The following is a 56,741-nucleotide window of genomic DNA, read 5'->3' as shown; positions in this document are numbered from 1 at the left end:
AGCGCGAGCCCGGGGACCGTCGCGGACTGGACCGCCCATACGGGCGCCGTGCGATCGGTACACGTTGGCCGCGCGGGCGTGCTGGCCACCGGCGGAGAGGACGACACGGCCATTCTCTGGCGGCTGCCGTAGCTCGAATCCAGGCCAGGGCACGCCCGGCCCGTCAACCGGTGGATGTGAAAGGGCCGACAGCCCGGACGGAGGAGCGCTCCGGCGTGGCCCGCCCGAAGCGCCTCGCCGCGGGGGCGACATCGAGACCGCCCGAGACCAAGGCGAGACCAGGCCGGGCGGGCGGCGCGACGGGTGGGCCCGCGCGGCCCGGCGGACCTGTCGCCGAGGCCACGGCTGACGGGACTTGTCGGATATGGCGGCCGTTGTCAGGCAGACTTGGGAGATGGCCGACGATGATCCGCACCGTTGGCTCGAGGACATCGCCGGGGAAGCCGCCCTCGCCTGGGTGCGGGAGCGCAACGCCGAGACGTTCGCCGAGCTCACCCAGTCCGCCGACTTCGCCGCGCTGCGTACGCAGATCCGCGAGGTGCTCGACGCGGACGACCGGATTCCCTATCCGGTCACGAGGGGCAAGCACCTCTACAACTTCTGGCGCGACGCGGCTCATCCGCGTGGCCTGTGGCGGCGCACCACGCTGGCGTCCTACCGCGACGCCGCCCCGGACTGGGAGGTAGTGCTCGACGTCGACGCGCTCGCCGCCAGCGAGGGCGAGAACTGGGTATGGCACGGCGCTCGGGTCCTGCGGCCCGACTATCAGCTGGCCCTGGTCGAGCTGTCCCGCGGCGGCGCGGACGCGAGCGTCGTGCGGGAATTCGACCTGGTCGCCAAGTCCTTCGTGGACGACGGCTTCTTCCTGCCCGAGGCCAAGAGCACGGTCAGCTGGATCGACGAGGACCGGGTCTACGTCGGCACCGACTTCGGCGAGGGCTCGCTGACGGCGTCCGGCTACCCGCGCGTGGTCAGGGAATGGCGGCGCGGCACGCCGCTCGACGACGCCGTCCCGGTGTTCGAGGGCGAGCCGGATGACGTCTCGGTCGGCGCGTACCACGACCCGACCGAGGGTTTCGCGCGCGACTTCGTCCGCCGAAGCGTCGACTTCTACCGAAGCGAGCTGTACCTGCGTACCCCGGCCGGGCTGGTCCGCGTCGACGTCCCGGACGACGCGCACGCCTCGGTGCACCGGGACTGGCTGCTCATCGCCACCAGGTCTGCGTGGGCCGTCGGCGAGAGCGTCTATCCGGCGGGCGCGCTGCTCGCGGCCGACTTCGACGCCTTCCTCGCCGGACGACGAGAGCTCGAGGTCCTCTTCGAACCGGACGAGCACACCTCGCTCGACTACCACGCGTGGACCCGCAACCATCTGATCGTCGTCACGCTGCGGGACGTGAAAAGCCAGATCACCGTGCTCACCCCGACAGCGGCGGGCTGGACGAGGGCGCCGCTGGCCGATCTCCCGGACACCAGCTCGGCCTCGATCTGTGACACCAACCCCGACGTCGACGACGAGTACTACCTCAATGTCAGCGGCTACACCCAGCCTGCGTCCCTGTACCGGGGCGACGTCGGCGAACAGCCGGAGATCCTCAGGCAGGCGCCGGCGTTCTTCCCGGCCGACGGCCACGCCGTCAGCCAGCATTTCGCCGTGTCGGACGACGGCACCCGCGTCCCGTACTTCGTCGTCGGCACCGGCGGGCCCGGGCCGACCCTGCTCTACGGGTATGGCGGCTTCGAGGTCTCGCTGACCCCTGGCTACAGCGGGACCGTCGGCCGCGCCTGGCTGGCGCGCGGCGGCACGTATGTCGTCGCCAACATCCGCGGCGGCGGGGAATACGGCCCGAACTGGCACCAGTCGGCCCTCCGGGAGAACCGGCCGCGCGCCTACGAGGATTTCGCCGCCGTGGCCAGGGACCTCGTCGGCCGGGGAATCACGACGCCGGCGCGGCTCGGCATCGAGGGCGGCTCCAACGGCGGCCTGCTCATGGGCGTCATGCTGACCCGCTATCCGGAGCTGTTCGGTGCCGTCGTCTGCTCGGTGCCGCTGCTCGACATGCGCCGCTACCACCAGCTGCTCGCCGGAGCCTCATGGGTGGCCGAGTACGGCGACCCCGACGACCCGGCCGACTGGGCGTTCCTCCGGGAGTACTCCCCCTACCAGAACGTCCACCCCGACCGTCGCTACCCGCCGACGCTCGTCACCACGTCGACCCGGGACGACCGCGTCCATCCCGGGCACGCCCGCAAGATGGTCGCGCGCCTGCGCGAGCTCGGCCACGACGTGCGCTACTACGAGAACATCGAAGGCGGCCACGGCGGCGCCGCCGACAACGAGCAGCTGGCCCACAAGCTGGCCCTGACCTACGAGTTCCTCTGGCGCACCCTCGGCACCGGCCCGGCCGCGGCCGAGTAGCCCGGGCGCGGCCCGCGTCCGTGGCCGTACCGCTGACGGACGCCCCGCGGAACGCGGCGCGCTCCGCGGGGGCGGAATCGCCGTCTCGACGGCCCGCGACTCACGCCTGCGTCGCGGCCGGCGTGGGCGCGGACGCGGGCAGCCGGGCGGCGTCGCGGTCATCCGCGGGCGGAACGTGATATTCCTACCGGCCGGGCCGGTGATTGTCCGGCCAGGGCCGGCCGGCGCGGCGGGGATCCCGGCCCGGCGCCGACAACCGGACGGGAGTGAGAACGGCTCCGGTATAGTTGCCGCTTGTGTCGGGAATTCCTGCTCGTCCGGACGTGCGTAAGGACCCGCGTGGCGTGCACACGCGGCAGCTGCTTCTCCGGACGGCCGAGCGGCTTTTCGCGGACCAGGGAATCGCTCGCACCTCGACCCGTCAGATCACCGCCGAGGCCGGCATCAGCCGGGACGCCGTCCACTACCATTTCGGCTCCAAGGCCGCCCTGGTGCTCGCGATCGTGGACGCTCGCACCGAGGAGCTCCGCGCCGATATCGAGCGCCTGTTCGCCGGGAATGTCCCCGACGGCAACGTCACCATTCACGACATCGCCCACGCCATGGTGGTCGCCGCGACCGAGATGGCCGAACACGAGACCGGCCGGTACTACCACCCCTTCCTTGCCGCGCTGATGAACGACCCCGAGTTCCGGCACCTCGTGAACTCCAGGGCCACGCCGGAGAGCGAGGCCGTCGTGGCGCTCCTGACCCCGCTCACCCCCGGTATCAGCGAGGCCGAACGCGTCTACCGGGTGGGCTGCGCGCTGGTGCTGATCCTGTCCGGCGCCGGGAACCGCGGGGTGGCCGAATGGGTCAGCTCCCAGGTCGACGTGACCCGGGAACAGCTGCTGACGATGCTGACCGACACGGTCACGAGCGTGCTCGCCGGCGCCGTCCCGACCTCGGCCACGCCGGGCGGGCCCGGGCGGGGGGCGGCGTCCCATGGCCAGGCGACGTCCCATGGCCAGAAGCCGGCGACGGCGTCGGCTCGCTGACGGAAGGCCGCCCGGTCAGGGCGGGTGTTGGCGGTTCTCCAGGGAGAGTGGGCGCGGTGACGCGCTCGACGCGGCGACGTGCCCTCAGGACGGCAGCCTGGCCGGTCGCCGCCGCGGCGACCGGCCAGGCATCCGGTTACCCGCCGGCTCAGTTCTCGATCGGTGAGACCCCGACCGGGGTGAACCCGTCCGGCTCGCCCTTGTCGTTCAGCGTCGCGACCAGCCCGCCTCGCACACACACCCCGGGCTGGTCGGGAACCGCCTTGCCGTTGCACCGGAAGCGCAGGCCCTCGGCGCCCGGCAGGTCCTTCTCCGGCATCGCCTTGATGGCGGCGGCGATCGACGCGGGGGTGACGTCGCCAGTGAGCCCCTCCACGGCCGCCCCGAAGGCGGCGACCACGGTGAACATGCTCATCGTGCCCGGCCGGTGGACGTCGATGTCATGGCCATAGGCGTCGACCACGGCGCCCAGCAGGCGGGTCGACGGGTTGTCCGTGCCCACGGGCGCGGTCGCGGAGACGGCCATGCCCTCGAGCACGTCCGCCGGCACCGCCTTGCGCGTCGCGTCGGTGATGCACAGCGCCAGGGCGACGACCGGGCCGTCGTACCCGACCGAGCGCAGGCCGTTGAGCGCGCTGATGCAGAACGCGTCGCCGCCGACGATCGACACGACACCCGGGTCCCCGGTCGCGATCTCCCGCAGCTGCGGGGTCATGTCGGCCGTGCCCGGCGGGACCGAGACGACGTCGAGGTCGACCCCCAGCTTCTGGAACCGCGCCGGCGCGACCGACTTGTAGAAGGCCGAGACGACGGGCACGTCGATCACGACCGCGGTCACCTTCTTGAGACCCTTGTCCTTCGCCTGCTGGGCGGGCAGGTCGATCTGACCGAAGTACGGGTCGGTCAGGTTGAAGGTCGTCTCGGTGTCCGTCAGCGCCCCGGCGGCGGTCGTGTTCGCGAACATCAACGGGATCTTCGCCTCGTGCAGCGGAGCCCAGATGCTCTCCCCGACCGACGACGAGCCGACGACGACGGCCACGACGTCCTGCTCGACCATCCGGTTGGCGCAGTCGGTGCCCTTGCCCGGGTCCGCCAGGGCGTCGCATTTCACGATCTCGATCGGCCGGCCGGCGATTCCGGAACGGTGCTCGTTGAGCCACTCGATGGTGGCGTCGGCGACGCGCTCCTCGTAGGACAGGTCCGAGACGGGGCCCTTGCCATCCGAGATCATGCCGATCCGGACCGGGTCGCCCTTCGCCGGCGCGGACGGCCCGAGCAGGTCGGCGGCGCCCGCGGCGCCGGCCGTCGAACCCCCGCCGGTACCTTCGGCGCCGTCGTCACCACCGCCGCCGCATCCGGCGACCAGGAAAAGGCTCGCGGCCAGGGCGGCCGAAGCCGCTAACCTGATCCCGGCCACGCGTCCTCGCGCTCGTCGGCGGCCCGCGGATCCACGCGAGATCGCAATTTTCCTCATGACTGATCCCATCTTGTCGTGGTGGAAAACGCCGGCCGGTCGCCGCCGGTACGGATACTGGCGGCGGCGCGGCCCAAGGAGGTCACTGTCCGGTGTCAGACGGAACGACCACGGTCTGGAAAAGAACGTCAGCCGGTCGCATATACGAGTTCTTCTGGAAGACGTCAGTGCGCCGAACTCCCGGGCGGGCCCTCAGTCCTGCGCCCAGCCCGTCTTGAGGACATTCTCGGTGTGCTCCCCGAGCCGGGGAGCCGGTCGGGATATTCGCCAGGGGGTGCGGCTGAAACGGTAGGGCGCGCCGGGATGGGTCTCGACCCGGCCCGTGTAGGGGTCCGTCACCTCCGTGGCGAATCCGCGGGCGACGAGGTGCGGGTCGGCGACCGCCTCCTCCGGGGACGCCACGAATCCCGCGACGAGCCCGCGGCGCTGGCAGCCCAGAAAGAAGTCATATGCCGGCAGGCGCGCGGCCAGCAGCATCATCGCGTCGCGGGAGGCGTTCCAGATCTCCCGCGCCAGCGGGTCGGTCGCGAGCTCGACGACGGCCACGCCGCCGCGCTCGACCCCGAGCTCCAGCAGCACCACGTCCGGGAAGTCGTCGCGCAGCCCGGCAAGGTCGATCCATTCGACGATCGAGGCGTAGTCCTCGGCCGCCCGCGGCGGGAAACCCAGGACGACGTGGTGCCCGTCGGCCGCCTCGACCTGCGTCGGGGCGGTCTGGTCGACCATCGCGTGCCGGCCGGTCTGCCGCCGCACGATGCCGCCGTCGGCGAGGTACTGGGTGGTGGCCAGCTCGCTGGAGACGTTGAGCGCGGCGTCGACGCTGACGTCGACGTGCTGCCCACGCCCGGAGACCGTGCGGTGCAGCAGCGCGGTGAGCGCGGACGCCACCGCGAAGGATCCCGCGACGTGCGCGCTCTGCCCTCCGCCGCCGCGTACCGGCGGCAGCGTGTGGTCGTCGTAGCCGCAGCTGTGCGCCGGGCCGCCGCCGGCCAGCAGCGTGAGATCGGTGGTCGGCACGTCGGGAGACGCCCCGCGCCGCCCGAACGGCGTCACCGAGACCCAGACCAGCGACGGGTAGTCGTCGGCGAAGGTCGCCGGGTCGAGCCCGAGCGCGGTGACCTCCCGCGTGGCCAGCCCTTCCAGGAGCACGTCGCAGTCGACGAGCAGCCGCCGGAACCGCTCGCGGTCGGCGTCGGCGCCGAGATCGAGCAGGATGCCGCGCTTCGAGGTGTTGTAGTGCCGCCACTGCAGGCTCGCCTCGGGTGCCGGCTCGTCCCCGGCGAACGGGCCCCACGAGCGGGTCACCGAACCGCCCGCGGGCTCGACCACGATGACGTTCGCTCCGAGGTCGGCGAGCACCTTGCCCGGGTAGGCGGAGAACTCCCCCGCGAGCTCCAGGACGCGCAGCCCGCGCAGTGGGCCGTTCATATGACCCCCTCGGCCGTCAGCTCGGCCAGCTCGGCCTCGCCGACGCCGAGCAGCTCACCCAGGACGAAACGGTTGTGCTCGCCGAGCCGGGGCGCCCCGCGGCGCAGCGACCAGTCGGTCTCCGACAGGTGCACCGGCAGCCCTTCGACCCGCGCCGGCCCGATGTCGGGATGCGCGACGGTCGGCCAGAGGTCCCAGCCGGGCGTCGCCGGCGTACCGTCGATCCGCTCGGCCGGCGTGCGGACGGGACTGGCGGGTACCCCGGCCGCGACCAGCCGGTCCGCGAGCTCCTGGCCGCCCTGGCCGGCGGTCCAGGCCGCCAGCCGGGCGTCGAGCGCGTCCTGTTCGGCGAGCCGGGCCGCGAGGGTGGCCAGCCGGGCGTCCGCGGCCCATGGCTCGCCGATCGCGTCCGCCAGACGGGCCCAGTCGGCGTCGTCACGGCAGGCCAGCGCTATCCAGCGGTCCTCCCCCAGGGCGGGGTAGATCCCGTGCGGCGCCATCACGGGCGCGCCGGCGCGGTTGGAGTCGACCGAGCCCGGCGACCGCGGGGCCCTGCGGTTGACATGATGGTCGAGGATGTCGGTTCCGGTGAGGCTCAGGCCCACCTCGACGCCGGCCAGGTCCACCCACTGTCCCTCGCCGGTCTGGTCGCGGTGCCACAGCGCCGCGAGCATCGCGATCGCCATGGCGTAGGCGCCCAGGTGGTCCATGTACGAGAATCCCCAGCCGGCCGGCGGCTGCCCCGCCAGGCCCGAGGTGAAGGTCAGGCCGCTCACCGCCTGGACGATCGGCCCCCAGGTGCGGAAGTCGCGGTAGGGACCGGTGGCGCCGAATCCGCTGTGGGAGACGTAGACGATGTCCGGCTTGATCTCCTGAAGCCGCTCGTACGGGAAGCCGAGCCGGGCGAAGACCCCGCCGGCGAAGTTCTCGGTCACGACGTCCGAGATCGTGATCAGCCGGGTGAGCAGGTCACGCCCGCGCTCGGTGCGCAGGTTGATCGTGATTCCCAGCTTCTCGGTGTTGTGGTTGTTGAAGCTGCCGCCGAACTCGATGCCCCGGCGCTCGTCGTTGTAGGGCGGGGCCCCGCGGACGATGTCCCAGCCGCCGCTGGTCGCCGGGTCCTCGACGCGGATCACCTGGGCGCCGAACGCCGCGAGGATCCTGGTCGCCCCGGCGCCGGCTAACTGGCCGGACAGGTCGCACACGCGAATCCGGCGTAAGGCGGTCGACCTGGCTTCCAGGTCGGACGGGCTCCCGGCCCACCGATCTGCCGGCCAACCGGCATCGGCCTGCGACGACGGTCCGACCACGCGCTGCCTCCTGGGTGAGGGCCTGGGGAAGGTGAAGCACCAGGAGCACGATTTCTATCAAGCGCTTGACAGAAAAGTCCAGACCCATGCACGATTCGCGGCATATGTTCGATCCGTGCCCGAGCTGGCACCCGGGCCTCCCGACCCCTGGACCTCCACACGTCGAGGGGCGGCGGGGCGCGCCCGGCGGCTGCCGGGCGGCCCTGACAGCCCGCCCGGCGCCGTCGACGGGCACCCCCGACGGTCGCCGACCGGCCGCTCGTCGCCTCGGGGCCGCGGTCGCCGCGAGGAGTTGCCTCCCGGGATATAGCGGGGCGTTCCGGGTACGCCGCCCCTCATGACCACCACTCATCGCCCTACTGGAGTCCCCGCGCACCAGCTCAGCGACGACGACGTGCGCCGCGAGCTCGACCGGCTGCACGCCACCCGCCACGACACGGTGCTCCACGGCAGCCAGGACGCGCTCGAGACGCACACCCGGCGCATGCTCGAGCTCGAGGCCGAGTACCTCACCCGGTTCCCGGGGGAGTCCGCCCCGAATCCCGCCAGGACCCGCGCGGGCGCGCGCCGCGCCGCGGACGCCGGCTGACGAAGCGATGACGTCCGCGAACGCGGGCGGCGGGGCCCGTCCGCCCGCTCGCGGACCTTCACCCCGACCCGAGCGGCGCCGGACCGCGCCCGCCATCCCCGCCCTCGGCGGCGCCGGTATTCCCGAGGACCGACATCTATCGCGCGTTTCCGCGGCCGGCCGAGGTGCTCGCCGGCCGCGGAAACGCCACGAACCAGTGCCGGCCCCGCCAGGGTTCGCCCTGTCTCGACGCCGGACATGATCGCCGTTTCTGCCCTAAGGAGGTCGTGATCTGGCCCCGGTCCACGACCTCCCGGGGGCACTATCGGCGATCATGCGTAGCGGGCAACGTCGGCGGACGCCGCGGACTAGTCCTCGATCGGGGTGACGCCGACCGGCTTGTACTCGGTGGGGTGTCCCTTGTCGTCCAGGGTCGTCAGCAGCCCGCCGCGGACGCAGACCGCCGGCATGGTCGGGTCGGCCTTGCCGTTGCAGCGGAACCGCAGCCCGCCACCAGCCGGGAGGTCCCTCTCGGGCGCCGCCTTGATCGCGGAGATGACGGCCTGCGGCGTCACGTCCCCGGAGACCTGCGAGGTCGCCGACTGGAAGGCGGCGAGCACCGTGAACATGCTCATCGCGGCCGCTCTGCTGGTGTCGATGTCCTTGCCATAGGTGGTCGCGACGGCCTCGAACAGCCGGGTCGACGGGTTGTCCGTGCCGACGGGCGCCGACGCGGGGACGTGCATGCCCTTCAGGAAGGACCCGGGCACCGCCTTCTGGGTTCTGTCGCTGATGCAGTTCGACAGGCCGATGACGGTGCCGGTGAAGCCGACGTCCCGCAGGCCGTTGAACGCGCTGATGCAGAACGCGTCGTTCCCCGCGACCTCCACGATCCCGGGGTCGCCGGCGGCCAGCGGCCGCAGCTGCGGCGTCATGTCGGCCGTTCCGGGGGCGATCCGGATCAGGTCGAACTCCAGGCCCGCCTTCTCGATCGCGGGCTCGACCACCTGGTAGACGCTCGTCGCGTTCGGCGAGTCGACCGAGATCACGGTCACCTTGTCCGTGCCGACGTCCTTCGCCATCTGGATCGGGAAGGTGACCAGATTGAAGAAGGGGTTGGTCAGCGCGAACGTCGACTCGCTGTCCCGCAGCGCGGCGCCGCTCGCCGAGTAGATCATCAGGGGTAGCTTCGCGTCGCGCATCGGCGGCCACATGCTGTCCAGCACCGTCGACGAACCGGCGACGACGGCGACGACGTTCTCCTCGACCATGCGGTTGGCGCAGTCGGTGCCCTTGGCCGGGTCCGACAGCGTCTCGCACGTCACCAGCTCGATGGGCCGGCCGGCGATGCCGGAGTGGCGTTCGTTGAGGTAGGCGACGGTGGCGTCGCTCACGGCGAACTCGATCGACAGGTCCGAGACGGGGCCCTTGCCGTCCGAGATCAGCCCGATCCGCACCGGTGCGCCCGTGGCGCGCGCGACCGGCCCCAGCAGCCCGGAGTCGCTGGTGCCGGCGGCGGTCGGGGTGTCGTCACCCCCGTCATCGCCGCCGCATCCAACGAGCAGCAGGCCCGCGGCCAGGGCCGCGGCGCCTAAGCGCGCGCTCGCCGCGCGTCGTCTGGGCCGTCTCCCGACCCACCGGCCAGTCGGGTTCATGGTCTTCGGCATGTGTCGTCGACTCCTCTGCGCGATCGTGAAAGCGCCGGCCGGTCCACGATGGAGGCGGTCCGGCCGGCTCGGGAAAGCGATGACCGCCGGCCGAACGGCCGGCGGGACAGAGCCGCGGGTGCTACCGGGCCGCCTCAGCTGGCGGGGCCGAGGTACCGGAAGTAGCGCACGATCGGCGGCGGGGTGAGCTCTACGCCTTGCGGCCGGGACATCGTTCCCGAGGCCTGTGCCTGGCCCAGCGCCGCCTTCGCCGTCTCGACGTCGCCGTCGATCTCGTAGATGACGAGGAAGGTGTCGCCATCGAGCGATTCCAGGCGGCGGGCGGAGACGAAGCCCTCGACCTTCAGGATTTCGGGCAGGTGCGTGTTGTCGTACCAGTCGTGGTAGGCCGCCGCCTCCTCGGGCGAGGCGGGGCGCGATTCGACGATGAGCACGCCGCTGGTCATCCGGCGCTCCTTTCTTCGGTGGTCAGGTCTCCGAGCTGGTCAGGCGTTCTTGTGGATGTGGCCGTCCTTCATGACGAACCGGACGTCCTGGGTGACGGTGATGTCCTGGGTGGGGTCGCCGGGGACGGCGATGACGTCCGCGAGGAAGCCCTCGCGAAGCCGGCCGAGCTCGTGGTCCCGCTCGATCAGCTCCGCGCTGGTGACGGTCGCCGCCCGCAGGGCCTGGGTCGGGGTCATGCCGCGCGCCACCAGCGCGGCCAGCTCCTTGGCGTTGTCGCCGTGGGGGATGGCGGGGGCGTCGGTGCCGCAGGCGATCCGGACGCCGGCGGCGATCGCCTTCGGCAGCATCGCCCTGGCCTGGGGAAAGACCACGGCGGCCTTCGCCTGGAGCTCCGGTGCCGCCCGCGCGACGTCCATCGCGTCGGTCAGGTAGGTGGTGGACACCAGGAACGTGCCGCGTTCGGCCATCAGCTTCAGCGTCTCGTCGCTGGCGAGGAAGCCGTGCTCGACGCAGTCGATCCCGGCCTCGACGCAGGCCCGCACCGCCCGGTCCCCCACCGCGTGCGCGGCGACGCGGATGTCGGCCCGGTGCGCCTCGTCGGCGATCGCGGCCAGTTCCTCGTCGGAGTACTGCTGGGCGCCGGGGCCGGTGCTGTGCGACATCACGCCACCCGACGCCGACACCTTGATCACCTTGGCGCCATGGCGGATCTGGTAACGCACGCAGTGGCGAACCTGGTCGACGCCGTTGGCGATCCCCTCGCCGACGGACAGCGGCATGATCCCCGGTGCCAGCCGTTGGAACACCGTGGGGTCGAGGTGGCCGCCGTAGGGAGTGACGGCGTGCCCCGCGGGGACGATGCGCGGGCCTTCCACCCATCCCTGGTCGATGGCGCGTTGCAGCGCGACGTCGAGCAGGTAGCCGCCCGTCTTGACCATCAGGCCGAGGTTGCGGACCGTCGTGAACCCCGCGAGCAGGGTCTTGCGGGCGTTGATGGTCGCGCGCAGCGTACGGTACGCCGGGTCGTCCTGGACTCCGTGCATCGGCAGCGGCAGGCCCGTCGGCGTCTCCGGGCCGCCGATGAGGAGGTTGAGCTCCATGTCCATCAGCCCGGGCAGCAGCGTCACGTCACCCAGGTCGATCTCCGTCGCGCCGGCGGGGACCCCGGCGGGGTTCACCGCGACGACGCGGTTTCCTTCCACCACGATCACCGCCGGCGACCGGGCCTCGTCGGCGTCGACATCCAGCCACCGGGCGGCGCGTAGGACGGTCGGCGCGGTCACGGCACCGGCTCGATGAAGCAGTCGAAGCTCGTGGCGCCCGTGTCCGGGACCCTCGGCTGCCGCCAGATCTCGGCGGGGAACGACGCCTGGATCATCGAGTAGAGCAGGTACAGCAGGTTCAGCGCGTCGTCGGGCAGCGCGTCGTACGGCAGCTCCGACAGGTACGCCATCGCGGCCTCGGCCCGCGGGGTGACCGCGTCGTAGAAGACCTGCATCTCCTCGGTCGTGCTGGCCAGCCGCGTGCCGTACCGCTCCGGCTCCGTCGCCAGGCACCACTTCGCGGCGAACGGTTCGAGATCGGCGAACTCCGCCGGCAGCAGGGTGTTCACTCCCTCGGCGCTCATCGGCGGGCTCCCTCGTAGTCGTTGACCCAGTCGCCCACGACCTTGTGGAGGTGACGGCAGAGGATCTCCTGGTCGTTCAGCAGGAAGCGGTCGACGTACCGGGTCTCGAGCATCATCTGGGTGGCTTCGAGCGTGTTCGCGTCCTGTAGCGCGAACTCCTTGAACGTTACCGCCGACATCTCCTGCGCGATCCGGTCACGGATGTTCGTGGCCGGCAGGAAGTAGACGTTGCCCTCGAAGACGTGCGTGTTGTGCGAGGTCGGCCAGTAGTGGTAGGTGAGGTACCAGCCCTGGCTCCAGATGAGGATCACGAAGTTCGGGAACAGCTGGAACGAGTCCAGCCCCCAGGGGTCGCACTTCGCCGGGTTGACGCCCTTCGGCATCTCGCCGAGGTCGGCCTTGTCCCACGGGCCGAACAGCCCACCGCGGGTCAGCGCCTCCATCGGCTTGATCATGTCCGCGCCCATCTCCCAGAACCGGACACCGGACGTGCTCACGAGCCGGTGCGGTTCCTCGATCTGGTAATGCGGCGCCTCGAAACCGGCCTGCAGGGCGGCCTTCGAGTACTTCTCCGGCGACTGGTTCCCGTGCAGGACGGGCGCGTGGTAGAACTCCGCGAACGCGTCCATGAAGAGCTTCCAGTTCGCCCCGACCGTGGTGCTGTACCCGAACCGGGCGGTCATCCTCTCGAACGGGTAGCCCTCCAGGTCGGTCACCATCGGCCCGAGGAACTCGCGCAGCGGCTGCTTCGGCTCGTGGGCGAAGTTCACGAAGATGAACCCGGCCCAGACGTCGCAGTGCACTGGCGCCAGCCCCCACTGGCTCTTGTCGACGTCGAAGAACTCGCCCTCCTGCTGGATGAACGTCAGCGAGCCGTCGAGGTCATAGCGCCAGCCGTGGTACTTGCAGGCGAACTGGCGGCAGACGCCCTGGCTTTCCTTCTTCGGGTCGTCGGTCCAGACGAGCTTGTTGCCGCGGTGGCGGCACATGTTGTGGAAGGCCCGCACCTGGCCCGCCTTGTCGCGCACGACGACGATCGACGCGTGGGCGGCCTTGATGTCCTTGGTGAAGTAGCTGCCCATGCGTGGCAACTGCTCGACCCGTCCGACGTTCAGCCACGCCCGCTTGAAGATCGCCTCCTTCTCGCGCTCGAAGTACTCGGGCGAGATCGAGTCCTCGTAGGACACCGGCCCGGTGCCCAGGCCCGGGTAGTGCTCGGTCCAGCTACCTTCCGGCGGTTTCGGGAAACGCGGCATGGTTCTCCTCCTTCTGGGGGTCGACGGGGGACGGACTCGCGGCCGGGCCCGGCCAGGGAACCGGTGCGTCGTCGGGTTCGGCCGGGGGCGCCAGCCCGACGCTGTTGAGCACCATGGCCAGGCACAGGTAGCTGCCGACGACGAACATCAGCTCGAGGAGCTCCCGCTCGTCGAACTCCTCGGCCAGGCGCGCCCAGGTCGGGTCGTCGACGACGTGGGTGTCCACCAGCTGGTCGACGGCCGCCAGCAGGTCGCGGTCGCGTCCGGCCCACCCGCCGGCCTCCGCGCCGGCGGCGACCGCGGTGCCGGAGGCGGCCTCGGCACCAGCCGCGGCCTCGGCACCGGCGGCGACCGCGGTGCCGGTGGCGACCGCGGCCAGGTCGGCGTCGGTGAGACCGGTCTCCCGGCCGATGCGGACGTGTTCGGCCCACAGGTAGCGGCAGCGGGTCCGCGCGCCGACGCGCAGGATCAGCAGCTCCCGGTCCCGTGGCCGCAGGGTGCCGTCCTCCAGCAGCCGGCCGCTGAAGGCCAGCCACGGTCCGCCGACCCGGACATGACGGGCCAGCAGGCCCAGGATCGGCGGCATCGGCGGCGCGTCGGCGGCGCCGGACAGGTAGCGCTCGGCGCGGGTCAGGTGGCCGCGCATCAGCGCGCGGTCCTCCGCGGTCCACTCGGCCGCCGGCAACGGGCCGATGCGCGGCGCCACGGCGCTGGTCACCGCGTCTGGGCCCTGTTCCCTGGGCTGCGCACCGGATCGGCGAACTCCTGGGTTCCTGCCGGATCAGGCCTGCTCACAGCACCTGCCCGCCGTTGACGCCCAGGACCTGCCCGGTGATGAAGCCGGCCTCCTCGGACGCGAGGAACGCGGCCGCGGCCGCGATGTCGTCCGGGGTCCCGAGATGGCCCAGCGGAATCGTCCTGGCCATGACCTCGTTGGGCGGCAGGTGCCCGGCGGCCTGGTCCCGGTGCTGCATCGGCGTCTCGATGCCCGACGGCGGTATGCAGTTGGCCGTGATGCCGTGGGAGGCGTAGGCGCGGGCCAACGACTTGGTCAGCACCATCACGCCGCCCTTGGCGGCCGCGTAGTGCGCCATCTTCGGTGAGCCCCGCTGGGCGCTGGACGACGAGATCGTGACGATGCGGCCCCAGCGGGCCGCGACCATGTCGGGCAGGGCTGCCTGGCAGCAGTGGAAGGTGCCGGTGAGGTTGACGGCGAGCACCCGGTCCCAGTGCTCGAGCGTGATCTGGTCGAACTCCTCGAAGGCGACGAGGCCGGCGCTGGTCACCAGGATCTCGGTCGGCCCGAGCGCCGCGCGGGTCTCGGCGAAGGCGGCGTCGAGGGCGCCGCGGTCCGTGACGTCGGCGGTGAGGCCGAGCGCCCGCGCCCCGTTGGCGCGCAGCTCCTTGACCACCCGTTCCACGCCCGCCGTGTCGAGGTCGAGCACCGCGATCCGGTGGCCGCGTTCGGCCAGGTGATGGCAGGTGGCCTCACCGATGCCCGACGCCCCGCCGGTGACGACCGCCACCCGGGAGCGCGGCGTCCTGCTACGCGCCATCGCTGTGTCCTTCCTCATTCGTGGATCACTTCGACGGGGTCGGTCACCGGCTCACGCGGGACGCGCCGCGCGCCGACCCGCCGGTGTCGTGGTCCTCATCACGCTGGCGCGGCCCGTCGACGCGTTCTCCTGTTCCAGCAGGGTGTTCGTCAGTCGACTAACACTGTTCTTCACATGACTAACATGGGGTTCGGCCGGAGGCAAGCGCCCTCCCCTGGGCGCTCGGCGCGAAACTAGGGGCGGGATCAGGCCCTGGGAGCCGCGGGAGGATGGACATGGCGCCGGCACGGCGGAGCGTCGTCGACGAGTCGATCACCCGCACGGCGCTGCTCGACGCCACCGAGGCCCTGATGCTCGAGGAGGGCTACGCCGCGGTCACCACCCGCCGGCTGGCCCAGCGGGCGGGCGTCAACAACGGGCTCGTCTACTACTACTTCGGCACGATGGACGGCTTGTTCGTCGAGCTGTTCCGGCGGGGCGCCGAGCGCAGCCTGGCCCGGCTGCGGCAGGTGTTGCGGTCGCCGCAGCCGTTGTGGGCCCTGTGGGAGCTGACCCAGGACTTCTCCAGCAACGCGCTGACGATGGAGTTCATCGCGCTGGCCAATCACCGCAAGGCGATACGGGCAGAAATCGGCGCGTACTCGCGGAAGTTCCGGACCCTGCAGCTCGAGGCGCTCTCGGACGTGCTGACCGGCTACGGACTCGACCCGCGCCGGTGGCCGCCGGCGTCGCTGATTCTCGTCATCGCGGCGGTCTCCCGGTTCCTGCACATCGAGGACGCGTTCGACGTCGACATCGGCCACGCGGAGCTGGTGGCGGTGATCGAGCGTGAGATCCGCGCCCTGGAGGGCGACCGCCGCCCGGCGCGGGACGCCCTCGCCAGCCCGGCCGGGTAGGACCGGCCCGCCCGGCGATCAACGGATCGGCTCGTCGCCGAACACCGTCGTGCGCAGCAGCTCCCGCGGCGAGCTCGGGTCGTAGGGCGCCGCGCGATGCACGACGCCGGTGTTGTCCCAGATGACCGTGTCCCCCACCGACCAGTGGTGGCGGTAGGCGCGCTCGGGCCTGGTCGCGCGGTCGAGCAGCCCCCCGAGCAGCGCCCGGCCCTCCTCGAGATCCATCCCGACGACGTGGCTGGCGTGCGCGCCGATGACCAGCGACCTGCGGCCGGTGCGCCGCGTCCAGACCAGGGGGTGCGTCGAGCTCGGCCGGGCGCGCCACCGCGCCAGCTGCTCCGGGGTCGGGTCCGGGTAGACCGTGCGCTGGGACGCCTCGAACGTGTGCACGACCCGCAGCGCGGCGAACCGCTCCTTCTCGTCGTCGGACAGCGCGTCGTGGCCGGCGTAGGTGCTGGCGAACTCCGTCTCCCCGCCGGACGCCGCCACCTGCTTGGCGCTGAGGATGGTCGCCTTCTGCGGCGGCTCGCCGTGCAGCGGCATGCACCCGTCCATGTGCCAGTGGAAGGTGGCCTTGAGGTAGTCGGCCGAGGAGTTCTTCGACCTGTCCAGGGTCACCCGGTAGATGCCGGCCACCGGGTGGTGGCCGTACTCGTAGTCGATCTCGCCGAGCCGGCGGCAGAAGGCGATCTGGTTGTCCGGGTCGAGGTTCAGGCCGCGAAAGACGAGCACGCCGTACCGCTCCAGCGCCTCGAGGACCGACGCGGCGATCGTGTCGTCCTTGGCGAGCTGGTCGGCGTCGACGCCGCTCACCGCGGCGCCGACGGTCGCGGCCAGGGGTTCACAGGTGATCGTCGCGGTCACGGCACGGGCTCCAGGTAGCGGTCGAAGTAGGCGGTGCCGCTGTCGATGACCCTTGGCTGGTGCCAGACCTCTACCGGCAGGGAAACCATGATCAGCGAGTACACGAGGTGGAGCAGGTTCAGCTGCGGCTCGGGCAGGTCCGACAGCTCGAAGCCGTCCAGGTAGGCCATGGCCGCGCCGACGCGCGGGTGAGCCGCGCCGTAGAACGCCTCCAGCTCCGCCATCGTGCTGTTCAGCCGTTCGGCGTACCGGCCCGCCTCGGTCGCGATGCACCACCTCGCGGCGAAGGGCTCCAGATCGGCGAACTCCTCCGGCAGCATCCGGTCGCTCACGCGCGGGTCCCCTTCCCGTCTCGCAGGTAGGCCTGAACCCAGTCGCCGACCGCCTTGTGCAGGTGCCGGACGGTGATCTCCTGGTCGGACAGCGGGTACTTGTCGATCACCCTGGACTCCAGGCCCTGTTGGGTGCCGTCGAGGGTGGCGGCGTCCTGGAGGGCGGCCTCCTTCGACACGACGGCGGTCACCTCGTGGCGGATGCGCTCGCTGGCGGTACGCGCCGGCGGGAAGTAGTACGACATCTCCCAGTCATGGGTGCCGGCGGACGTCGGCCAGTACTGGTACGTGAGGTACCAGCCGCGCTCGTACACGAGGATCACGAAGTTCGGGAAGATCTGGAAGTTCGAGATCGACCACGGCTGGAGGTTGCCCGGGTTGAGCCCGGCGGGCAGGTTGGCGGGGTCGAGCTCGGGGATGTCGGGCCGTTCCCACGGGCCCATGAGGCCGGCCTGGGTCGCGGGCTCGATCGGGTACATTTGCTCCGGCGGCAGCAGGTGGCGTGGCGTGCCCTTCCAGCCGCCCGTGCTGATCAGCCGGTGCGGCCCGTCGATCTGGAAGTGCGGGACCTTGTAGCCGGTCTCGAAACTCCGCAGGGACGGGACCTGCTGCTGCGAGTGCAGCACCGAGGCGTGGTAGTACTCCTGGAAGGCGTCCAGGAAGATCTTCCAGTTGCTGAGGATCTGCGCCTTGAACGCGAACCGCTCGCCGCAGAGGTGGAACGGGTAGCCCTCCAGACCGAGCACCATCGGCCCGAGGAACTCGCGCAGCGACTGGCTGGGTTCGTCGGCCAGGTTGACGAAGATGAAGCCCTCCCAGACCTCGCAGTGGACCGACACCAGCGGGAAGTCGGCCTTGTCGAAGTCGAAGAACTCCTCCTCCTGCAGCACGAACTTCAGCTGCCCGTCGAGCCCGTACCGCCAGCCGTGGTACTTGCACATGAACTGGCGGCACACGCCGCTGGTCTCGCTGCGCGGGGTGTGGTCCCAGACCAGCTTGTTGCCCCGGTGGCGGCACACGTTGTGAAAGGCCCGCACCTGGCCGTCCAGGTCCCGCGTGAGGAGCAGCGACGTCCTGGCGACCGCGAGCTCCTTGGTGAAGTAGCTGCCCTTGCGGGGCAGCTGCTCCACGCGGCCCACGTTCAGCCAGGCCCGGCGGAAGATCGCCTCGCGTTCGAGCTCGTAGAACTCCGGCGAGATCGAGTCCTCGTAGGACACCAGGCCGGTGCCCAGCTCCGGGTAGCGCGTCGTCCAGCTGGCCGGCGGTGTGGCGAGTCGCGCCATGACCATCCTCCTGTCGAGGTCGCCCTCGATCCCGGTCGAACCGTTCTCCGACTGACTAACAGCTTGTTCCCCAAGTGACTAACATGGCTTCCGCGGCCCGCGCAAGGCGGCTTCGGCGGCCGTCGGCCCGCGCGGGCCGCCGACACGGGCCCGCCGGCACGGACGCACAGGCACGGACACGGCGGCACGGACACGACCGCCGCGCGCACCCGCTCCGACCCGGAGCGGGCCGAGCATCGACGCCCAGGAGCGCTCATGGACGAGCACGGCACCCTGTTCATCGGAGGCCGATGGGTCGCCCCGCGCACCGACCAGGCCATCGAGGTGATCTCCCCGCACACGGAGGAACCGATCGCCCGGGTCGCGGCGGCGGGACCGCCGGACGTCGACGACGCGGTCGCGGCCGCGCGCCGTGCCTTCGACGAGGGACCCTGGCCGCGTCTCGACCCGGCCGAGCGGATCGAGACGGTTCGGCGGCTCGCCGGCCTCTACGGCGAACGCCGCGACGAACTGGCCGACGTGATCACCGCCGAGCTCGGCGCGCCGATCTCCTTCGCCCGGCGCGCCCAGGTGGGCCTGGCACTCTCGACGATGAACGCGCTGGCCGACATCGCGCGGAACTACGCGTGGCAGGAGGACCGGCCGGGCGTCTACGGCCGGGACGTGCTGCTGCGCAAGGAGCCTGTCGGCGTCGTCGCCGCCGTGATCCCGTGGAACATGCCGCAGTTCCTGACCATCACCAAGGTCATCCCCGCTCTGCTGGCGGGGTGCGCGGTCGTCCTCAAGCCAGCGCCCGAGTCACCGCTCGACGCGCTGGTGCTCGCGGCCCTGTTCGAGCAGGCCGGGCTGCCGCCCGGCGTGGTGAACGTCGTCCCGGCGGACCGGGACACGAGCGCCCACCTCGTCGCCCACCCGGGCATCGACAAGGTGTCGTTCACCGGCTCGACGGCCGCCGGCCGGCAGGTCGCGGCGGCCTGCGCCCGCAACCTCACCAGGGTCAGCCTCGAGCTCGGCGGGAAGTCCGCGGCGATCGCGCTCGACGACGCCGACCCGGCGGCCGTCGCCGCGGCCGTCCGCCTCTCCGGCATGGGCATGGCCGGCCAGATCTGCAACGCCCTCACCCGCGTGCTCGTACCGGCGGCCCGCGCCGACGACCACGCCGACGCCCTCGGGGCGGCCCTGTCGGCCATCAGGGTCGCCGACCCCGCCGACCCAGCCACCGAGATGGGCCCGCTGGTGACGCGCCGCCAGCAGGAACGGGTACGGCGCTACATCGACGCCGGCGTGCGCGAGGGCGCCAGGCTCGTCGTCGGGGGCACCGACCTGCCCGCCGGGCTCGATCGAGGCTGGTACGTGCGACCGACCGTCTTCAGCGCCGTCGACCCCGCCATGACCGTCGCCCGCGAGGAGATCTTCGGCCCGGTGCTCGCCGTCATCCCCTACCACGACCAGAACGAGGCCGTCCGCATCGCGAACGACACCGAATACGGCCTCGCCGGCTCGGTGTTCACCGCGGACACGGCGCGCGGGCTGGACGTCGCCCGCCAGGTCCGGGCCGGGACCTTCGGAGTGAACCAGGGGTACTCCATGGACCCGGCGGCGCCCTTCGGCGGGGTCAAGTCCAGCGGATACGGCCGCGAACTCGGCCGCGAGGGCCTGGAAGGCTACCTCGACATCAAGTCGATCTCCATCGCCTGAGCCGCGGCTGCCCGGCCGCCGTCCGCAGGCCAGGCCGTCGTCGCCAGGCCAGGCCGCCGCCGACCGTGGCGGTCCTCGCCGGTCCCGGCCGGGCGGAGCGGGCGGCTCAGTCGAGGTCGACGTGCAGCCGGACGGTGGTGACACCGTCGCTGGTGTCGATCTCCACCAGGCGGCACAGCTGCCGCACCGCCCATAAGCCGTACCCGCGCTCCTGGCCGGGGCCGGGTGGCCGGTAGCCCAGGAACCAGTCGGTGGCGCGCCGGCTGGGGTTGGCGACGTCGCAGACCAGGCGCCGCCCGGCCAGCCGCATCGTCAGCCGTCCCGCGCCCCCGTGTTGAAGCGCGTTGGTCGCGATCTCGTTCACGCTGAACACCAGCCGGCCGACCCCGTCGGGCGAGACGCCGAGGGCGGCCGCGGTGCGCGCGACGAAGACCCGCACCGCGGCCAGGTCGGCATCGAAGTCCAGCACGGCCGCGTCGCCGTCGCCGTCGGCGGGCAGCGGCGCGATCCGCCGTTCCCAGAAACCGGTGGTGGCCGCCGGGTCGACGTAGTCGGGACTGGAGCGCGTGGACGCCCCCACGGCCAGTTCCGGGTGGGTACGCCGCGCGTCGGCGATCACCGCCTCGGGCACCAGCCTGGTGTCATACGGGCAGATCATCCACGCCGGGCAGGCGGCGAACGCGAGATTGATCGCCGACTCGTAGCGCGTCCACTCGGCCGTCTCCACCGCGTCCCTGCCGTGCCACAGCGGCTCGCCGATCACCCGCATCCGCCGGTGCTCACCCACGGCGACCTGCTGATCGACCACCCGGTGGCAGGCACCCAGCGCGCTCCCTGGCGTGCCGTACCACTCCTCGGAGGCGAGGAACTCGACCTTGTTGACGGCGTCGCGCAGCGCCTCCCGCAGCAGGTCGGTGTTACCGGCGGTGGTGATGACCAGCAGCGAATCGCCCTGGTCGACACCGTCCAGGCAGAACGGCACCGTCGCGGCGAGGAACTCCTCGTCACTGCCGTAGATCAGCGCCTGGTGGGTCAGGCGCCGTGACGAGGGAAGGCGAGGTCCGGCCGGGTCGGTCACGCGGCATCTCGCGCGGTGACGGTAAGGGAGGAGATGTCGTCGAACTCGGCCAGGTTGACGACCTGACACAGCAACGGGGCCAGCTCCACCAGGTGCATCCGCCGTCCCGCCGGCAGCCGCGCCGCGGTCTGGGCCAGCGCCCGCAGTCCCGCCAGATCGATGAACTCCAGCTCACCCAGGTCGACCCAGACGTCGCCCGGCCATCCCAGAACGGTTTCGAGCGTCGCCGCGAAGGCGGCGATGGTGTGGTGGTCGACCGTGCCCTGCACCCGCAGCATCCGCTGCCCGCATCGGAACGACGGCGTGACGCGCAGCCGGCTGTTGAGGTGGAGCGGCGCGAGTTCCACCGTTCCCGGGTGGCGTCGCTGCGTGTCGTCCAACGCGGCGGCGCTGAATCGGCGCGCGTCGTACTGACAGATCGCCGAGGCCGGCTGGCCCGCGAACACCGCGTTCACCGCGGTCTCGTAGGTGCCCAGCTGGTCGGCGCCGGGCACGTCGCGCAGCGCCCAGCTCATCTCGCCACTGACCCGAAGGCCGGTGAAGCCGGCCGACAGCGCGTCGCTCACCTCGGCCTGCAGGGTCTGGGCCACGGCATGGGCGTCGAACGCGCCGAAGGCGAGATAGCCGACGGCGGCGGTGGTCACGGAGAGCTGGCCGGTGGTAAGGGCCGTGGACGGGTCGACACCCTCCGCGCGCAGCCACCCCAGCACCTCGCGCGGGGCGCGGGCGTCGGCGAAGTACAGCACCCGTTCCCCGCGGCTGAGGCCAGCCCGTACATACGCGGTGACCACTCGGCGCTGCTCGGCGTCGTCGGCGTATACCAGGCACAGGTGGTCGCCCTGGCCTATCCCGTCGACCCGGCGCTCCTGGCCCTCGCGCGCGATCACCCGAGCCACACAGTCCTCCCCGGGCTGGCCCCTGGGCCGGGACCCCAAGCGTCAGCTGTCCGGCCACCTACCCGGCCGCCTGGCCACTGTAACGCAATGCCACATACCCACCCGGCGAAGATCAGCGGACGGGCGCGCCGCGGAGCCGGACGCCTCGGCTTCCCGAGGCCCGCCGGTCCCGCGGCGCCGGCCGTCGCGTCAGAGGTCGGCGTGCTGCGGCCGCGTCTCGACCACGATCACGGTGGGGGTGCCGGTCTCCAGCGCGGCGGTGAGCTCCTTCTCCAGCTCGTCCACGGTCTCGACGTCGATGCCCCGGCAGCCAAAGCCGCGCGCCAGCGACGCGATGTCCAGCCCCGGCAGGTCGAGCCCCGGCACGCCCGGCGTGTTCTCCAGTTCGGCGAAGGACTTCAACACCGAGTACTCCCGGTTGCGCAGGACGACGTACGCGACGGGCAACGCGTGCTGCGCCGCGGTCCAGACGGCCTGCACGGAATACTGGAACGAGCCGTCACCGATGACGCCGATCACCGGCCGGCTCTCGCCGCGCGCCCGGTCACCAAGCGCCACGCCGACCGCCGCCGGCACCGCCCACCCGATACCGCCGCTGGCCGTCGCGAAGAACGAGCCGGGCCCGACCGTCGGCAGCCACTCGTCCCGCAGGGCCATCGTCGAGGTCGACTCGTAGAGCAGGACGGCGTTCGCCGGGCGGGCCGCGCTCAGCGCCGCGTGGACCTCCGCCGCCGTCAGTGGCCTGCTCGGCCCGTCCGGCAGGGCCCTGGCGCGGCGCATCGGCTTGGGCGGCGTGCGCTGAGTGCCCTCCGCCACGAGCTCGGTGAGCCGTACGAGGGCGATCCGTGGGTCACCGAGGACGCTGTCGCCGGCACGCGCCGACGCGGCCACCGCCGGGTCGTCCGTGAGCTGCAGCAACGCGGTGCCGGGCGGCAGGACGTCGCCGGCGACGTAGGGGTAGTAGCGGAACACCTCGGCTCCGGCGACGACCACGAGGTCGTGCCCCGCCAGCCGGTCGCTCACGGCCTTCAGGGAGAGCCCGAGCGGCCCCTGGTAGAGCGGATGGTCCTCCGGGAACGAGATCCGGTCCGGCAACGGCGGGCCGTACACGGACGCCCGCAGCTTCTCGGCGAGCGCGACGGCCGCGTGCCAGCCACCGCGCCGGTCGACGTCGGGGCCGAACACCAGGGCCGGGCGCCGGCTCGCCGAGATGCGCTCGGCGAAGCCAAGCAGCCGCTCGGCGTCGGGCGCGACGACGGTGCTCACGCCGCGCACGACGGCCGGCTCGGCCAGCGCGACGTTCCAGTCGTCGAGCGGGATCGACAGATAGACCGGGCCGGCCGGGGGCTGCGCCGCCATCGCGTAGGCCCGCATCAGGGCCGCGGGGACGTCCTCGGCGCGGGCCGGCTCATAGGACCACTTCACCCAGGGCCTCGGCAACGTCGTGGCGTCGCGGTTGCCCAGGTAGGGCTCGCCGATCAGCATCTCGCGGTGCTGCTGGCCCGAGGTGACCACCAGCGGTGTGTGGCCGTGGTATGCCGTGACCAGGTTGCCGACGGCGTTCCCGACACCCGCGGAGGAGTGCAGGTTCACCAGCGCGGGCCGCCGGGTGACCTGCGCGAACGCGTCGGCCATGGCGATGACGGACGCCTCCTGCAGGCCGAGGACATAGGTGAAGTCGGCCGGGAAGTCCCGCAGGAACGGCTCCTCCGTCGACCCCGGGTTGCCGAAGACGGTCGTCATGCCCAGCGACCTGAGCAGGTCGTACGTCACGCCGTGAACGGTTGATCCCTGGCTCATCGGTACGCGGCCCGCCTCGGTCGGGTGGACGTCGCGACGCGTCGACCGCCGCGCGACCGGCCGCGACGGACCGGCTACCGAATGCTGTCACGCGACTCCCCCGTCCGCCACGCCCGCGCGCGGCGAGGCCGCCGCCCACCGGCGGGCGGTGGCGGGGCGCCACAGCGGCCGCTCGCGCCACGTCCGCGCCGTCCCCGGAGCCGTCGCGCCCCAGGGCCGTCGCGGCCCGGTCGAGGAACCCCCCTCGACGACGTCATGGGCTTGCAGGTAGCCCACCACGCTCATCAAACCGCCTCGGCCTTGGCGTCCGAACGGCTGGCAGAACACGCCAGGACCGGCCGGGAGACTCGCTGGCTCTCGGCCCGCCTCACCGTTGGCCGGTCAGTACCCGACCGGGCGCCGGACCGACGGGGTTGGCGCGCAGCGCCCGCGCCTCCAGCCGGCGGATCTCCACCCGCCCGTCGATCTCGCGGACCTCGTACACCGGCTGGGGGCGGGTGGCCGGGCCCAGGACGGCCTCGCCGGAGGCCAGCTCGAACCGGCTCCCGTGCCAGGGGCACGTCACGCGGTCGCCGTCGCGTTCGCCGTCGGCCAGGGGGCCGCCCCGGTGGGTGCAACGGTTACCGATCGCGACGATCCGGCCGTTGACCCTGGTCAGCAGCACGGGCGCTCCGTCGACGTCGACCGCCCGCGGCACCGCGGTCACCTCGCTGGCCGCCAGCGCGTCCGTCCAGTCGGCCGGGCCCCGCTGGAACGCGGTGGTGTCCACCCCCACCCCCAGCGCGTAGGCCAGATGGCCTCCCAGCCATCCTCCGACGCCGAGGGCGGTCGCCCCGGCGAGGCCCGCGGCCAGCCCACTCCCGCCGCGGCGGCGCTGCCACCACGACGCCGCGTAGCTCATGACGCCGACGAGGTTGGCCGTCGCGTGCACGATCCCGACCCGGCGCTCGGCGCCTTCGGTGTCGAGCCAGTCCGCCCACCCGGCCGCCGCGGCCGGGGCGGCCGACAGCAGGCCGACCCCGATGAGCCGCCGCGCGGCCGGCCGCGTGCCCGGACCGCCGGTGACGTCCAGCAGGGTCGCGCTCAGCAGCGTCCCCGCCGGAACGATCACGGCCGCCGGATGCAGCGGATGGCCGAGCGGCCGGCCGCTCAGGAGATCACGCAACCGTTCCGACCGAAGCGCCACCGACCAGAACGACGCAAGGCGCCCAGCGATCGGATCAAGCTCCCGCCCCTGCTCGAGCCGCTCGACTACCCGTTCGGACACGCGCATAGCTACCTCTTCGTGAGACCCGCCCCTGACACAACCGTCATGGCCACCGGCAGCGCGCCGCGGCCCGATCGATGCCCGGCGCATACCCCCGCTCGCTTCTCGCACACGTTCCGCCACGCAAAGCCGCCGGCCGCCGGGGTCAGGTTGGGGACCTCGGGCGGCGGGGTAGGTAGGCAGCGGCCATGCACGGTCCCGCCGCCTCCGCATGCTCGCCACGTCCGGCCTCGGCGACCGGACGGCGTCCGGCGGGTTCGTCGCGCACGCCCAGGATCCGACGGCGGACGCGGTCGGCCGGTCGGCCGCCGGCACCGCCTTCCTTTCGACCTGTGGAAGCTCGCTGTCGGTCAGGGCGGCGCCGTTCCAGGAACGTTCGCGGACTCACGGACAACGCGATAGACCGTTTCGCGTGGCCTCGGCTGCCAGAAGGTCCGACGCCAGACGCCGATCGCCCGGAGCGGCCATCGGCCGCTCCGGGCGATCACGGTCTTCGGGCGAGCGCGAGGCTCGGTCCGGGTCTCAGTCCCCCGGCCACACTCCGGTCGCGCGCCGGAAACCGAGCGCCCCGAGCCGGTTGATCGCGGTGCTCGTGGCGGCGAACACCGCGCCCTGCAGGGCGGCGGCGAGGACCACCTCGGCGAAGCCGTGGTCGAGTCGCAGCGCCCCAGGAGTCTCCTCCTCACCGGAGATGGCGGCCCAGGTCTTCCTCACGAGGAATCCCGACACAGCTCCGGCCAGCACACCACCGACCATGCCCACCGGCTTGTAAGCGATCTTCCCGCCTCTGGTCACCCCCGCCTCCTGAGCAGGAGGACGACCGTCACCACCACGCCGGCCGTGGCGGCCGCGCCCGCGGCGCGTCCCCCCCCGCCCCCGCCGCCACAGCACGTCGAATACGCCCTCACCGAGCTCGGCAAGACCTTGCAGGCGCCGCTCGCCGCGATCTGTGCCTGGGCGGTGACCCATCAGCCGGCGGAAGCGGCCGAGGACGGGCGGCCGGCCGGTGCACCGGCCGGCGAGGTGTAGGCGCGGACGGAGCTCGGGCCGCACGGCCAGGCTCGCGGTGGATGCCCGAGCGAGAAGGGCGCGCGCGTCGGTCGGGCGGGTCGGCGCGGGAGCCACCGGAGGGCTCCCGGCCGGGCGTCGCCGTCAGCGGACGGCGCCGAGGCGGACGGCGTGGGTGGATCCCGGCTCGACGGGCCGGTCGCAGTGCGCGCAGACGATCTGTAGGCGCAGCTCGGCGCCGCAGTCGTGCGCGAAGACGGACGGGGGCGGCCCCTCGGTGGCGTACCTGTCGCCCCACTGCATCAGGCCGAGGATGACCGGCTGGAGGTCGCGGGCCGCCGCGGTCGGGACGTACTCGTAGCGCGGCGGGTGCTCCTGGTACAGCTCCTTGGCCAGCACGCCGCGGTCGACGAGGGTGCGCAGCCGGGCCGCGAGGATGTCCCGGCTGGCCCCGGTGTTGCGGGCGATCTCGTCGAACCGGCGGACGCCCAGCAGGACCTCGCGCAGGGCGAGCAGGCTCCAGCGCTCGCCGATGACGGCGAGCGCGTTGGCGATCGAGCACTCTCGCCCATTGGTGGCCATGATCGGACTCTCCCTGGCCGTGTCCTTCGGACCGCCGTGTTCGGACCGCCCTGCTTGGGCCGCACTGCTTGGACGGCACTGTTCGGACCGCACTGTTCGGCTCTGTCGGTCTGGAAAACCAACTTAGCACGTCACGGCCATGACGGACGATTGGTCCGCTGGTAGGTTGGAAAACACAACCTACTCGTGAGGATCAGGAGGCCCCGATGGAGCAGCCGTCCAACCGGCAGGCGCGCCCAGGGATGGCGCCCCGGCTCGCCGCGCACCCGTCGGTGGCCGCCGTGCTCGACCGCCGCGCCGAGCGGGAGGCCGCCGAGCGGGCCGCGTCCCGGGAGCTGCCGGGGCGGCCGCTGGGCGCGGACGACGAGGCCGCGGCCAGGAGGGCTCCCCGCGTGATCGACGGCGGCTGGCTGCGGGAGGTGGCGCTGCGCGCGGGAGCGGACGACGTCTCGGCGGTGCCGCTGGACCGTCCCGAGCTCGCGGGCGAGCGCGAGCACGTGGAGCGGGCCCTGCCCGGGACCCGGGCCCTGATCTCCCTGGTCGTCCGGATGAACCGGGACAACGTGCGTTCTCCGGAGCGAAGCGTCGCCAACCAGGAGTTCCACCGCTCGGGTGAGATCATCAATGAGGCGGCCCGTTCCGTGGTCCGGGAGCTCCAGGATGCCGGGTATCGCGCGGTGAACCCGTCGGCGACGTTTCCGATGGAGATGGACCGCTATCCGGGCCGGATCTGGGTCGTCGCCCACAAGACGGTCGCCGTGGCCGCCGGGCTTGGAGCCATCGGCATCCATCGCAACGTGATTCACCCTCGGTTCGGCAGCTTCGTCCTGCTGGCGACGATCCTTGTGGCCGCGGACGTCAGCGAGTATGGCGAGCCGATCGACTACAACCCCTGCCTCGAGTGCAAGCTCTGCATAGCTGCGTGCCCGGTGGGGGCGATCGCGAAGGACGGTTCCTTCGATTTCTTCGCCTGCTTCACCCACAATTACCGGGAGTTCATGGGCGGTTTCACGGACTGGGTCGAGACCGTCGCGGACAGCCGGGACGGCGCGGACTTCCGCGCCCGGGTCACCGACAGCGAGAACGCCTCGATGTGGCAGAGCCTGTCCTTCAAGGCGAACTACAAGGCGGCGTACTGCCTGGCGGTGTGCCCGGCCGGCGAGGACGTCCTGGAGCCCTACCTCGACGACCGCAAGGAGTTCATGTCGCTGGTACTCCGCCCGCTCCAGGACAAGGTGGAGAACCTCTACGTCATCGCCGGCTCACCGGCCGAGCTGCATGCCCGTAGACGCTTCCCGCACAAGCCGATCAAACACGTCGGCCGGGCGGGAAAGCCGGCCGACGCGGCCGGCGACGCGGGCGGCGACATGGACGCGCGGCGGCCTGCGCCGTAGACCGCCGACCACGCCGGCCGGAACCGCCCGGATTCGCCGGATTTCGAGTACGGTCTGGCATCCAGGTATTTCCTGTCGGGGTGCACGGGGGGTAAGTAGTGGTAATACGTGCCGCGCTTGGTCGGTCGGGGCGGCCTGGCCGAGCCAGGCTGAGGGCCGCGCTGACGGCCGCCGCGCTGGTTGGGCCACTCCTGGTCGTGGGCACCGCCCAGGCCGCGACGGTCAATCCGGGAAGCCTCAAGCACATCAACAAGAAGGCAACCGCCGGCGCTCAGGGTGTAGCCCTCGGCTGGACGTATCGGGCCCAGAAACCGACGGCTCCCGGCACGATCACCATCGCCGTGCCGGCCGGCTTCTCCGCGCCGCAGTCAGCAACTCCGTCGGCGCCGGGCTATCTCGGCGTGACCTCGGGGTGCGCCCAGTTCCAGGTGGTGGGGACCGCCGCCCAGCCCGACGGATCGAATGTGATCACCGTCGCGACGGACTGCGCCGACGGGCAGACGGCGACCCTGGCCTACGGCAACGTGACCGTGCCGACCACGCCGGGCACCTTCGCCTTCCCGGCCGCGTTCACGCCGGCCGGCGGGGCGGCGATCCCGTTCGCGGACGCGAACACCTTCACCGTGAGCGCCGGGCCGCTGGCGAGCCTCACGGTCAGTCCCACGACGTCGACGATCGCCCCCGGCGCGACCCAGGCGTACACGGCGCGGGGATTCGACGCCTTCGGCAACGCGGTGGCCCTCGACCCGAGCGGCACCAGGTACAGCATCAGCCCCAACGGGAGCTGCGCGGGCGCGACGTGCACCGCGACCGCGCCGGGCACGCACACCGTCACCGTGAAGAACAAGGGCATCGCGGCGACGGCGGTTCTGACCGTCGGCACGGCCGCCGCCGAGGCCGACCTGGCCGTCACGCAGACGGTCGACAACCCCTCGCCGGTCTACTACGACGACGTGGCCTTCACGACGACGGTGACGAACACGAGCGCCACCACCGCCACGCAGGACGTGAGCGTCGTCCTCACGATTCCGGCCGGGCTCGTGACCCCGGTCGTCACCCCGTCCGCGGCGACCAGCTACGACCCGGCGACGGCGATCTGGACCATCGGTGACCTCGCGCCGGGCGCCCAGGCGACGCTCAGCCTTTCGGCCCTCGCCGACGATGTCAGGTTCGGCGCCAGGACCCTGACCGCGGCCGTCTCCGCCGCGACCCCCGACCCCGTGTCGGCCAACGACACCGCGTCGGCCACCGTGACCTCGCGGCCGGCGCCGGTCGAGGTCACCATCACGCCGGACCCGGCCAACCCCCAGCCGATCGACGTCGGCGTTCCCGGAACGGTGACCTGGACCGCGTCGTTCGCCAACGCCGCCAATCCCGCCGCGCCGGCGCCGACCGGAACGTTCCACTGGAGCTGCATCGGCGGCAATGGCGAGCCGTGCGGCGACTCCCCGGCGCTCAGCACACCGAACATCCTGACGCTGTCGCTCTCGGCCACCGGCCTGCCGATCGGCGAGGTCAGCCTCTACGCGCTCTTCACGCCCGACGCCGCCAGTGTCAACTACGTCCAGGAGACCGCCTCCACGGTCCTCGTCTTCACCACCGTTTACGACAGTCCGCCGCCGGGTGGGGCCGACCTCGCGGTCGCGCAGTCGGTGAGCAGTCCCTCGCCGGTCTACTACGACGACGTGACCTTCACGACGACGGTGACGAACACGAGCGCCACCACCGCCGCGCAGGGTGTGAGCGCCGCCGTCGCGATCCCGGCGGGGCTCGTGACGCCGGTCGCCAGCCCGTCCGGGACGACCACCTACGACTCGTCGACCGGGGTCTGGACCATCGGCGACCTCGCGCCGGGCGCCCAGGCCACGCTCACCGTCTCCGCCCTCGCCGGGGATGTCGCGCTCGGCGCCCAGACGGTCAGCGCCACCGTTTCCGCCGCCACGTCCGACCCGGTGCCCGGCAACGACACCGCCTCGGCCACCGCGACGCCCCGGCCGGCGCCGGTCGCCGTCGTCATCACCCCTGACCCGGGCAACCCCCCTGTGATCGACATCAGCGCGCCCGGCACCGCGAGCTGGACCGCGTCGTTCGTCAACGCCGCCAACCCGGCGGCTCCCGCGCCGATCGGGGTCGTCTACTGGACGTGCGAGACGTTGAGCGCCAATCCGTGCCCACTCGTCCCGGCCCTCTACCCGGGGGCGAACCTGTCGACGCTGACGCTCACGATGAGCAGTCTGCAGATCGACGTGTACTACCTGACCGCCATCTTCGCTCCGCTCGAGTCCGCTGAAAACAAGGCGAACTACGTCCAGGAGGGCGTGTTCTCGACCGTCAACTTCACGACGACCATCAGCGGCGGGGCCTGATCCAGTTCCTCCGGGGTCCGCGCGCCGTCGCCACGGCGCGCGGGCCCCGGCCGTTTTCCGGGCCCTCGCGGCTCCTGGGATTCTTTTCCCGCCCGGCCTTCCGGATTTTCCCGGACGTGTTCCCGGCATTTTGATCGGGTTGCCGAGAACAGGTTGGGACTGTTGGCTGGAGGCGCGCACCCTCGGATGCGGGCGGCGAGTTTCCGGTAGCGGTGTTCTGGCCACGGAAGGGTACCAGTGAGCAGGCCATTTTTTGGATCAGACCCCAGAGAACCCAGGACCGAGACCACCGGTAGGTACCTGGTACTGCTCGATCAGGGGGAGAAGCAGGCGGGTATCGCGGCGGTTCAGCGGGCGACGGACACCAGGATCGCCGACGCGCATGACCTCCCGGCCGGGACCTCGGTTCCGCCGTCGGGCGCGGACGGCCTCATGTTTCCCGAACTCGGCGTGGCCGTCGTCGAGGTCCCACCCGAGGGCGCCGCCGGCCTGCTCGCGGTCGCGCACGAGAGCAGCGCGGTCCACGTGGTGGAGGCCGAACGCGTCGTCTACGCCACGACGGCCGCGCCGTCCACCGAGAGCCAGTTCTACCTGCGGGGATACCGCGACGCGGTGAACGCGCTCGTCGAGGGCATCGTCGACGGCGTCACCGAGAAGCCGAACGGCCGGGCCGAACACGGCGCCCCCAACGGCATGGGCACCCGGGTCTGGGACGAGTCCCAGAGCACGTGGGGTCTTCAGGCCACCGCCGTGATCGACTCGATCTACAGCGGGCGCGGAGTCAAGGTGGCCGTTCTCGACACCGGCTTCGATCTGAAGCACCCGGACTTCGCCGATCGCCGGCTTGTGACGCAGTCGTTCGTGCCGGGCCAGGACGTCCAGGACGTGGTCGGCCACGGGACGCACTGCGTCGGCACCGCGTGCGGGCCACGCCAGCCGGGGGTGGCGCCGCGCTATGGAGTCGCCTACAACGCCGACATCTTCGTCGGGAAAGTGCTGGACAACACCGGGCGCGGTACCGACACGCAGATTCTCGCGGGAATTTCCTGGGCGGTCCGAAACGGCTGCCATATCGTCTCCATGTCGCTCGGCGCCCCGACGGTCATCGGGCAGTCGCCGTCGGCTGTTTTCGAGAACGCGGCGCGGCGCGCGCTGGACCAGGGAACCCTGGTCATCGCGGCGGCCGGTAATGAAAGCCGGCGCCAGGACGGGAGCATCCAGCCGGTCGGGCATCCGGCGAACTGCCCCTCCATCCTCGCCGTCGCGGCGGTTGACGAGAACCTCGACGTGGCCCTCTTCTCGTGCGGCGGAGTCAACCCGAATGGCGGCGAGGTCAACGTCGCCGCGCCGGGAGTCCGGGTGCACTCGACCTGGCCGATGCCGTCCAGGTACAAGGCGATCATGGGTACGAGCATGGCCACCCCGCACGTCGCGGGAATTGCGGCCCTGCTCGTGGAGGCGAAGCCCGGTATCAGCGCGACCGATCTCGCGGACCTCCTGGCGACGACGGCGAAAAGGCTCCCGCTGCCGGCCCGCGATGTGGGCACGGGCCTCGTGCAGGCACCCTAGGTGCCGTCGGCTGTGGAACACCCGGACGATGGGTACCGTCAGCCGGTGGAGGACATCGGTGTGATCGTCACCGTCGACGACGCGTATCTGACCAGAATCGCGGAGGTTTCCGCCGCGCTGCGGGCCAACGGCATGCACATCGACCAGGCCCTCGACGACATAGGAGTGATCACCGGATCGATAGCGGGCACCGACTCACGGTCACTGGCGAACGTCGAGGGCGTGAAGGCGGTCGAGCCCGAGAGATCGTTCCAGCTGCCACCATCGGACTCGCCCATCCAGTGACGAGCCCGAGACACGTCCCGCGGGGCGGCTCGGCGGCGCCAGCGGCCGAGCTGCCGCGCGGTGACCTTTGACCTCAAGCTGGCGTGAGGTCCTAGCCTCGGTCACATGATCCTCACTGATGCCGAGTACCGGTTCCTGACCCGGCAGGAACGGGGCCACCTGTCCACCATTGGCCCGGACGGCACGCCGCAGGTGAAGCCGCTCGGCTTCACCTACAACGTTGCTCTGGAAACGATCGACATCGCGGGGTACGCGATGGCCAGCAGCGCGAAATACCGCAACGTCCAGGCACGTCCGCGGGTCGCGTTCGTGGTCGACGAGGTGACCGAGCCGACTGCTCAGGGCGCGCACTTCCTGGAGATCCGCGGCATCGCCGAGACGGCCACTCACCTGCCCGCGGACCCGCACCTCGCTCCCGAGATCATCCGGATTCGCCCGGCGCGCGTGATCGCCTACAACGTCGATCCCGACCAGCCCGGCCTGCACGTACGCGACATCGCCGACCGGCGCGGCGGGGCGTGCCCCGACGCGCGCCATCGAGGTGAGCCGTTTCGGCGGTCCAGAGGTCCTTGCTACCGCTCAGGTCGCCGATCTCGTCCCCGGCGCGGAGGGCGGGATTCGGGTGGTCAGCCGTCCGGGCTCCACTGCCAGCGGGGCACCTCGCGGATCGGGTGCAGCTCGGCGTCGGTGGCGGCCCAGGAGTTCTGCTGGGCGACCCGCGCGCCGAACTCGATGTGCTCGCGCACCGCCGCGCGGAAGGGGGCGTCGTCGGGCAGGTCGGCCTCGTCGAGCGCTTGGAGGTATGCCTCGACGAACCGTTCCCGCTGCTCGTCGGTGATCTGGAGATGCCGGTGCACGTCGATCAGATACTGGAAACCGACCTCGCGGCTGAAGCGGTCGGGGCCGCCGAACGATTCCCCGGTGAACCAGGTGAGACGGTCGACATGGGTCGGCACGGGCTCAGGGAAGAGCTTGCTCAACACCGGATCGGCGAGCGCCTTCTGGTAGAACAGCTCCTCAAGCCGGTGCAGGGCGGCATCACCGCCGGCGTGCTCGTACAGCGTTTCTGCCATGGTGTGGGATCCCATCGCCCAGCATGCGCTGTCCCGCGCATCGACTGCGTGAAACGCTAGAGCGGTGCCCACAGCAGGGGAAACAGAAGTTTTCGGTAGCCCCACAGCGGCCGTCGGTAGATCATCGCCGCGGTCCGTCGCGGCGCGGTTCGACCTCCGTCAGCTCAGCTACTTCGTGGCCGTCGCCGAGGAGCTGAACTTCACCCGCGCGGCGCGGCGCCTCAACGTCGCCCAGCAGTCGCTCAGCAGCGCGATCGCGCGGCTCGAGTCGCACGTCGGGTTCGACCTGTTCGAGCGCTCCACCCGCGCCGTGGCGCTGACCGAGCGCGGGTCCAGGTGGCTGCCCTACGCCCGTGACCTGCTCGCCGTCGCGGAGCGCTGCGCGACCGCCGCGGACGACCTCGCCGCCAGCGGTGGCGCCAGCCTGCGGATCGGGCTGGCCGCCACCGCGGCGGTCGAGATCACGCCGAGACTGCTGCACGCCTACGCCGGACGGCACCCCGGTGTCCGCGTCGTGACGAAGCACTATGGCCTGGAGGATCCGACTGGCGGCCTGCGCACCCACCTGAGCGACGTCGCGATCGTGCGGCCGCCGTTCACCAGCGCGGGGCTGGATCTGATCGTGGTGGCCACCGAGCCGAGGTTCGTGGCCCTCTGGGATGGTCATCCGCTCTCGACCAGGCAGAGCGTCGGGTTCGAGGAGATCGCCGATCTGCCGTGGATCGACGTCGTCGCGTCGGACCCCGTCTGGTGCGCGTTCTGGCGGGTGAACGAGCGACGTACCAGGCCGGCGCGGTTCGGCGCGCGGGGCCACACCTTGGATGATCTGCTCGACGCGGCCCGCGCCGGCCAGGCGGTCGGACTGGTCCCCGCCTCGATCGCCCGCGCGCAGCGATGGCCCGGCCTGGTGTTCGTCGAGGTCGCGGACATTCCCGGCTCGGACGTCGCCATCGCCTGGAACTCGGCCGCCCTGCCCGCGCCTGCCCGTGACTTCATCGACCTCGCCACGGCGCTCGCCTCCGGCCAGCCGCCCAGGTGAGGACGAGGAATCCGTCGGGCCGCGGCGCCCGGTCGGCGCGACCCCGTGGCCGGACTCCAGGCAGTCGGCGTCTCAGCCGGTAAGACCCCGCCGGACGGCGAGTTCGACCGGGGAGTAGGAGCCGTCGGCGCGGTCCAGATCGAGAAGGCACGCCGGGTCCAGCGGCGGCTGGGCGATGAAACGCGGAACGGAGCCACGGTGCCGTTGCGCGGCGTGGATCAGAAAGGGATGGCAGAGGTACACGTCACCGGCCTGGCCGGTCGCGAGAGCCAGCGGACGGTCAGGGCTGTCGAGTTTTCCGGCCTCGTCCATCTCCCTGCACACCGCCAGCCCGTTTCGGCCCTCCTCGCCCCCGGCCGCCAGGAACGGTGGAACGTCCAGGTGTGATCCGATCTTGATGCGTGTCGGTGCGTCCTCCGAGCCGACGTCGGAGAACAGGAAAAGCATCAGCAGAGCGCGGCCGCGGGACCGGATGTTCAACCAGAACCACGTCTCGCCGTCCGGCAGATAGCCGCCGTCCATGTGCCAGCCGGCGTCGCCCGGGTCGTCCGGATGGGGAAAACGGATGGGGAAGGTGCCGAGGCCGGTGCGTGGCCGCCACCGGCCCGCCCCGACGAGCTGGTCGTAGGCGTCGTGCAGCCGCGGTGTGTTGGCGGCCTGCCGGAACGGTTTCTCCCCGCTGCCGTCGATGCGGACGACGGGGTGTGTCCAGCTCGCCGGGTCGTCGGGATCGAGGCCGGTCATCCGCCACAGGATCGAACGACATTCGTCGGCCAACGCCCTCGGGAACGCCTCGCGCACATGGACGAAGCCCTCGTCGATGAATCTCTGGATCTCTTCGTCGGTCAACGTCGCCACGGCGGCCATCACCTCGGCCACCGATCCTGGCCGGCCGGGCACGATCACTCAAAGGGTTTTCGCCGACGCCGGCACCCTTGATCGCCCGGCCCTGTGGGTGGATGTGGCACGTCGCAAACATCACCGCGTTAGCCTCGAGGCCGCACGACGCGGATGCCGACGACGCACGCGATCGGCACCGGTATGCCAGCCACCCTCCGCGGTCCCCATCCGCCGGTCATCGGACAGCAGGCAGGGCCAAAAAGGGGGGAAGGGTGGCTGGCCTGCCAGCGCATCATCACGATGCCCGGCTCGGCCGCGTCCTGCCGGCCGCGGACGGGCCGCCCGCTCCCACGACCATGACGCAGGTCACCCTTCCATCGTGATGCAGGTCACGCGCCCTGTTTTCACGTCCTGCCCGGCTGTCTCGTCCGTGAGTCGAAGCCGCCCGACAACGGGCGGCGCGCGACGAAGGAGTCGATCATGGCAGGCAGAGGCAGGGCGACGCGGCAGCAGCACCGGATCGTGGTTCTCGGCGCCGGCTACACCGGCCTGATGGGTGCGCTGGGAGTCGCCCGCCGCACCCGCCGGCTCGGCGGGAAGGTGGTGCTGGTCAACCCGTCGGCACGGTTCACCGAGCGGCTGCGGATGCACCAGATCGCGACCGCCCAGCGGATGGCCGAGATCGACATTCCGAGCCTCGTCGAGCCCGCCGGCATCGAGTTCGTCCAGGGATGGGCGACGCGGATCGACCGGGCCGGCCGGGTGCTGCACGTCGACACCGCGCAGGGGCCCCTGCCGGTGCCCTACGACACGCTGGTGTATGCGACCGGTAGCGCGGCCGACACCGATCCGGTCCCCGGCGCCAGCCTGCACGCGCACACGTTGAACAGCCCGACGGAGGCGGCGCGGCTCGCGGGCCGGCTGGCCCAGATCGGCACCGGCACCGTGGCGGTGGGCGGGGCCGGCCTCACCGGGCTCGAGGCGGCCACTGAGATCGCCGAGTCCTACCCGGGCATCCACGTCATCCTGCTCGGCCGGAACGAGCCCGCCGCCATGATGGGCCCGCGTGCCCGCGCCCACGTCCAGCGGGCGCTCGACCGCCTCGGCGTCGAGGTCCGGGCCGGGGTGGAGATCACCAAGGTGCTTCCCGACGGTGTGGAGCTGGGCGACGAGATCGTCCCGGCGGACGCGGTGCTGTGGACGACGGGCTTCCGGGCCTCGCCGCTGGCCGCCGAGGCGGGCCTGACCGTCGACGCGACGGGCCGGATCGTGGTGGACGAGACGCTGCGCGCGGTCAGCGATCCGGCGATCTACGCCATCGGCGACGCGGCCGCGATCCATCAGGCCTGGGGTGTCATCCACGGCACCTGCCAGAGCGGGATCCCCACCGGGGCACACGCCGCCGCCTCGATCGCGCGGCGGATGCGGGGCCGCGAGGCCAGGCCGTTCCGCTTCGGCTACCTCCATCAGCCGGTGAGTCTCGGCCGACGCGACGCGGTCATCCAGTTCACCCACGCGGACGACACCCCTCGCCGCTGGTACCTGCGCGGCCGGGCCGCCGTCCGCTACAAGGAGACGGTCACCAGCAGCCCGCGCTCGACCTACCGTCTCGCGCGGCGGGTGCCGCTGCCCGCGGCGGCGATGTCGAGCCGCGGCGGACGAGCGGCGCGCCGTCTCCCCGCCGCGTGAGCTCCGGACGGCGGCGGTCACAGGTCACGCAGCCCCGCCAGCTTCTCGGGGTTGCTGACCAGGTGGATGGTGCGCACGGCACCATCCACCAGGTGCAGGCTGATCGCCGCCACCGGTGCCAGGCCGGAGCGGACGACGATGCCCGGCCCGCCGTTGAGCATGACCAGGTGGATGTTCGCCTCCTCAGGCATCCGCCCCGCGAAGGTGACCAGGGCTCGCGCCACCAGGTCCACGCCATGGATGGCCTTGCGCGGCGCCGGGGCGAGGCCGCCGCCGTCGCTGACGAGGCTGACGTCAGGAGCCAGGACCTCGATGAGCTTCGCGAGGTCACCCCCGGCGGAAGCGGCGAGGAAGCGTTCGGTCACCGCCGACCGGGTCGCCAGGTCGGTGTCGTAACGGGTGCGCCGCGCCTCGACGTGCTCGCGGGCGTGGCGGGCGGTCTGGCGGGCCGTCGCCTCGCTGCGCCCGACGATCTCCCCGATCGTGCCGTACGGATAGCCGAACGCCTCTCGTAGCACGAACACGGCGCGTTCGATCGGCGACAGGGTCTCGAGCACCAGCAGCAGCGCAGTCGACACGGAGTCCGACAGGACGACGTCCTCGGCGACATCCGGACTGGTGAGTACGGGTTCGGGCAGCCACGGGCCCACATAGGACTCGCGGCGTGACTGGGCGCTGCGCAGCCGGTCGATCGCCAGCCTGGTGGTGATCCGCACCAGGTAGGCCTCGGGGTCGTCGACCGTGGCGATCTCCACGCCGTTCCAGCGCAGCCACGCGTCCTGGACGACGTCCTCGGCGTCGCTGAAACTCCCCAGCACCCGGTAGGCCACCGCCCGCAACCGGCCCCGATGCTCCTCGAAGACCCGCACCGCGTCCGCGACGTCCGGCTTCACCGTGTCGGTCATTCTCGCCTCCAGCCATCGCCTTCCGGACCGCCCGAGGAATCGCGCCACCTGGCACACGAGCGGTCCGCGCAACGGGTGCGCCGCGCGAGGAGGCCGGCTCGTTCCATCGTGACTTCGAGCCCACCGACCTGTCACCGATCCCGCTTGTCAGTGGAGACGGCCCGTGTGCTCCCAACACCCTCAACCGGCTCACCGTGTCGGTCATCGACAGCACCGGGGTGAACGCCACCCAGGTGATGTCCGTGTTCTGTCGACCGCGCGGCGAGCTCTGACCGCCCGGGCCCGGGTGGCCGACGAGCCGCCCGGGCCCGCCGATCTTCGGCCCGCGCCCGGGGCCGAACGCGGCGCCCCGCGACACCTTTCCCCGGGCGTCGATGTCGGTGCGCACCGCGTCGAGATGCCCGAGAGCCTTTTCAACCTCGGTCGGTGGTGTCGAGGTGAAGGGCGCGGACAGCCTGGACGAGGCTGGTGATGCCGGTGGTCGGGCAGCGGATCTTGCCGCGGGCGAGCGCGCCGACCGCCGACGCGGTGATGTCGCCATAGTCCCGCTGGCACTTTTCGGGCCGTGACCCTGGCGTGGGCGGTGCCGCGGTTTCGCCTCGGGCGATGAAGCGCGTAGGTCCCGTTCACCGTAGACGGCGGGTCGTTGGGCTTCTCGAAAGACGAACGAGGCGTGACAGCCGGCGGGCGGTCGACCCGAGCACCACCGGATGTTGACGACCACGGAGCCTGTCGTGACTACGGGCTACGCGGCGCTCCAACTTACGGAGTGGTGGCCGCCACGGAGCCGTCGGCTACGGTTGTGTCGTGGGACTGCACCTGAGTCAGATCGACGATGCCGACGAGCTGCTGACGAACGACCCGCTGGCGCTGTTGATCGGGATGGTGCTGGACCAGCAGATCCCGCTGGAGCGGGCGTTCGCGGCGCCGCTGGAGCTGACGAGGCGACTTGGGCGTTCGCTGGATGTCGCCGAGTTGGCGGCCTTCGATCCGGACGCGTTGGTGGCGGTCTTCTCTCAGGTGCCGGCGCTGCACCGGTTTCCCGGCTCGATGGCCAAACGGGTGCAGGCACTGTGCCAGTTGATCGTCGACAGGTATGACGGTGATGCGGCAGCTGTGTGGACGTCGGCGGCCGACGGCAGGCAGCTGCTGCGGCAGGTCGGCGCGCTTCCCGGGTTCGGCCAGCAGAAGGCGAAGATCTTCGTCGCGCTACTCGGCAAGCAACTCGGCGTCACGCCACCCGGGTGGCGTGAGGTGAGCGAGCCGTTCGGTGAAGAGGGCAGCCTGCGCTCCGTCGCCGATATCACCAGCCCCGAGACCCGCATCCAGGTACGCGACTTCAAGAAGGCCATGAAGGCCGCGGCCAAGTCGGGCGTCGCCTGACCTGACAGGCACGGCGCGGCGACCGGGAGGCCGGCCCGCCGCCGTGGGCTGAGTCCGCGCGCCTCGGCCGGGATGGGGTACCGGGTTCTTCAGGTTGCCGTGAGGCGCTCAGGTTGTCGTCAGGCGTCCAGCCACTGTCGCCGGTCCCGAGCCGCGGCATAGATCTGTTCGACGTGGGCTGGCTGCCACGTTCCCGGGAGATTGCCGAAGGTCACTATCTGGTCGTGCCGTACGGCGTGGACGCGGACGGCGTGGGCATCATCGCGGGAAGGTGCCACGGTCAACCTCGCCGGCGCGACGAACGCCAGCACCGCCTCCACCCGCACGGCGAATCCGCAGGCCCGGCTCAGCACCGCCGCCGCGCGGCTGGCCTCCGCCCGGGCCTTACGCACATATGGGTATGTCTGGCCTCCCAGCTTCACGGCCTGGTCACCCACCCAGATCCTGGCGCCGACGTGGTATTTGGTGTTGAAGGTGAACACCCCGCCCGGGCCGATCAGCAGATGGTCGATGTCGACGCCCCGGGGCAGCGGTATCGAATGCAGCACCCGCCATCCCCGGACGGCGAGCCGCTCAAGTTCCGCGCCCACCATCTCCTCTCCGACCAGGCCTTTGCGCCACGGGTCGGCCTCCGACGGCCGGCGGAGCAGACGGTTGAGCAGAGCGCGCCAGAAACCTGGCGTGAGCTCGTCGATTTTCGCGCGGATCGCGGCGCCGGGTGGATTGCCGGCGAGGTCGTCCGCGGGATGGGACGGCGCGCTCACGCCGCCGGAGGCGCTCGGCGGCTGTGTGGGCAGCGGCCCGGGCCTGGGAGCGGGCGGTGGGGGCGTGGTCCGGAAGGCCGCCGGCGCGGGCACTTCCGGTGTCCATCCCACCGGGGGTGCCGGCGTCGTCGCCGCCGCCGGTGCCGGTGCCGGTGGCCCGACGTCCGGCGGCGGCGGGTGGGCCGGGAACTCCGGCCGCCCGGCCAGGTGGGGGGCGAGCGCGACGAGCGCCGCCCTCAAATGCGCGTCGAGCAGGATTGTGAGCTGAAACGTCCGCAGGTCGAACCATGCGACGTTCTGCCCGTCCGGAAGGGTGACATACAGCCGGTCGTGCCCGTACCGGCGCCACGGCGTGACCTGTAGCTCGCCCATTCCGGGTGCCCGTTCCTGTCGACGAAGATGACGGATCATGGTCGATCAATCGCCTCTGTCACACGCTGAACTGGCCGGGTGCTGAACCGGCAGTGCCCGTACGGTGCGACCATCCCACATTATTCCGGATAGGGAGGAACATCCAGCGGTTTCTGTGATGGCCGACAAGATGGTCAGTATTGAGCCGCTGACCAGCGTGATTGCTGCGCGGCGGCGGAGCTTGACGAATGTGGCGACGGGGCTTTGTGGTTCGCTGGTTCCGTCCCGACCCACGCCCGCCGGCCGCGTTGGCGGCGCTGATCGGGATGGTGCTGGCCCAGCGGATCCCGTTGGAACGGGTGTTCGCGGCGCCGCCGGAGCTGGCAGGCGGCTCGGGCGCTCGCTTGACGTCGCCAAGCTCGCTGGCTTCGACCCGGGCGAACTGGCCGCTTCCGCGCGGGTACGGGTGAGGGGGTTGCCGAGACCTGAACGCCCAGCTCCAGAGTCGATCTGACGATCTAAAGGGCCGCTACCGGGCGCTCGAGCGGGTTTCGACGCCGCCGCGCAGGACGTGCATCAAACGAACGGCGTCTGACGGGTCGGCGCTGGCCAGGGCGGTGGCGTTGGTGAGGGCCAGCAGGTCGGCCGCGCTCAGATCGTGGCGCACGGCGCCGTTTTCCTGCGCCGGGGCGAGGAGAGCGGCTGTCGTCGAGCGCATCACGGTGTGCCAGCGGTCCGCCAGTTCCCCGCGCCGGTCGTCCGGCTCGTGCGAGATGGCGGCCAGGGCGAGGGGCCGCCTGGTCGCGACGTGCACGACGAACAGGTCCAGCCACCTGAACAGAGCCTCCTCGGGGGGAGACGTGCCGAGCAGCGCGGTGCCCTGCTCACACAGGGCGTCGACCTCTTCGGAGTAGACGGCGACGAGCAGGTCGCCCCTGCTCGGGAAGTTGCGGTACAGCGTGGCGTTTCCCACGCCGGCGCGGCGGGCGACCTCGTCCAGGGGCACGTCGGCGCCGCGCTCGTCGAACAGCGTCCTCGCCGCGGCCAGGAGCAGTTCGATGTTGCGCGCCGCGTCCGAGCGCCGCCGCCGGCCGGTGGCCCGGGTCCCCGGTGCCCGTGGGGGCACGTCTTGCGTCACGGTGGCTCCTTGCTGAGTGGGGACATCCCCATTATGGTGAAACCATTAAGTGGGGAGTCCCCCAATTAGAGTCCGCGCGGGAGGAGTGACAACCGATGGCGTTGACCGCCGAGGACCGAGTCGCGATCACGGATCTGGTGTACCGGTACGGGCATCTCGTCGACGCGGGCGAACTGGACCGCCTGGGGGAGCTGTTCACCCCGGACGTGACCTATGACCTCACCGATCTCGGGCATGGGACGCTGACCGGCGTGGAGCTCATCCGGTCCGCGGCGCTCGCCGTGGGTGACGCCAACCCTGTCGGCCACCACATCACGAACCTCGTGCTCACCGAGCAGGCCGACGGCCAGGTACACGCCAGGTCGAAAGGCATCGGGATCATGGCCGACGGTACCTGCGGGAGCGTCGTCTACGACGACGTGATCGTGCCCGCCGGCGACGGCTGGCGAATTCGCCATCGGAAGATCGCCGCCAGGCGCGCGCCACTCGGCGGCCTTCTGACGCGCTGACGGCGACCTTGCCGCTCGTCTGCGCAGGTCATCACAGGCTTGATTGATCGATTGTCCGCGCCGGCGACCCTGCCTGGCGTGAGACCCGCCAAAGTCGTACTAGTGCCGCCTCAGCGAAGGTTTGCCCGCGCCGTGGGCCGGTGCCGTGGGCCGGTGCCGGTGAAGTGTCCGCGGTAGCGCGGTCCCTGGCTCGCGTTCTGGCGGACACTTCGGGCCGCCACTCACGGGATGGGTGGCCAGCGGCCGGGCGAACGTCGGTGGGTACGGCACTAGGAGCGGGACCTGCGCGCGGTGGAGCGCTCACCGGCCGGGCGACGGCTGTACCCCTGTCGCCCGGCCCCCCGGCGCCTGGCTATCGGCGAACGCGGCGCGGGGTGCCAACGCCAATAGGAAAAGCCATGTGACCGGCCAGGAATGCGAGACCGAGCCAGACGAGGTTGAGGTCGTCGGGATCGACACCGAAGGCGGCAAGCAGGAAACACGCGGCGGCAACGATAGCAAGCATGATCAAGCTCTACCCGTCGATCACCCGAAAAAACCGTATTCGGCTACCTGGGGTAGGGCCATTGACCGACCGGTGGCCGGGGTTCCTCTCGTGGGCGTTCACTGGATCCGGGCCGCCGCCGATCCGCGCGCACCCGGCGATCTTCGAGACTCGGAGCGCTGGTCCACCACTTGATCGCCAGATGGATGCGCGCATCTGGGGGAAACGGACGCTGGCCGCTCCTTCGCGCACGGACCTGACGATCGGCCGCCCGCCTCGCCTCCCCGGGACCGGCGATCGGTGAGTGCGTACGTCCTTCGGCCCTGTCTCCCTTCCGGCTCTGGCTCAAATTCGGTGGTAACGCGGAGTCACCGCACACCGCGGCCCCGTGCGTGCCGAGTATGTCGCATATCGGCTCGTTTGGAGATGTCGCCGTGGCGGTCGAGGGACTCGGAAACGATCACCAGGCATCTGGTTCGGTCGTGTTCGCCGCCTGCCGCGTCGACTGCGCCTGCTAACAGGCGGTCACCACCGAATTCGAGCCAGAGCCTCCCTTCCGGTAGTAACACGGAGTCAACGGTCACCGTGACCAAACGGGCGTCAGGTCTGTCCGGTCACGCGGGTTTCCAGGGCCGTGGCCCCGCATCGGCAGCGTCCCCCCAATCCCTGCCTGCCCGGATGTGACCCGATTGGCCGCCACCGCCACCGCGTCCCATAACTCATAGTCACCATCGAAGGCGAGGTGGAGCCCGTCCTTCGATGTTCGGCGCGGCGCGGGTGGCCATGGAGCGGGCCGGCCATGGAACTTGCCACACCCGACGACGTTCGGCCCTGTGTCCGCGTGCGGCGGCGTGCTCGTCCTGTCCGACGTCAGAGGGGGTCGTGTCAGACGCCAGAGCCAGGACCGGCACCGTTTCGTGACCCTGGCGTCTGCCAGGACGTCCGGGATCCCCGGTGTCTGCCACGGCGTGGGAGAGGAGAGGAGAGGAGAAGTGGGGGCCGCCGCTCCGCGGGCCGTCGACCGGGCAGACATCGCCTAATGAGGTGGCATCAGGTCGCGGCCATGGCCGGGCCTTCTCGGCGTCGCGGCGGAGCCGGTCGTGAGTCTTGCCCCTGACACGTGGCGCGAGCCCGGTGGGGCGAGCCGTCGGGCTACGTTCGTTCGGTGACGGTGTGGCGCTGGGTGGCCCGCAGGGCGGTCATCACCGGGGTGGCGATCGGTGTCGCGTCCGGGCTCGGGATGCTCTCGGCCTGTGGCCTGGACAACGCCGTCAGCTCCGAGGCGGCCGCGCCCTCGTCCGAACCGCCGGGCACGTCGGCCACCCCTGCTGCGTCACCCGCTCCTGGCGCCGCGCCGACTCCCAGCGCCACGGCGGCCGTGGCGGGAGCGCCCGAAGACGGGTCGCCGTTCTGCGGCGCGAGCCGGTACGTTGAGGAGATCACCGTGCAGCGGTGGCCGAGCGGCGACTTCCGGGTCTCGTTGCGCCCGACGGACGATGCCCGGCACACCAGGGACCGCGACGACGCCACGGACGTGATGTGGCAGGCCATCCGCCGGTGCCTCACCCCGTCCGCCGGCTTCACCGGCCTGGACGGCCCGGTCGGCGAGAGCCTGCGCGACCAGCTGCGCTGTCACGAGGCCTACGCCCTGGTCCCGGCCCTGGGCAGCGCCGAGCGTTATGCGACCGGTGAGACGTTCGACGTCGAAAGCTGGCGGCCGACCCCCGGCAGGTCGCGCTGGTACTCCACCAAGTGTGGCAACACCCTGGGCACCGCCCCGTCCGGCCAGTCCCAGACCTTCCGCCCCGACGGCGTTCAGCCCGGGCAGACCGTCACCGGCGAGCACGAGTAGCCAGCCGCGGCCCGCGAAGCATGATCGCCGGTTGTGCCCTTGAGTGGCTGTGATCCGACCGGGCGCCTTCTAGCGGTCCTCGCAACACCCAGGCTTCCTGGGGGTTCGAGGACTGTGGTGTTGTCGGGTGTGGAGCGGGTGGAGCTTCGTGCGAGGTTCCTGGTGCTGGTTGATCAGGTTGGTGTCACGGCCGCGGCGAAACAGCTTGGGATGAATCGGAACACCGCGGTCGTGTGGGCGTTGCGGGCGGTGTCCGGGCGGCGTCGCCCGGAAGTGTCGGACCCCTGGGGGACGATGGCGGCATGTCCGCTGGTTTGGGAATGGCGCTGTTCGACACCGGCGTGGGCTGCTGCGGTGTCGTCTGGGGCGAGAACGGGATCGTGAGCGTCGCGCTGCCCGCCAACCCCCGCCATGGGGGCGGCGTGGCCGGGAATCCCGCCGGCGCGGCGCGCGCCCGCACGCGTGCCTCCCTGGCCGCCGCGTACCCGGACGCCGCGGAGGGGCCGGTGCCCGCCGAGGCGCGGGCGGCGATCGACGGAATGGTCGCGCTGCTCGCCGGCGCGCCGGTGGATCTCGCCGAGGTGCGCGTCGACCTCGCCGGGGTGCCCGAGTTCCATGAACGGGTCTACGAGGTGGCCCGCGCGATCCCGCCCGGCCAGACGCTGACCTACGGCGAGGTGGCGGTTCGGCTGGGCATGCCCGGCGCGGCCCAGGCGGTTGGCCAGGCACTGGGGAGCAACCCCATCCCGATCATCATCCCCTGTCATCGGGTGGTGGCGGCCGGTGGCCTCGGCGGCTTCTCCGCCCCGGGCGGCTCGGCGACCAAACGCCGGATGCTCGAGATCGAGGGCGCCCTCGCGCCGCCGCCCCCGACCCTCTTCGACGACCTGTTCGCCGACTCCTAGCGCGGCGAAGGCCCGTCCGGCCGCGGGTGTCGGCGTCAGCCGCCGGGGGCGGGGACGACGTCCGCGTCCGCCCGGCGGGGCTGGGCGACGAACAGCGCGGCGGTCCGGGCCGCGGTGGCCCGGGCCCACCGGCCGGTGGTCACGACGCCGAGCACCCCGATGGCGGCTCCACAGCCCACCATGATCCACCAGGCGGGAGCGCTGGTCGGGTCGATCGCGGCCGGCCCGGCCTGGCTCGACGCGTGCGTCGCCGCGACCGAGCCGAAGACGGCGACGCCGAGGGTCATGCCGACCTGGCGGCTGGTCGAGGCCACCGCCCCCGCTACTCCCGCCTGGGCGAGCGGCATCCCGGACACCGCGGTGTTGGTGATCGGCGCGTTGACCATGCCGAACCCGAGCCCGAAGAGCACATAGGCGCAGATCAGCTGCGCGAGGCTGGTGTCCGGCCCGACGAACGCCAGCAGCACGCCGCTCGCCGGCAGCGCGACGCCGGCGATGAGCAGCGACGGCCGTGGGCCGTGGTTGGCGACGAGCCGGCCGGACAACGGCGCCGTTGGCGCGGTGACGGCCGCCATCGGCAACATCATGAGTCCCGCGTGCAACGCCGAGTACCCGCGGACGTTCTGCAGGTAGAGCGTGTTGAGGAACAGGAAGCCGCCCATCGCGGCGAACGCGCAGGCGGCTATCGCGGTGGCGCCGGCGAACGGTGCGCTGCGAAAGAACCGGAGGTCGAGCAGCGGCTCGTCGCGCCGCGACTCGCAGCCGACGAGCCCGGCCAAAGCGGCGGCGGCGATGGAGAAGGAGACGATCGACTGCGTCGAGGTCCAGCCGGCCGCCGGCGCCTCGATGATCGCGTAGGTCAGCGAGCCGAGGGTGGCGGCGACGAGCAGTTGACCCAGCGGGTCGAACCGGCGGGCCGTCGCGGCCTTCGACTCGGGCACGTACAGGGTGGTGAGCACGAGCGCGGCGATCCCCACCGGCACGTTGATCCAGAAGATGGACCGCCAGCTCACGCCCTGGACCAGCAGGCCGCCGAGAACCGGTCCGACCGCCATGCTCAGGCCGATGACGCCGCCCCAGATGCCGATGGCCCGGGCCCGCTCCCGCCGGTCGGTGAACGTGTTCGTGATGATTCCCATCGCGACCGGGTTGAGCATCGAGCCGCCGACGGCCTGAACCATCCGGAAGGCGATCAGCCAGCCCAGCGTGGGCGCGAGGCTGCACAGCAGGGAGCCGGCGGAGAACAGCACCAGCCCGATCCGGAAGATCCGCCTACGGCCGAACCGGTCGCCCATGGAGCCGGAGAACAGCAACAGGCTCGCGATCACCAGGCCGTAGGCGTCGATCGTCCACTGGAGGCCGGAGTCGGGGGCGCGCAGGTCGTCCTTCAGCGATGGCAGGCCGACGTTGAGGATCGTCGTGTCGAGACCGACGATGAACAGGCTCGAACAGCAGACGGCCAGCACGAGGTAACGACGGTTCTTGCTGAGCTCGGTCGCGGCCGGGCCGCCAGTCGTTCCGGAGCCGCTCGGCCGCGCCGCCGACGTCGCCATCGTCGCCATACGCGCTCCGATCGTTGCGATGCCCAAATATTTAGCAGAGTACAACTAATGAGGTGGTCTGGCCCCGGTCCCGGCTGTGACCTGGCAGCTACCTGGCCTGGGGCGCCGCGCCGCGGGGCCTGGCCGGGACGTCGGCACCGGCGTCGCCAGGGCCGAGACGACAAAGCTGGCGTCGCCAGGGCCGAGACGACAAAGCTGGCGACGCCAGGGCCGAGCCTTAGAAGGCGCCCTGTCGGAGCCACGTCACGGTCGGAGCCGGCGCCGTCGGAGCCGGCGCCGTCGGAGCCGGTGCCGTCAGAAGCGGCTTGCGCGGGACGAGGCGGCTTCCGGCGCGTTGGCGACCGTGCCTGGGTGACGAAGCGAGCATCGGATGGTTCCGCTTGCCCGGTCATGCCGAGTCGTCGCCGGCCGGCTTGGCCGTCGGTCGGTTTGGCCGCCGGCCGGCTTGGGCCGTCGGTCGGCCTGGCTGTCGGTCGGTTTGGCCGTCGGCCGGGCTGGCGATCGGCCCCCTGCCCGTCGGGAGCGCGGCCGGCAGGCCGGCCGAGCCGCCGGGCCCACCACACGCGCCCTCGACAGGTTCCAGCAACCGCCGTTCTCGGACCATTCCCCGCCCGGGACGCCCGGGACGCCCGGGACGCCCAGGACGCCGGGGACGCCGGGTTCGCCGGTGGCCCGCCGGGCCGGTCAGGCGCCGCCGAGCGTGCGCGCCCGGCGGTAGGTCCTGGCGTGGGCCCAGAAGCTGTCGAAGAGGGTGTAGGAGGCGGCGCGGCAGGCGTCGGCGCGGCGGGCGATCTCGGCGCGCAGCGCGGCGAGGTCGTGCCCCATCGCGGCCAGCTCCCGGTCGTGGCCCCTGGCCTGCCAGACGGCGGTCCAGGTCTCGAAGACCGTCGGCGTGATCTCGGGGTGGAACTGCAGGCCCAGGTGCGGGCCGAACCGGAACGCCTGCTCCGCGTCGGGTGTCCAGGCGAGGCGGCGCGCCCCCGGCGGCACGGTGAACGTGTCCCAGTGGGCCTCCATCCATGGCCCGGTCGGGATCGCCGCCTGGTCGATCGTGGTGACCGGCATCAGGCCCAGCTCGGGCCGCTCGGCCGGCCGGACGGTGCCGCCGAGCGCCCGGGCGAGCAACTGGCCGCCGAAGCAGACGCCCAGCACGGGCGTGCCGGCCCGGACCGCCTCCCGGAGGTAGGCCAGCTCATCGGCCAGCCACGGGATCGTGTCGTCGTAGGCGGACTTGTCGGATCCCATGATGACGACGAGGTCGAGCGCGGCCGGGTCCGGGAACGGGTCGTCGCCCGCGGTCAGGAGGTCGAACCGGATGCCGTGCTGCGCGATCCGGTCGCCGATCGTGCCGAGCTCACCCGTGGCGACCAGGCCACTGACGTCGTGGACGACGATGACTGCCCTGGGTTGGCTGCCCCCGCCCTGTCCGACCGGGCCCGAGTCGATCGCCGTGGTCGTCATCGTCCTCCGTTCGCCCTGGCTCGGCGCGAGGCTTCGCCAGGCTCGCGCGGCCTTGCGCGGTGTCAGCCGGCGGGGCTGGCGGCTGGCGTCCACGGGCGGCGGTCACTCCGGCTGTGTCCGCGGCCGTTCGTGGGCCGGCTGGGCGACGCGCTCACGGTGCTCCCGCCACGCGGTCGCCGTGTTGGATCATCCCTCCAGTTGGGTCCCGCGGCTAGGAAACGTGACGTCTCAGACTCCTTAAGGCCCAGGTACCAGGCGGTGACTTTCCCGCTGGCCTCGGCGTGGCGTCCCGGCCGGCCGCGCGACGGGAGCCGCCGCCGGCCCGGCCACGCGACCAGGCCCGGATGACCGCCGGCGCGCGCTCGTCGGCGCGTTACAGCGCCAGCAGGATTACAGCGCCGGCGGGACCACAGCGCCAGCAGGACCAGAGCGCCAGCAGGGCTAGAGCGTCAGCAGGAGAGCCGGGGTGGCGAGGATGGCGATCGCGGCGGCATAGGCGGCCGCGGGCTGCCACCAGGGGACGGTCGGCGGTTCCATCAGCCGGACGATGCGGGCGATCACGGGTGAGCGCGACGGTGGCTCGGCGCGCCGGGCCTCGGCGGACCCGCCGTCCTCGGCGCCGCTCGTGGCCGCGGGAGCGGCGGGCCCGGTCGAGGGCGCGCGGGCCGGAGAGCCGGTCTGGCCGTCGCCGGCGGCCGCCTGGATGGCGGCGGCCAGCGTCGGCTTCGGCCGGTTGGCCGCGTCGCCGAGGATCCCGAGTGTGCCAGCGGGAACCAGCGCGCGGGTGACGCCGAGCTGGGCGAGCGCCCGAGCCAGCACCTTCCCGTTGGTCCGGCGCGCGGCGACGTCGTCGGCGAGCATCTCGACCAGCAGCGACACCGCCGCCGTCGCCTCCCAGGCCGGGCGCAGGAACGGGAAGGTCTGCTGCCAGGCGATGAACGGCTGGATGACCAGGTCATGGCGCCCGCTGACGTGCGCGTGCTCGTGGGCCAGCACCGCCCGCAGCTCACGGGGCTCCAGCGTGGTGAGCAGGCCGCGGGAGACCACCACCCGGGCATGCCGGACGCCGGGAACGCAGTAGGCGACCGCCACGGGATGGTCAAGGATCCGCAGCCCCACATGGCCGCACAGCTCACACGGCGCGGGTTCGTCGGCGCCCGCCGCGCCCCGGCCGCCGCGGGGCGCCGCGGGCGGGCGGACGACGGCGAGCGGCGTCCAGTCCTGGATCCGGTGGTGACGGCCCGGGCGGTCTGGGCGGTCTGGCGGTGCCTGGCCTGGCGCCGCCGGCTCGCGGCGGGGATGGGACCCGGCCTGGCAGGACGCCTGGCGGTGCTCGCGGCCGGTCAGGTCGACGAGGTGCCGGTGGCGGTGCCGGCGGCGCAGCGTGGCGTAGGTGGACGCCGTCAGCACGCCGAACAGCCGGCCGGCGAGGGTCGCGACGAGTACCAGGCCGATGAGGCTCAACCAGTCGAGCCCCGACAGCGGCCGGCCGGCGGCAATGTTATGCAGGTGGCTGGCGATCGCCTGAGGCGTCGAGGCCGACAGGGGCGCCACCGTGAAGGCGATCGCGGCCAGCAGCGCCGAGACGCCGCCGGCGAGCCCGACCGCCTGCCAGAGGACGATGGCCGCCCGGGGACAGCCGTGGGTCCAGCGCGCGGCCGAGAGCAGCCGCGGGACCGGCCACGCCAGCACCACGGCGAACAGCGCGAGAGCAGCCGCCGTCGTCATGTCGACGCAACGTTACCGCCATCCGCCTTATCGGGCGACGATGGCGAATCGTGTCCGGGTGCGCCACTCTCCGTGGCTGATTTGGCCGTGACGTCACCGGTCGGCTCGGCCGGGTGCGCGCTGTCGTCGGCGGGGAGCGTCGGCGCGGGCACGCCGGTCTCAGCCGGTAGCGCGAGCGCGCGCCGCAGGATCTCGACCTCCTCGGGTGACACGGCGCCGACGAAGCGGACCAGGGCGGAGCCGCGGTCGTCGGCGGTGCCCAGCGCTTCCAGCATCGCCTCGGCCACGACCGCCTCGCGGGCGTCCGACGCCCGGTAGCGGTGCGCCCGCGCGGCCCGCTGGCGCTGAACGAAGCCCTTGCGCTCGAGTCGCTCCAGGACCGTGAGAACGGTCGTGTAGGCGAGATCGCGCTCGTGGCGCAGCCGAGCGGCGACGTCGCGCGCGGTCAGCCAGCCTTCCGAGTCCCACAGGACGTCCATGACCGAGCGTTCGAGGTCTCCCAGGCGCGCCATGATCCTAATTTTACGCGGTGTAGAAGATCGTGCGTCGGTGAATCGGCGACCTGCCCTGACCCGGCCACGTTGATACCTTCGGGCCGTCGCCGATACCTTCGGGCCGTCGCCGATACCTTCGGGCCGTCGCCGCGGCGCCCCGGGCGCCAGCGGCCGCGTGCCGAGGACCGCGGCTGGTCGTGATCCGCGACCGGCCATGATCGGCGACCGGCCGTGAGTCGCGAGTCGCGAGTCGCGACCGGTCGTGAGCCACGGCGCGAGCGGCGGTCCGGCCGCGGTCCAGCGCGGCTGATCGACTGGTGGCCGTGTTAACCGCCGGCTCAGGTGGTTGGGCTACGGTCCGGACATGCGGCCAGGGATGAGCTCTCGGGCGACCGTCGGCCCCGGGCCCGGGCCGGCCACTGGCCCGCCGCCGGGCGCGGGTTCCCCGGACGACGGCCCGGATCCCGCCGAGGCGGCGGATCCCGCCTCGGTGATGGCGCCCGTGGGCGGCGGCGCGGGAGCCGCCGGTTCCGGCGACGGCGGGCAAGGGCGCGCCGCGTCGGGCCGGGTCGGCGAGGAGCCGCTCAGCCGCGGTCAGCTGGCGGCCGAGGTGTGGCTGCTGCTCGGGGTGTCGCTCGGCATGTCCGGGATCTTCGCCCTGATCCGCTACATCGGCGCGGTCACCCGGGGGCCGGTCCGAGGCCAGGTGGCGCAGCTCAACGGGTCGTACGCGCCAGGCCGCCCGTGGCTGGACCTCGCGCTGCAGCTCGCCGGGCTGCTGTCGGACGTGCTTCCGGCGGCGCTCGCGGTATATCTGCTGTCCCGGCACGGCGGTGGGCTGGCCGCGATCGGGCTGGACGGCCGCCGGCGGGGCCGGGACGTGGCCTTCGGCGCCGCGATCGCCGCGGCGGTCGGCGGCGCCGGCCTGGGGCTCTACCTGGTCGCCTGGCACAGCGGCGCGAACCTGACCGTCGCGCCCTCGGGGCTGCCGGACGTCTGGTGGCGGATCCCGGTGCTGCTGGCCTCCGCGCTGGAGAACGCGGTGACCGAGGAGGTCATCGTGGCCGGGTACCTGCTGGTCCGGCTGCGCCAGCTGGGCTGGGGCGACCGGCGAGCGCTGGCCGCCAGCGCGCTGCTGCGCGGCTCGTACCACCTCTACCAGGGCCTTGGAGGCTTCTTCGGGAACGTCGCGATGGGCCTGCTGTTCGGCTGGCTCTTCCAGCGGCGCGGGCGGGTGGGGCCGCTGATCGTGGCTCACACCCTGATCGACGCCGTGGCGTTCGTCGGGTATGTGCTTTTGGTCGGAAGGGTCTCCTGGCTCCCAACACCCGGGTAAAATCAGATGAAACAATTGGTGAACTTGGGTTGTTTCAACAACGGCATGCGTCGGCACGTCCGCGCCGACCGACGGTCGGCCCGCGGCGGCCCGCCACAGCCGTGGACGAATACCCCAGCCCTCGGGGGCGGCTACACGCCGGGGCGGACACGCGAAGGGGACGAGGGTGGGCGGCCAGCTGGAGATCGAACGCAAGTACGCCGTCGAGCAGGGCTTCTCCCTGCCCCGACTGGATGAGGCCTGCCGGGATTCCGGCGTCGCCGCGACGAGCGAGCCGGCGACGTTCACCCAGGAGGCCGTCTACTACGACTCCGAGGACCTGCGGCTGGCCCGGGCGAAGGTCACCCTGCGACGCCGCACCGGCGGGACGGACGACGGCTGGCACCTGAAGCTGCCGGCGCTCGCGGGCGCGCGCGAGGAGATCCACCGCCCGCTGGAGGCGGGCGAGCCGGACGGGCGGGGTGTCGCCCACAGCGCGCCCCCGGCCGACCTGCTCGACATCGTCTTCCTCCAGCTGCGTGGCGCCGAGGTCGGCCCGGTGGCCCGGCTCGTCACCACCAGGACCGCCACCCGGCTGCTCGACCCGGCCGGCGCGGCGCTGGCGGAGGTCGTCGACGACGAGGTCCACGCGCAGACCCTCGGCGAGCGGACCGTCCTCACCCGGTGGCGGGAGATCGAGGTCGAGATACTCGGCCACGCCGCGTCGGGCGGGACCGCGGCCGCCGGCAACGGCTCGCGGGCGGCCAGCGCCGACGATCTTCTCGACGCGGTCGGGACGGTGCTGCGCCGCGCCGGCGCGACGGACGCGCCGCACGGCTCGAAGCTCGCCCACGTGCTCAGCCTCGCGGGCACCGCGCCGCCCGAGCCGTCGCCGGCCCCGAAGCCTCGGGGACGCCGCAAGCGCCGGGCCGCCCCGCTGGCCGGGGAGGTCCTGCGCGACTACCTCGTCGCCCAGGTGGAGGCCCTGCGCGCCGCGGACCCCAGGGTGCGGATGGACGAGCCGGACGCGGTGCACAAGATGCGGGTCGCGACGAGGCGGATGCGCAGCACGCTGCGCACCTTCGCGCCGCTGTTCCCCACGGACCTGGTCACCCATCTCGACCGCGAGCTCGGCGACCTCGCGGGAGCGCTGTCCGGCGCGCGGGACAACGAGGTGCAGCTGGAGTACTTCGACGGCCGGCTCGCCTCGCTGCCCCCCGAGCTCGTCCGCGGGCCGGTCGAGGAGAGCCTGGCCGCGCACCTGCGCACCGGCATGGAGGAGGGCAGGACCGCCGCCCTGGCCGCGCTGCGCGACGAGCGCTACCTCGTCCTGCTGGTCGACCTCGAGGACCTGGTGCAAGCGCCGCTGACCACGCGGGCCCGCCGCGAGGCGGCGACCGAACTGCCCAAGCTGGTCCGCGCCGCCGACCAGCGGTTCGCCCGCAAGGTCGCCAAGGCGGCCGCGACGCCGCAGGGGCACGACCGCGACGAACTGCTGCACTCCGCCCGCAAGCAGGCCAAGCGGCTGCGGTACGCCGGCGAGGCGCTCACCCCCGTCTTCGGCGCGGACGCGAAGACGCTCGCGAAGATTTCCGAGGAAGCGCAGGAGTTTCTCGGCACGCACCAGGACGCCACCGTGGCGGCCGGGCTGCTGCGGGCCTGGGGGATCGAGGCCCAGGAGTCCGGCGAGCCGACGGCGTTCACCTATGGCCTGCTGCTCGGCCTCGAGGAACTACGCGCGCGTACCGCCGAGCGCGACTTCTTCGACGCCTGGCCGGCGCTGTCGCACCCCCGTCACCGTCGCTGGCTGAAGGCCTGACGGCCGTACTGGCGCCGGCGGGGCGGGAAAGGCCCCGCCGGCCCAGGGTTCCCGCGCCCGCGCCCGCGCCCTCGCCCGCGCTCGGCCGGGTCGCGCGTCGGGTCTGCCCAGCCCAGCGATCCCGCGGTCCTGCCGCGCCCTGGTCCTGTCGTGCCCTGCTCCTTCTGGTGCCCCTGGTCCTGTGGGGTGGCCAGCGGCCGTGGGGGCGCCGGACGGCGCCGCTAGACCGCGCCGTAGTGTGCCGGCGATAGGTAGTGACTCATCTCACCACTTCGCGACGTGGCCGCTTTGCCGCTTGACGTGTCGTTTCGGCATCTCCGTGTGTCCATCTCGACCGATTGGGGGAGATGGGATACGGGTGTCGACTCTGGTGCGCGTGGCGTCCTGTTACCGGCGGATGAAGTGGACTTTCTGACCTGGAGGGCTCCCGCCGGCGCCGCTCGCCGTGTACCGTCGAGACTGGCTACAGTTCGATGCGTGTCTCGGCCGAGACGCTCCGAACTGAGCCGGTGATACGAAATGTGTCGCCGGCGATTGGCCCGGGGTCCGCGCGGTGCGGGCCCTGACTGCACCAGCAGGGAGAACGGCACGTGGCTCAGGGCACGGTCAAGTGGTTCAACTCGGAGAAGGGCTTCGGCTTCATCTCCGTGGACGGCGGCGGCTCCGACGTCTTCGTCCACTACAGCGCTATCGATATGGACGGCTACAAGGCCCTTGATGAGGGCCAGCGGGTCGAGTTCCAGGTGACCCAGGGTCAGAAGGGGCCGCAGGCCGACGCTGTCCGCGTCATCTGAGCCACGGCAGACCAGGGCGGGCCACCGGGTTCGCCGCTCTTCGAGCGGCTTCCCGGTGGCCCGTTTTTACATATCCGCCCAGCGGACGATCCCTGAAACCCCGTGTCAGGGGCTTTGCCGCCGTCCACCGACGTCCTCGCTTCGCTTCTGACGCCGGTGGACCAGCCTCGCTTCGAGCAGACGGCCGCGGCCGGCCGGGCCGGATGACGGCCTTTCGCGTGTCCACCCACGCGGGGTGATCATGGATTCCGGCGTCGGCCCGCGGATTGGCCGGGCTCGGTCCAACGCGCGGGGCGCCTGTCTCCCTCCGCGAAGAGCCTGTCTCCCTCAGGAAGGCGGGCTGTCTTGTTGTTGGGGCAACCGCCTGCGCGGCAACGGGTTCGCGGGTTCCTCGGTTGGCGTCGCGAGGTGTGGCGTCTTCACCGCGATGGTCTTCTAGGCGCGCCGATCCGCACTCGGCGCGTAAATCCTCGGATCGCGAGTATTGCGCCGGCAGTCGGGTGCAAGTAGGGGGAGGACAGGTCCTCCCCCTACTTGCACGCGCCAATTCGCCGGTCCGACGAGGACCGGTATTTGTATTCGCGATGGTTGCGCCGCGAACGGGTTGGGTCGCGCGAACGGGTTAGACGAGGCCGCGGGCCACCAGCGTCTCGGCGATCTGAAGGGTGTTCAGCGCGGCACCCTTGCGCAGGTTGTCGCCGCAGACGAAAAGCGCGACCTCGTGCGGATCGTCCGGGGACTGCCGGATACGCCCGACCCAGGTCGGGTCGGTGCCGACGACATCGGCCGGCGTCGGGAACTGGCCGTTCGCCGGGTCGTCGAGCACGGCCACCCCGGGCGCGCCGGTGAGCACCGCGCGCGCCTCCTTGGCGCTGACCGGGCGGGCGAACCGAGCATGCACGGCGACCGCGTGCGTGGTGACCACCGGCACCCGCACACAGGTCGCCGAGACGCGCAGCGCCGGCATCCCGAGAATCTTGCGGGACTCGTTGCGGATCTTCAGCTCCTCCGACGACCAGCCGCCGTCCTTGAGCGAACCAGCCCACGGCACGACGTTGAGCGCGAGCGGCGCCGGGAACGGCCCCAACGCGTCCTCACCGATCGTCTTGCGCACGTCGCCCGCCGTCTGGCCCAGTTCGCGGCGTCCGCCGACGTTCTCGAGCTGGTCGTAGAGCGTGTCGATGCCGGCCTGGCCGGCGCCGCTGGCCGCCTGGTAGGAGGTGGCGAACAGCGACTCGAGCCCGAACTCCCGGTGCAGGGCACCTACCGCGACGATCATCGAGAGGGTCGTGCAGTTCGGGTTCGAGATGATCCCGCGCGGCCGGTCGGCGAGCGCGTCGGCGTTGACCTCGGGCACGACCAGCGGCACGTCCGCGTCCATCCGGAACGCCCCCGAGTTGTCGACCGCGATCGCGCCGCGCTCGGCCGCGACCGGCGCCCACTGGGCCGACACCTCGTCGGGAACGTCAAACATCGCGATGTCGACGCCGTCGAACACCTCCGGCGCGAGCGCGCGCACGACGACATCCTCGCCGCGCACCTTCAGCGTCTTGCCGGCCGAACGAGCGGAGGCGACGAGGCGGATCTCGCCCCAGACGTCCGGTCGCTCGTCCAGCAGCGACAGCATGACCGTGCCGACGGCACCGGTCGCGCCGACGAGGGCAAGGGTGGGACGGCGTCCCGGGGACTGTGGTTCGGCGGCCACGGCCGAGTTCCTCTCAATAACCACCGTCACCAGGACGGTGTCGTGCGGTCTGCCGCGCGTGGGCACAGCCCGCGCGCGTCCAAGGCTATGTCGCCGCGTCCGCCGACGCCGGCCGCGGGACTTCAGGTCTCACCAGGTACCCAGTCAGGCCGGGGCGCCGCCGCGAGAGCGCGTCGTCCCGGGTGTTCCGGGACCTGCCACGAATCCGGCCGCGGCCCCGACCCGGCAGGACCGGCCCGGACTTCTTCATCGTGCGCGGTCCCAGGTCGGCCTGGGCGCCCACCGCCCCGGCCGGGCTCCCCGCCGGATCGACGACAGGGTCCCCGCCGGACCGGCGTAGCCCCGGGTTCCTGCCGGATCGACGACAGGGTTCCCGCCGGATCGGCGTAGCCCGGGGTCCCTGCCCGATCGGCGTAGCCGACCGGGCAGGTCCGGAAGCTGATCTGGGAAGTAAACGATCCGGCAGCCCTGGAGGTGGCACCGGGCATTCGCTGGGACTACTCGGGCTGGGACTTACGGAACCCAACCACGATCCAGACCTCGGACCGGGCCTGACCCGGGCTTACGGGTCCTACCCCGGTACCAGGGGGTCGGGGCGCTCAGCGCCCCGACAGGCGGAGCCGGGGTTCCTGCCGGATTGACGGAGCTCGCGGACGGGGTCCCTGCCGGATCGACGAAGTCGATCTGGGAGGTCGTGATCTGGGAGGTCCGGATGGTCGCCCCTGGGCGACCTTGAGCCGACCGCCCTAGCCCGGATCTTTCGTGCCTCGGCCAGGTGTGATCGCGAGCTGGCCTTCCACCCATGTTGATGTTGAGTTTTGCCG

Annotated in this window: 52 protein-coding genes and 1 pseudogene (1 of these 53 running past the window's edge); 22 read left to right on the top strand and 31 right to left on the bottom strand. The window is 72.0% G+C overall.

All coding sequences use genetic code 11. The features are described 5' to 3' along the window. The 3 genes from I6A81_RS19880 to I6A81_RS19870 form a co-directional block, all read left to right on the top strand. Positions 1-132, top strand: the final stretch of a protein-coding gene (locus tag I6A81_RS19880; protein WP_203000476.1) for a restriction endonuclease. Its footprint begins 1,731 nt before the window's first position; only the last 132 of its 1,863 coding nucleotides appear in the window; its start codon lies beyond the left edge, outside the window; the stop codon is at positions 130-132. Between the two features lie 262 nt (positions 133-394). Further along, positions 395-2,419 carry a prolyl oligopeptidase family serine peptidase gene (locus I6A81_RS19875; RefSeq protein ID WP_203000474.1) on the top strand — a complete coding sequence of 675 codons (2,025 nt, stop codon included), beginning with the start codon at positions 395-397 and terminating at the stop codon, positions 2,417-2,419. A gap of 344 nt (positions 2,420-2,763) precedes the next feature. Further along, entirely contained in the window at positions 2,764-3,456 is a 693-nt protein-coding gene (locus tag I6A81_RS19870; RefSeq protein WP_307874773.1) for a TetR/AcrR family transcriptional regulator, read from the top strand. Positions 3,457-3,604: 148 nt separating this feature from the next. On the opposite strand, the gene I6A81_RS19865 is transcribed toward I6A81_RS19870, so the two are convergent. From I6A81_RS19865 to I6A81_RS19855, 3 genes are all read right to left on the bottom strand, one after another. Then, positions 3,605-4,864, bottom strand: coding sequence for an ABC transporter substrate-binding protein (locus I6A81_RS19865; RefSeq protein WP_307874776.1), 1,260 nt, complete (start codon positions 4,862-4,864; stop codon positions 3,605-3,607). 258 nt (positions 4,865-5,122) lie between these two features. Then, complete coding sequence (locus I6A81_RS19860) at positions 5,123-6,358, bottom strand: CaiB/BaiF CoA transferase family protein (RefSeq protein ID WP_203000470.1); 1,236 nt, start codon at positions 6,356-6,358, stop codon at positions 5,123-5,125. Next, the gene (locus tag I6A81_RS19855) at positions 6,355-7,563 is read right to left on the bottom strand and encodes a CaiB/BaiF CoA transferase family protein (protein WP_307874772.1); all 1,209 of its coding nucleotides are present in this window, start codon (positions 7,561-7,563) and stop codon (positions 6,355-6,357) included. Before I6A81_RS19855 ends, I6A81_RS19860 begins: the two co-directional genes overlap by 4 nt. 442 nt (positions 7,564-8,005) lie before the next feature. Between I6A81_RS19855 and I6A81_RS19850 the strand changes: the two genes are divergently transcribed. Continuing rightward, positions 8,006-8,257 carry a DUF6158 family protein gene (locus I6A81_RS19850; protein WP_203000468.1) on the top strand — a complete coding sequence of 84 codons (252 nt, stop codon included), beginning with the start codon at positions 8,006-8,008 and terminating at the stop codon, positions 8,255-8,257. A gap of 347 nt (positions 8,258-8,604) precedes the next feature. On the opposite strand, the gene I6A81_RS19845 is transcribed toward I6A81_RS19850, so the two are convergent. From I6A81_RS19845 to I6A81_RS19815, 7 genes are all read right to left on the bottom strand, one after another. After that, on the bottom strand, positions 8,605-9,903 hold the full coding sequence (locus I6A81_RS19845) for an ABC transporter substrate-binding protein (protein ID WP_203000467.1): 1,299 nt from the start codon (positions 9,901-9,903) through the stop codon (positions 8,605-8,607). Positions 9,904-10,037: 134 nt separating this feature from the next. Beyond that, positions 10,038-10,349, bottom strand: a complete 312-nt coding sequence (locus I6A81_RS19840; RefSeq protein ID WP_203000466.1) for a DUF4286 family protein — start codon at positions 10,347-10,349, stop codon at positions 10,038-10,040. Positions 10,350-10,388: 39 nt separating this feature from the next. After that, positions 10,389-11,633, bottom strand: coding sequence for a metal-dependent hydrolase family protein (locus I6A81_RS19835; RefSeq protein WP_203000465.1), 1,245 nt, complete (start codon positions 11,631-11,633; stop codon positions 10,389-10,391). Continuing rightward, the gene (locus I6A81_RS19830) at positions 11,630-11,962 is read right to left on the bottom strand and encodes a hypothetical protein (RefSeq protein ID WP_203000531.1); all 333 of its coding nucleotides are present in this window, start codon (positions 11,960-11,962) and stop codon (positions 11,630-11,632) included. Before I6A81_RS19830 ends, I6A81_RS19835 begins: the two co-directional genes overlap by 4 nt. Positions 11,963-11,973: 11 nt before the next feature. Continuing rightward, positions 11,974-13,233, bottom strand: coding sequence for an aromatic ring-hydroxylating oxygenase subunit alpha (locus I6A81_RS19825; RefSeq protein ID WP_203000464.1), 1,260 nt, complete (start codon positions 13,231-13,233; stop codon positions 11,974-11,976). Next, positions 13,202-13,951 carry a carboxymuconolactone decarboxylase family protein gene (locus tag I6A81_RS19820; protein ID WP_307874771.1) on the bottom strand — a complete coding sequence of 250 codons (750 nt, stop codon included), beginning with the start codon at positions 13,949-13,951 and terminating at the stop codon, positions 13,202-13,204. The genes I6A81_RS19825 and I6A81_RS19820 overlap by 32 nt, the downstream gene beginning before the upstream one ends. 73 nt (positions 13,952-14,024) lie before the next feature. Continuing rightward, positions 14,025-14,789, bottom strand: a complete 765-nt coding sequence (locus I6A81_RS19815) for an SDR family NAD(P)-dependent oxidoreductase (protein ID WP_203000463.1) — start codon at positions 14,787-14,789, stop codon at positions 14,025-14,027. A 275-nt stretch (positions 14,790-15,064) separates the two neighbouring features. Here I6A81_RS19815 and I6A81_RS19810 point away from each other — a divergent pair, with 275 nt between their 5' ends. After that, the gene (locus I6A81_RS19810; RefSeq protein WP_203000461.1) at positions 15,065-15,685 is read left to right on the top strand and encodes a TetR/AcrR family transcriptional regulator; all 621 of its coding nucleotides are present in this window, start codon (positions 15,065-15,067) and stop codon (positions 15,683-15,685) included. 18 nt (positions 15,686-15,703) lie between these two features. Here the strand turns inward: I6A81_RS19810 and I6A81_RS19805 are convergent, their stop codons facing one another. From I6A81_RS19805 to I6A81_RS19795, 3 genes are read right to left on the bottom strand one after another with little or no spacing between them, the layout of a single operon-like run. Next, positions 15,704-16,549, bottom strand: a complete 846-nt coding sequence (locus tag I6A81_RS19805) for a TauD/TfdA dioxygenase family protein (RefSeq protein ID WP_203000459.1) — start codon at positions 16,547-16,549, stop codon at positions 15,704-15,706. Then, a complete protein-coding gene (locus tag I6A81_RS19800) occupies positions 16,546-16,881 on the bottom strand; it encodes a hypothetical protein (RefSeq protein ID WP_203000458.1) in 336 nt (111 codons plus the stop codon). The genes I6A81_RS19805 and I6A81_RS19800 overlap by 4 nt, the downstream gene beginning before the upstream one ends. After that, complete coding sequence (locus I6A81_RS19795) at positions 16,878-18,164, bottom strand: aromatic ring-hydroxylating oxygenase subunit alpha (protein ID WP_203000457.1); 1,287 nt, start codon at positions 18,162-18,164, stop codon at positions 16,878-16,880. Before I6A81_RS19795 ends, I6A81_RS19800 begins: the two co-directional genes overlap by 4 nt. A 255-nt stretch (positions 18,165-18,419) precedes the next feature. Here I6A81_RS19795 and I6A81_RS19790 point away from each other — a divergent pair, with 255 nt between their 5' ends. Further along, a complete protein-coding gene (locus I6A81_RS19790) occupies positions 18,420-19,862 on the top strand; it encodes an aldehyde dehydrogenase (RefSeq protein ID WP_203003831.1) in 1,443 nt (480 codons plus the stop codon). 106 nt (positions 19,863-19,968) lie between these two features. On the opposite strand, the gene I6A81_RS19785 is transcribed toward I6A81_RS19790, so the two are convergent. The 6 genes from I6A81_RS19785 to I6A81_RS44990 all read right to left on the bottom strand — a co-directional run bounded on the left by I6A81_RS19785 (position 19,969) and on the right by I6A81_RS44990 (position 25,698). Continuing rightward, positions 19,969-20,940: a sensor histidine kinase gene (locus I6A81_RS19785; RefSeq protein ID WP_203003832.1), complete on the bottom strand. Its 972-nt coding sequence runs from the start codon at positions 20,938-20,940 to the stop codon at positions 19,969-19,971. Beyond that, positions 20,937-21,836: an MEDS domain-containing protein gene (locus I6A81_RS19780; RefSeq protein WP_203003833.1), complete on the bottom strand. Its 900-nt coding sequence runs from the start codon at positions 21,834-21,836 to the stop codon at positions 20,937-20,939. The genes I6A81_RS19785 and I6A81_RS19780 overlap by 4 nt, the downstream gene beginning before the upstream one ends. Positions 21,837-22,025: 189 nt before the next feature. Next, positions 22,026-23,636 carry a benzoylformate decarboxylase gene (mdlC, locus tag I6A81_RS19775; protein WP_203003834.1) on the bottom strand — a complete coding sequence of 537 codons (1,611 nt, stop codon included), beginning with the start codon at positions 23,634-23,636 and terminating at the stop codon, positions 22,026-22,028. Between the two features lie 87 nt (positions 23,637-23,723). Continuing rightward, positions 23,724-23,921, bottom strand: a complete 198-nt coding sequence (locus tag I6A81_RS19770; RefSeq protein ID WP_203003835.1) for a hypothetical protein — start codon at positions 23,919-23,921, stop codon at positions 23,724-23,726. A gap of 82 nt (positions 23,922-24,003) precedes the next feature. Further along, positions 24,004-24,909, bottom strand: a complete 906-nt coding sequence (locus I6A81_RS19765; RefSeq protein WP_203003836.1) for a non-heme iron oxygenase ferredoxin subunit — start codon at positions 24,907-24,909, stop codon at positions 24,004-24,006. Between the two features lie 516 nt (positions 24,910-25,425). Beyond that, on the bottom strand, positions 25,426-25,698 hold the full coding sequence (locus I6A81_RS44990) for a DUF4235 domain-containing protein (protein ID WP_203003837.1): 273 nt from the start codon (positions 25,696-25,698) through the stop codon (positions 25,426-25,428). 45 nt (positions 25,699-25,743) lie between these two features. On the opposite strand from I6A81_RS44990, the gene I6A81_RS44985 reads away from it, so the two are divergent. Continuing rightward, a complete protein-coding gene (locus I6A81_RS44985) occupies positions 25,744-25,932 on the top strand; it encodes a winged helix-turn-helix transcriptional regulator (protein WP_307874769.1) in 189 nt (62 codons plus the stop codon). A 123-nt stretch (positions 25,933-26,055) separates the two neighbouring features. Here the strand turns inward: I6A81_RS44985 and I6A81_RS19750 are convergent, their stop codons facing one another. Continuing rightward, the gene (locus I6A81_RS19750) at positions 26,056-26,493 is read right to left on the bottom strand and encodes a winged helix-turn-helix transcriptional regulator (protein ID WP_203001359.1); all 438 of its coding nucleotides are present in this window, start codon (positions 26,491-26,493) and stop codon (positions 26,056-26,058) included. Positions 26,494-26,699: 206 nt separating this feature from the next. Between I6A81_RS19750 and I6A81_RS19745 the strand changes: the two genes are divergently transcribed. The 5 genes and pseudogenes from I6A81_RS19745 to I6A81_RS19725 form a co-directional block, all read left to right on the top strand. Next, on the top strand, positions 26,700-27,887 hold the full coding sequence (locus I6A81_RS19745) for an epoxyqueuosine reductase (RefSeq protein WP_203001361.1): 1,188 nt from the start codon (positions 26,700-26,702) through the stop codon (positions 27,885-27,887). 197 nt (positions 27,888-28,084) lie between these two features. Beyond that, on the top strand, positions 28,085-30,253 hold the full coding sequence (locus tag I6A81_RS43635; protein ID WP_307874768.1) for a DUF11 domain-containing protein: 2,169 nt from the start codon (positions 28,085-28,087) through the stop codon (positions 30,251-30,253). Positions 30,254-30,490: 237 nt separating this feature from the next. Continuing rightward, the gene (locus I6A81_RS19735; RefSeq protein WP_203001363.1) at positions 30,491-31,822 is read left to right on the top strand and encodes a S8 family peptidase; all 1,332 of its coding nucleotides are present in this window, start codon (positions 30,491-30,493) and stop codon (positions 31,820-31,822) included. A gap of 45 nt (positions 31,823-31,867) precedes the next feature. Next, positions 31,868-32,107, top strand: a complete 240-nt coding sequence (locus I6A81_RS19730) for a hypothetical protein (RefSeq protein WP_203001365.1) — start codon at positions 31,868-31,870, stop codon at positions 32,105-32,107. 105 nt (positions 32,108-32,212) lie between these two features. After that, positions 32,213-32,557 (top strand): annotated as a pseudogene (locus tag I6A81_RS19725) (PPOX class F420-dependent oxidoreductase); the annotation flags it as partial. A gap of 176 nt (positions 32,558-32,733) precedes the next feature. Here the strand turns inward: I6A81_RS19725 and I6A81_RS19720 are convergent. Then, positions 32,734-33,180 carry a group II truncated hemoglobin gene (locus I6A81_RS19720; RefSeq protein WP_203001367.1) on the bottom strand — a complete coding sequence of 149 codons (447 nt, stop codon included), beginning with the start codon at positions 33,178-33,180 and terminating at the stop codon, positions 32,734-32,736. Between the two features lie 64 nt (positions 33,181-33,244). Here I6A81_RS19720 and I6A81_RS45660 point away from each other — a divergent pair, with 64 nt between their 5' ends. Continuing rightward, a complete protein-coding gene (locus I6A81_RS45660) occupies positions 33,245-34,219 on the top strand; it encodes a LysR family transcriptional regulator (RefSeq protein ID WP_203001368.1) in 975 nt (324 codons plus the stop codon). A 72-nt stretch (positions 34,220-34,291) separates the two neighbouring features. Here I6A81_RS45660 and I6A81_RS19710 read toward each other — a convergent pair whose 3' ends face one another. Continuing rightward, positions 34,292-35,086: a phytanoyl-CoA dioxygenase family protein gene (locus I6A81_RS19710; protein ID WP_203001418.1), complete on the bottom strand. Its 795-nt coding sequence runs from the start codon at positions 35,084-35,086 to the stop codon at positions 34,292-34,294. 453 nt (positions 35,087-35,539) lie between these two features. Here I6A81_RS19710 and I6A81_RS19705 point away from each other — a divergent pair, with 453 nt between their 5' ends. Then, positions 35,540-36,748 (top strand): NAD(P)/FAD-dependent oxidoreductase, encoded by a 1,209-nt coding sequence (locus I6A81_RS19705; RefSeq protein WP_203001370.1) that lies wholly within the window; start codon positions 35,540-35,542, stop codon positions 36,746-36,748. A gap of 17 nt (positions 36,749-36,765) precedes the next feature. On the opposite strand, the gene sigJ is transcribed toward I6A81_RS19705, so the two are convergent. Then, complete coding sequence (sigJ, locus tag I6A81_RS19700) at positions 36,766-37,653, bottom strand: RNA polymerase sigma factor SigJ (protein ID WP_203001372.1); 888 nt, start codon at positions 37,651-37,653, stop codon at positions 36,766-36,768. A gap of 807 nt (positions 37,654-38,460) precedes the next feature. Here sigJ and I6A81_RS19695 point away from each other — a divergent pair. After that, a complete protein-coding gene (locus I6A81_RS19695) occupies positions 38,461-39,036 on the top strand; it encodes an HhH-GPD-type base excision DNA repair protein (RefSeq protein ID WP_203001374.1) in 576 nt (191 codons plus the stop codon). Positions 39,037-39,155: 119 nt separating this feature from the next. On the opposite strand, the gene I6A81_RS19690 is transcribed toward I6A81_RS19695, so the two are convergent. Then, positions 39,156-40,172 carry a nuclease-related domain-containing protein gene (locus I6A81_RS19690; protein ID WP_203001376.1) on the bottom strand — a complete coding sequence of 339 codons (1,017 nt, stop codon included), beginning with the start codon at positions 40,170-40,172 and terminating at the stop codon, positions 39,156-39,158. 508 nt (positions 40,173-40,680) lie between these two features. Next, positions 40,681-41,289 (bottom strand): TetR/AcrR family transcriptional regulator, encoded by a 609-nt coding sequence (locus tag I6A81_RS19685; RefSeq protein WP_203001378.1) that lies wholly within the window; start codon positions 41,287-41,289, stop codon positions 40,681-40,683. A gap of 95 nt (positions 41,290-41,384) precedes the next feature. Here I6A81_RS19685 and I6A81_RS19680 point away from each other — a divergent pair, with 95 nt between their 5' ends. Both I6A81_RS19680 and I6A81_RS19675 read left to right on the top strand, forming a co-directional pair. Next, positions 41,385-41,798 carry a nuclear transport factor 2 family protein gene (locus I6A81_RS19680; protein ID WP_203001380.1) on the top strand — a complete coding sequence of 138 codons (414 nt, stop codon included), beginning with the start codon at positions 41,385-41,387 and terminating at the stop codon, positions 41,796-41,798. 400 nt (positions 41,799-42,198) lie between these two features. Continuing rightward, the gene (locus tag I6A81_RS19675; protein ID WP_203001382.1) at positions 42,199-42,477 is read left to right on the top strand and encodes a hypothetical protein; all 279 of its coding nucleotides are present in this window, start codon (positions 42,199-42,201) and stop codon (positions 42,475-42,477) included. A gap of 957 nt (positions 42,478-43,434) precedes the next feature. Here the strand turns inward: I6A81_RS19675 and I6A81_RS43625 are convergent. Next, complete coding sequence (locus I6A81_RS43625; RefSeq protein WP_238428545.1) at positions 43,435-43,725, bottom strand: hypothetical protein; 291 nt, start codon at positions 43,723-43,725, stop codon at positions 43,435-43,437. Position 43,726: 1 nt separating this feature from the next. On the opposite strand from I6A81_RS43625, the gene I6A81_RS19670 reads away from it, so the two are divergent. Then, positions 43,727-44,134, top strand: a complete 408-nt coding sequence (locus tag I6A81_RS19670; protein ID WP_238428546.1) for a hypothetical protein — start codon at positions 43,727-43,729, stop codon at positions 44,132-44,134. Positions 44,135-44,436: 302 nt separating this feature from the next. After that, complete coding sequence (locus tag I6A81_RS19665; RefSeq protein ID WP_203001384.1) at positions 44,437-45,039, top strand: methylated-DNA--[protein]-cysteine S-methyltransferase; 603 nt, start codon at positions 44,437-44,439, stop codon at positions 45,037-45,039. 35 nt (positions 45,040-45,074) lie between these two features. Here I6A81_RS19665 and I6A81_RS19660 read toward each other — a convergent pair whose 3' ends face one another. From I6A81_RS19660 to I6A81_RS19645, 4 genes are all read right to left on the bottom strand, one after another. Further along, the gene (locus I6A81_RS19660; protein WP_203001422.1) at positions 45,075-46,592 is read right to left on the bottom strand and encodes a DHA2 family efflux MFS transporter permease subunit; all 1,518 of its coding nucleotides are present in this window, start codon (positions 46,590-46,592) and stop codon (positions 45,075-45,077) included. Positions 46,593-47,285: 693 nt separating this feature from the next. Next, on the bottom strand, positions 47,286-48,062 hold the full coding sequence (locus tag I6A81_RS19655; protein ID WP_203001386.1) for a type 1 glutamine amidotransferase: 777 nt from the start codon (positions 48,060-48,062) through the stop codon (positions 47,286-47,288). Positions 48,063-48,503: 441 nt separating this feature from the next. Beyond that, positions 48,504-49,790, bottom strand: coding sequence for a M56 family metallopeptidase (locus I6A81_RS19650; RefSeq protein ID WP_203001388.1), 1,287 nt, complete (start codon positions 49,788-49,790; stop codon positions 48,504-48,506). Continuing rightward, positions 49,787-50,302: a BlaI/MecI/CopY family transcriptional regulator gene (locus I6A81_RS19645; protein ID WP_203001390.1), complete on the bottom strand. Its 516-nt coding sequence runs from the start codon at positions 50,300-50,302 to the stop codon at positions 49,787-49,789. The genes I6A81_RS19650 and I6A81_RS19645 overlap by 4 nt, the downstream gene beginning before the upstream one ends. A gap of 475 nt (positions 50,303-50,777) precedes the next feature. Between I6A81_RS19645 and I6A81_RS19640 the strand changes: the two genes are divergently transcribed. The 3 genes from I6A81_RS19640 (at position 50,778) to I6A81_RS19630 (ending at position 54,212) form a co-directional block, all read left to right on the top strand. Beyond that, on the top strand, positions 50,778-51,620 hold the full coding sequence (locus tag I6A81_RS19640; RefSeq protein WP_203001424.1) for a CPBP family intramembrane glutamic endopeptidase: 843 nt from the start codon (positions 50,778-50,780) through the stop codon (positions 51,618-51,620). Between the two features lie 166 nt (positions 51,621-51,786). Then, on the top strand, positions 51,787-53,418 hold the full coding sequence (locus tag I6A81_RS19635) for a CYTH and CHAD domain-containing protein (protein WP_203001392.1): 1,632 nt from the start codon (positions 51,787-51,789) through the stop codon (positions 53,416-53,418). 590 nt (positions 53,419-54,008) lie between these two features. After that, entirely contained in the window at positions 54,009-54,212 is a 204-nt protein-coding gene (locus tag I6A81_RS19630) for a cold-shock protein (protein ID WP_203001394.1), read from the top strand. Between the two features lie 622 nt (positions 54,213-54,834). Here the strand turns inward: I6A81_RS19630 and I6A81_RS19625 are convergent. After that, positions 54,835-55,917 (bottom strand): aspartate-semialdehyde dehydrogenase, encoded by a 1,083-nt coding sequence (locus I6A81_RS19625; protein WP_203001404.1) that lies wholly within the window; start codon positions 55,915-55,917, stop codon positions 54,835-54,837. Positions 55,918-56,741: the final 824 nt, after the last annotated feature.

It is taken from the genome of Frankia nepalensis (assembly GCF_016786325.1).
Classification (GTDB): domain Bacteria; phylum Actinomycetota; class Actinomycetes; order Frankiales; family Frankiaceae; genus Pseudofrankia; species Pseudofrankia nepalensis.
The sequence above is the reverse complement of the archived record's forward strand: the minus strand, read 5'-3'. Positions and strand labels throughout refer to the sequence as shown.

What these genes read in the sequence shown, in the direction of transcription:
- I6A81_RS19875 (WP_203000474.1), top strand. Translation starts at nt 395, where the DNA reads ATGGCCGACGATGATCCGCACCGTTGGCTCGAGGACATCGCCGGGGAA.
- I6A81_RS19860 (WP_203000470.1), bottom strand. Translation starts at nt 6,358, where the DNA reads ATGAACGGCCCACTGCGCGGGCTGCGCGTCCTGGAGCTCGCGGGGGAG.
- I6A81_RS19850 (WP_203000468.1), top strand. Translation starts at nt 8,006, where the DNA reads ATGACCACCACTCATCGCCCTACTGGAGTCCCCGCGCACCAGCTCAGC.
- I6A81_RS19845 (WP_203000467.1), bottom strand. Translation starts at nt 9,903, where the DNA reads ATGCCGAAGACCATGAACCCGACTGGCCGGTGGGTCGGGAGACGGCCC.
- I6A81_RS19840 (WP_203000466.1), bottom strand. Translation starts at nt 10,349, where the DNA reads ATGACCAGCGGCGTGCTCATCGTCGAATCGCGCCCCGCCTCGCCCGAG.
- I6A81_RS19825 (WP_203000464.1), bottom strand. Translation starts at nt 13,233, where the DNA reads ATGCCGCGTTTCCCGAAACCGCCGGAAGGTAGCTGGACCGAGCACTAC.
- I6A81_RS19815 (WP_203000463.1), bottom strand. Translation starts at nt 14,789, where the DNA reads ATGGCGCGTAGCAGGACGCCGCGCTCCCGGGTGGCGGTCGTCACCGGC.
- I6A81_RS19810 (WP_203000461.1), top strand. Translation starts at nt 15,065, where the DNA reads ATGGCGCCGGCACGGCGGAGCGTCGTCGACGAGTCGATCACCCGCACG.
- I6A81_RS19795 (WP_203000457.1), bottom strand. Translation starts at nt 18,164, where the DNA reads ATGGCGCGACTCGCCACACCGCCGGCCAGCTGGACGACGCGCTACCCG.
- I6A81_RS19790 (WP_203003831.1), top strand. Translation starts at nt 18,420, where the DNA reads ATGGACGAGCACGGCACCCTGTTCATCGGAGGCCGATGGGTCGCCCCG.
- mdlC (WP_203003834.1), bottom strand. Translation starts at nt 23,636, where the DNA reads ATGAGCCAGGGATCAACCGTTCACGGCGTGACGTACGACCTGCTCAGG.
- I6A81_RS19770 (WP_203003835.1), bottom strand. Translation starts at nt 23,921, where the DNA reads ATGAGCGTGGTGGGCTACCTGCAAGCCCATGACGTCGTCGAGGGGGGT.
- I6A81_RS19765 (WP_203003836.1), bottom strand. Translation starts at nt 24,909, where the DNA reads ATGCGCGTGTCCGAACGGGTAGTCGAGCGGCTCGAGCAGGGGCGGGAG.
- I6A81_RS19750 (WP_203001359.1), bottom strand. Translation starts at nt 26,493, where the DNA reads ATGGCCACCAATGGGCGAGAGTGCTCGATCGCCAACGCGCTCGCCGTC.
- I6A81_RS19745 (WP_203001361.1), top strand. Translation starts at nt 26,700, where the DNA reads ATGGAGCAGCCGTCCAACCGGCAGGCGCGCCCAGGGATGGCGCCCCGG.
- I6A81_RS19720 (WP_203001367.1), bottom strand. Translation starts at nt 33,180, where the DNA reads ATGGCAGAAACGCTGTACGAGCACGCCGGCGGTGATGCCGCCCTGCAC.
- I6A81_RS19710 (WP_203001418.1), bottom strand. Translation starts at nt 35,086, where the DNA reads ATGGCCGCCGTGGCGACGTTGACCGACGAAGAGATCCAGAGATTCATC.
- I6A81_RS19705 (WP_203001370.1), top strand. Translation starts at nt 35,540, where the DNA reads ATGGCAGGCAGAGGCAGGGCGACGCGGCAGCAGCACCGGATCGTGGTT.
- sigJ (WP_203001372.1), bottom strand. Translation starts at nt 37,653, where the DNA reads ATGACCGACACGGTGAAGCCGGACGTCGCGGACGCGGTGCGGGTCTTC.
- I6A81_RS19690 (WP_203001376.1), bottom strand. Translation starts at nt 40,172, where the DNA reads ATGGGCGAGCTACAGGTCACGCCGTGGCGCCGGTACGGGCACGACCGG.
- I6A81_RS19680 (WP_203001380.1), top strand. Translation starts at nt 41,385, where the DNA reads ATGGCGTTGACCGCCGAGGACCGAGTCGCGATCACGGATCTGGTGTAC.
- I6A81_RS19665 (WP_203001384.1), top strand. Translation starts at nt 44,437, where the DNA reads ATGTCCGCTGGTTTGGGAATGGCGCTGTTCGACACCGGCGTGGGCTGC.
- I6A81_RS19660 (WP_203001422.1), bottom strand. Translation starts at nt 46,592, where the DNA reads ATGGCGACGTCGGCGGCGCGGCCGAGCGGCTCCGGAACGACTGGCGGC.
- I6A81_RS19655 (WP_203001386.1), bottom strand. Translation starts at nt 48,062, where the DNA reads ATGACGACCACGGCGATCGACTCGGGCCCGGTCGGACAGGGCGGGGGC.
- I6A81_RS19650 (WP_203001388.1), bottom strand. Translation starts at nt 49,790, where the DNA reads ATGACGACGGCGGCTGCTCTCGCGCTGTTCGCCGTGGTGCTGGCGTGG.
- I6A81_RS19645 (WP_203001390.1), bottom strand. Translation starts at nt 50,302, where the DNA reads ATGGCGCGCCTGGGAGACCTCGAACGCTCGGTCATGGACGTCCTGTGG.
- I6A81_RS19640 (WP_203001424.1), top strand. Translation starts at nt 50,778, where the DNA reads ATGGCGCCCGTGGGCGGCGGCGCGGGAGCCGCCGGTTCCGGCGACGGC.